Below are 57,671 nucleotides of genomic sequence, written 5' to 3' on the forward strand. Positions count from 1 at the left end.
GAGTGAATATGGAGTATAGACTTAGCATTTAAAAAAGGATTAAATTAAAATCGTGTGATGTAATTTCTCCTTTCAGCCGAAATGGCTGTTTTACACATTAAATCTAAAGTGCATCACATCGCCGTCTTTTACAATGTACTCCTTCCCTTCTATTCCTAACTTTCCAGCATCACGAACTTTGGCTTCGCTACCATAGGTTACAAAATCGTTATACTTAATTACCTCAGCACGGATAAATCCTTTTTCAAAATCGGTATGGATAACACCCGCAGCTTGTGGGGCAGTTGATCCTACAGGAATAGTCCAAGCACGGACTTCTTTTTCACCAGCTGTAAAATAAGTTTCCAAATTAAGCAATTTATAGGCGCTACGAATTAATTTTGCGGAACCTGGTTCTTCCAAACCTAAATCTTCCAAAAACATTTGGCGTTCGTCAAAGGTTTCCAGTTCAGTAATATCGGCTTCAGTACCTACGGCTAAGATAATCACTTCGGCATTTTCATCTTTTACAGCTTCTTTAACTTGCTCTACATATTTATTCCCAGAAACGGCTGCATCTTCATCTACATTGCAAACGTACAAAACAGGCTTGTCGGTTATAAACTGAATTTGATCAACAAACTCTTCCCGTTCTGAATCGGTAAGTTCGATTGCCCTTACAGAAATACCTGCTTCAAGTCCTTCTTTTACCTTTAATAAAGCTGTTTCTTCTTTTTGAGCTTCTTTATTTCCGGTTCTGGCAGCTCTTTTTACTTTATCTAGCTTCTTCTCAGTGGTTTCAAGGTCTTTTAACTGCAATTCAATATCAATGGTTTCTTTATCTCGAACTGGATTAATATTTCCGTCTACATGAACCACGTTATCATTATCAAAACAGCGCAATACGTGTAAAATAGCATCGGTTTCACGGATATTTCCTAAGAATTGATTCCCCAACCCTTCACCTTTGCTAGCTCCTTTTACCAAACCAGCAATATCAACTATTTCAACAGTTGCAGGCAGTACTCGTTGTGGATTCACCAATTCTTCCAACTTGACCAACCGATTATCTGGTACGTTTACCACACCAATATTGGGCTCAATAGTACAAAACGGAAAGTTAGCACTTTGTGCTTTAGCATTCGATAGACAATTAAAAAGGGTTGATTTACCTACATTTGGTAATCCTACAATTCCTGCTTTCATGTTTATATAATTTGGGCGCAAATATACACTAATAACAGACAATTAGAAGAATTTACCACTCACTTTTGTAAATAAAATATGGGAAAATTTTGGCTGCTTATTATCTTTAATTTAACACATTATACCCTAGATTTACAGTGTATTAACCAAACAATCAATAATCATGAAAAAAGTATTGTATTCAATTATAACAGTTTTATTTGTAACATTTTCTGTTAGCGGACAAGAAAACAAGAATGTGCAAAAAGAAACAGTTACTAAAAAAGTAACAGTAAAGGACACGAAAGTTGACACGAAAGTAGTCCAAGAAGTAAAAGAAGATAATGAAGTTGTGAAAGTGGAAGGAACTACGAAGCAAGATCAGAACTCTCAAGTTGTTACTTCAAAATCTGATAATACAGAAAAAGTAGTTGCAGACGACGTTTCTATTGATGCGGCAAACGCTGAGAAAATGCAGCAAAACATGACTAGGAAAAGTGAAGAACTAAAAGCTTCCATCGCTGCTCAAAAAGCAAAAGCTGAAAAAGAGCGCCAAATGCTTCAAGAAAAGAAAATGAAGATGCAAAAAGATCTTGAAAAACGCCGTATGGAACTGGAAAGTAGACCAGAAGGTATGTCAAGGCTTAAAAAAGATGATTAACAACTTTATAGAATAAAAAACAAGTTAGACCCCGGTAAAAACCGGGGTTTTTTATTGAAAAACTCTTGCTATCGCTTTCATGGGTTTTTTAAAATCGATGTTAAAACAAAAAATAATCCTGAAGATAATATAGCAGTACGCTTACCACTATATAGACCAATAGAATAATTAAAATCATCTGTAACCAAATTGGCATAAAAATCAAGTTTACCTTTATAAAAATAGCATATTCACTTTAATTTAAGACAATTTTAGCAGGAAACCGTTTTGTTACAAGAAGTTTGGCAAATTATTACCAATATGTTTTATATAATTAACAGTTTCAGCTATTATATTTACAATTATATAATAATCAGACAATTATAAAATTTATAATTATGAAAAAGATATTAATAGTTTTCGCTTTAGCAGCTTTTACAACTGCTTTTGCACAAGAGAACAAAAATGAAAAGACTGAAACGACCACTACAAAAACCTATGTAAAAGATAGCAAAGGGGTTGATGTAGATACTAAAGAGGTTACAAAAAAAGAAGATGAAGTTATCGCATTGAACAATTCAACTGCTGACAAAACTAATTTTTCTAGTAAAATGCTACCTTCTGAAGTAAAAACAGATGTTAATTTTATAAATAACGACAGACAGTTTTCTTTTGAAGCGCAAGATAAAGGATATAGAATGATGTCAATTAAGGATGATTCATCTAATGAATTTGCCACTATTCGTCCATCTTCACAAAAAGGATACTACATATATAGTCAAGACGGAGATAACTCGTTTGGATATTTTAATCAAAATGGAAACTTCGTAGTTGAACGTTATAATCCAGAAACAGATAATATTGTAACTACTGTTTATAAGCTTGAAGTTCAAGAACAATCTATGAAGAAGAAAAATAAGATGAAATAATTCTTATTACTATCCCCACAAAAAAACGCCGCAACATTGCGGCGTTTTTTTATTTTTGAAAGCATTCGTTATTATTTATTGTGCATAAAATTCTGTTTTCCTAATAGCTCTTCGTCGCTTTCTACGTGATCTTCATCAGGCACACAACAGTCTACAGGACATACAGCAGCACACTGAGGTTCATCATGAAACCCTTTACACTCGGTACATTTATCAGCCACTATATAATAAAGTTCATCGCTAACGGGCTCTTGCGTTTCGTTCGCATCTACTTCTTTTCCGTTAGGCAATACTACATTGCCTTCAAGATCGGTACCATCTGCATAACGCCAATCATCTGCTCCTTCATAAATAGCAGTGTTAGGACATTCTGGCTCACAAGCACCACAATTGATACATTCGTCTGTTATTATAATTGCCATCGGTTTTCTTTTTCTAACTTTGCGCAAATTTAACGCCTAAAAAGGGCAACTCCAAAAAAGTATGCAATTACATCAAAGAATTAACGCTTTTAGCGCTTTAGGAAAATTTTTAGGGCAATTTGCTTCTGAAACACCCGTGAAAAAAGAGGATGTTTTAAATAATGATGCTTTTTTTTCTGAAATGCAACAGAAAATACACACAGCCAAACACCATAATGGCTGGTTTACGGAAGATAACCTGCACTTTACATTTAAAAGCTGGGCAGAAGCTTTAACCGAAAACAATATCAATAAATGGATATCTAATTATACAATTCCGGAAACGGAACCGAAAACCGTCGCTATTATTATGGCGGGGAATATTCCCTTAGTAGGTTTTCACGATTTTTTATCGGTTTTAATAACTGGAAACAAGGTTCTCGCAAAATTGTCTTCAAACGATAAGCAGTTGCTACCTTTCTTAGCGGAATATTTGATTTCAGTTGAGCCAGAGTTCAAAAACCTAATTGAGTTTACTGAAGGAAGGTTAACGAGTTTCGATGCTGTAATTGCTACCGGAAGCGACAACACGGCCCGGTATTTCAATTATTATTTCAGTAAATATCCAAATATCATCCGAAAAAATAGAAATTCCGTCGCTGTGCTAACAGGAAACGAATCCAAAGAAGAAATGGAACTGTTAGCAAATGATATGTTCCGTTACTTTGGATTAGGCTGTCGCAATGTTTCAAAAATATACCTGCCTGAAGCGTACGATTACGACAAATTCTTTAACGGAATGTTTTCCTGGAAACACGTTATAAATAACCATAAGTATATTAATAATTATGATTACAATAAGGCGGTGTATTTAATGAGTAACATAAACTTGTTAGACAATGAATATTTATTGCTGAAGGAAGACACGGGATACTCCTCGCCTATTTCAGTTACATTCTATGAAACCTACTCCAACCTAGAAGCTATAAAGAAAAAGCTAAAAGCAGACGAAGATAAAATTCAAGCGATTGTTTCAAACAGCGGAATTGATAATGAAATTTCTTTCGGAGAAGCGCAACACCCAGAACTTTGGGATTATGCCGATGGAGTAGACACCGTGGCATTTTTGTTAAAACTATCTTGATAAATTAATAGCAAATTAACCAACAATGGGTTCAGAATTAGCATCTTTGTACCAAATATCCTGAAAATGAAAAAACACAACTTTAGTGCCGGTCCTTGTATACTACCAAAGTCTGTTATGCAAAAGGCTTCCGAAGCGGTTATTAATTTTAATGGTTTAGATTTATCACTGCTTGAAATTTCACATCGTAGCAAAGATTTTGTAGCCGTGATGGAGCGTGCTCAGAAATTAGCTTTAGAACATTTAGAACTTCAAAACAAAGGATACAAAGCACTCTTTCTTCAAGGTGGTGCCAGTATGGAGTTTTTACGAGTAGCGTATAATTTGTTGGAAAATAAAGCCGCATACCTCAATACAGGAACCTGGTCTAGCAAGTCTATTAAAGAAGCAAAAATATTTGGTGAAGTAGTTGAAGTAGCATCATCTAAAGATCAAAACTTCAATTATATACCAAAAAATTATTCTATTCCTTCAGACATTGATTATTTTCATTGCACCAGTAATAACACCATTTTTGGAACACAGCTAAAAAACTTCCCAAAAACCGATGCTCCTATGGTTTGTGATATGAGTAGTGATATTTTTTCACGGCAATTAGACTTTTCAAAATTTAGTATTATCTATGCAGGAGCTCAAAAAAATATGGGTCCGGCAGGAACTACATTAATTGTAATAAAAGAAGACGTTTTAGGAAAGGTCTCTCGCACTATTCCATCATTAATGAATTACAATGTGCATATTGGTAAAGACAGTATGTTCAATACGCCTGCCGTTTTCGCAGTGTATGTTTCTATGTTAACTTTGGAGTGGCTGAAAGAAAAAGGAGGCGTTTCAGCAATTGAGAAAATGAATGATAAAAAAGCAGATTTAATCTATTCTGAAATAGATAGAAACCCTTTATTTACAGGGTTTGTAGCTAATGAAGAAGATCGATCTACTATGAACGCAACTTTCAATTTAACTGATGAAAGTTTAGCAGATAAATTCGACACACTTTGGCAGGGAGCTGGAATTAACGGCTTAAACGGTCACAGAAGTGTTGGCGGCTATCGCGCGTCCATGTATAACGCCTTAGAGCTTGAAAGTGTTCAGGTATTAGTAGATACGATGAGAGAATTAGAACGAAAAGGATAATAAAAGGTGGCTTCGACTTCGCTCAGCCACCACCAAAATAAAATAATTAAGAAAATATGAAAGTTTTAGCAAACGACGGAATTTCGACTAGTGGTGTGAAAGCCCTTGAAGACGCAGGTTTTGAAGTACTAACCGTAAAAGTTGCACAAGAACAACTTGAAAACTATATAAATAAAAATAATATCGACGTGATTTTGGTCCGGAGTGCCACAAAGGTTCGTAAGGATTTAATAGATGCGTGTCCTAGCCTAAAAGTAATTGGTCGCGGTGGCGTTGGTATGGATAATATTGATGTGGAGTATGCGCGTAGTAAAGACATCCATGTAATTAATACTCCAGCAGCTTCCTCCTCTTCTGTAGCTGAATTGGTTTTTGCGCACCTTTTTGGAGGCGTTAGAAATTTGCACGATGCCAACAGAACAATGCCTCTTGAAGGCGATTCCAGATTTAAGGAATTGAAAAAAACTTATGCCGGCGGAAAAGAACTTCGTGGTAAAACACTGGGTATTATTGGTTTTGGTCGTATTGGTCGCGAGGTAGCTAAAATAGCCCTTGGCTGTGGTATGAAGGTAATTGCTAGTGACAATCAAGTTGGAGAAGCAGATATAACACTGGATTTTTATAATGGGCAACAAATAACCCTTAAAATTAAAACCGAACCTGTTTCAGAATTAATAAAACATAGTGATTTTATTACGTTACATGTTCCTGCACAGAAAAAATATGTAATTGGTGAAGCTGAAATAAAGGAAATGAAAGACGGTGCAGCTATAATAAATGCTGCTCGTGGTGGGGTTATAGACGAAAAGGCATTATTAGAAGCTTTAGAAAAAGGAAAAATATCTTTTGCGGCATTAGATACTTTTGAAGACGAGCCTTCTCCTGCTATCAAAGTATTAATGAACGGAAATATTTCTTTAAGCCCACACATTGGTGCGGCAACTCAAGAAGCACAAGATAGAATTGGAACTGAACTTGCTGAACAAATTGTATCAATCCTAAAACCAGTAAATTAGAAATTTTAAGTACCTTTAAAAGATAGACTAAAACTTTAAAAAACTATAAAATGGCAGGAATACTCGATTTATTAAATAGTGACATGGGAAAACAAATTATTGGTGGCATAAGCAACGAAACCAAACAACCTGCTGATAAAACAGCATCAGTTTTATCCATGGGACTTCCTATTTTAATGGGAGCAATGAAAAAAAACGCAAAATCTGAACAAGGTGCCGCTGGCCTTATGAGCGCTCTAAGTAATAGTAAACACGATGGTAGTCTTTTAGATAACCTTGGCGGCTTTTTTGGCGGAGGTGTTAATGAAGACTCAAAAATTGATGGTCTTGGCATACTAGGACATGCACTTGGCGGCTCTCAAGATAATGTTGTTGGTGCACTTTCAAAAAAATCGGGAATGGACTCAAACTCGGTTATGCAAATACTACAAGTAGCGGCACCTATTTTACTAGGATATTTAGGAAAAGAAAAGAGACAACAAAATGTGGATTCACAATCAGGTATAACCAGTTTACTAGGGAACATGATGGCTGGAAATTCTCAAGAAGAACAAGATAAAGAACAATCTCTAATCGAATCTTTACTAGATGGAGATAACGACGGAAGTATTATTGATGATGTTGCTGGAATGGTATTAGGTAATAGTAGTAAAAGTGGTTTAGGTGGAATGATAGGTGGCTTTTTTGGAAAATAATTCTGAGAAAAGATAATAGTAAAACCGTGTTTTGTCAATCAAAGCACGGTTTTTTAATTTCCGCCGATTTAACAGCCCCTTTGGACTCTTTTTCAGTATTTTTGTAAAAAGAAATTTCTTATGAAGTATCTACTCTTTTTCATTGCAATTTCCCTAGCGGTTTATAGTTGCGATTCCACAAAATCTACTATGAAAGGTGACAATGATACCTCAGTAGTCGAAAATGATACGATACGTATTGCAAACGATAGTTTGGAATATGAAATCCTAATTATAGAATCTGGTTTTAATTCGTGGTTGGTAACCCAACCACCTCGTCAACATTATGGGTTAAACTACCTTGAAAATAAAAATCAGTTTTTTGTGTCTGAATACAATAGCAGGGTTCGTAACCCACAACGCTTTAATTCCAATTTGTATCCTCAGGAAATAAATTATGATTACAATACAGATTACGGGTACGAAGTAAATTACCTACTCTATAATTACTTTGTATATTTTCAACAAAAGTACAACCAACATCTACCTGGAGGACGACGATGAAGAAATTAAAAGAACGGTGGAACATCACTTCTAATTGGCAACTTACAGTAATTTTTATTGTGTTTGCCATAACCGGAAGCACATCAGCAAAATTTACTGCACCATTAACCGAAGCTATAGGCATTACAGAAGAAAGTGGTTGGTACATCTATTGGCCGGTTCGTATTTTAATAATTTTTCCTGCCTATCAACTTTTATTAGTTTTTTTTGGTTGGCTCTTTGGTGAGTTCCATTTTTTTTGGAACTTTGAAAAAAAAATGCTGCGAAGCATGAAACTTGGTTTTTTACTTCCTAATGAATAACTACAAACACATTTTAAAGCTTCCTTTATCTATCCTATTAATAGGGCTTTTGTGGTTTCCTTTAGTTGTTCAGTTTGCGCATATTTTTGAAGAACACGATCACAAACCATGTGAAGAAGTTACTACACACCTTCACGAAAAAAAGTTAGACTGTAATTTATTCGATTTTCATTTTTCAAACTACAATTACAATGTAGCTACATATCCTGAATTTTACAGTTTAGAAGAACCTTCAAAACACGAAACACGTTATTTTTCTGTTGAAGTAAATACTTATTCAACAATATATTACGTTCGGGGACCTCCCAACATTTCTTAGTTATTAGCACACATTTTTTATTCAATTTAAACTAAGAAAGTATGAAATTATACACATGCTTGCTATTGGTATTCATGGGAATTACCACTGCAAGTGCACAAAATATAGTACAAGGTTCAGTAACTACAAAAGAGACGAACCAACCCCTACCCGCCACTATTTATATTCCACAACTAGAAAAAGGGACAGTAGCCACATTGGACGGTACCTATGAAATTATGAATGTTCCAACAGGAAATTATACAATCGTCTTTTCATATTTAGGGTATGCGACTGTTTCTAAAAAAATTAAAGTTTCTAAAAACACATCAGCAACTGAAGATATCCAATTAGCAGAAAGCGCAGTAGAGATGGAAGAAGTCATTATTTCAACCCCTTTTCATAAATTACAGGGTGATAATGTTATGAAAGTAGAGCGTGTAAGCGTTAACGAACTGCTTTCTAAAGGAAATACTACCCTTGCTGAAGGTATCACAAACATTCCTGGAGTAGAAAGCATAAGCACAGGTACCGGTATAGGAAAACCCGTAATACGTGGGTTAAGCTCAAATAGGGTGTTAACTTATACACAAGGTGTACGGTTAGAAAACCAACAATTTGGCGATGAACACGGTTTAGGAATAAACAGTGCGGGTATTGAAAGTGTCGAAGTTATAAAGGGTCCCGCTTCCCTGCTCTATGGAAGTGATGCGCTAGGTGGTGTTTTATATTTAAATCCAGAACGTTTTGCTGCCAGCGGAGAAATTAAAGGAGACATCCAAAGCACTTATTTTTCAAATACTTTGGGTTCTTCTAGTAATGGAGGGGTTCAGGTTTCTGGAGAAAAGATTAAATTTTTAGCTCGCGGTGGCTATAGCACCTACAGTGATTATGAAACAGGAAATGGAGAGCGAGTTACAAATACCCGATTTAATGAAAAGGATTTTAAAACGGGAGTACAGTTTCAAAATGAAAAAGTAAAATCTACTGTTCGTTATAATTACAATCGATCCAATATTGGAATTCCTGAAACAATTGGTGAACAGACTACAGATAAAGAACTACAACTTCCTTATCAAGAAATTGACAATCATATTTTAAGCTGGGACAACACTTTTTTCTTTGATAATTCAAGTTTAGATGTAAAATTAGGATATCAACATAATGATCGTAGGGAGTTTGAAGATCACCATCATCATGAAGAAGAGCATGAAGGTGATCATGAGGAAGAAGAACATGAAAATGAAGATCATGAGGGTGAGGAACATGAGGGTGAGGAACACGAACATTCTGAAAATGAGCCCGCTTTACACATGAAGTTGAATACTATTAATTATGATGTAAAGTATAATTTGCCTCAGCTAGGAAATTTTGAGACCATTGCAGGTGTTCAAGGTTTATATCAAACCAATGAAAATTTTGGCGAAGAGTTATTAATTCCAGACGCTACAACTTTTGATATTGGCGTATTTGCAACCACTCATTATCATCTTGAAAAAATAGATCTGCAAGCTGGTTTACGTTATGATAGACGAACCATTGAAAGTGATGCTGCAGGGACGCCATCAGAAGAAGGGTATTTCGCGGCACTAGATCGAGATTTTAATAGTTTTAATGCTGCCATTGGTGCTAAAGTAGATATCGCCAATAACCTAATAACGCGGCTTAATTTAGCAAGTGGGTTTAGAGCGCCTAATTTAGCTGAATTAACATCAAACGGTTCTCATAATGGAGCTAACCGATATGAAATAGGTAACCCAAATCTTACTAATGAGCAAAATTTGCAAGTTGATGTTTCTTTAGAATTTGCCAATGAACATTTTGAGGTATTTGCCAATGGATTTTATAACACGGTCAATGATTATATATTCATTAGTCCAACAGATCAAATGATTGATGGTGATATAGTATACTCCTACGAACAGTCTGATGCTAAGCTATATGGTGGTGAGTTTGGTCTGCATATTCACCCACACCCTTTAGATTGGCTTCATATTGAGAGTACTTTTGAAACCGTTACGGGAAAACTGAATTCTGATGAGTATCTACCTTTAATTCCGGCAAATACACTTAGAAATACATTACGTGTTGAATTTAATGAATCGAGAATTTTTAGTAAACCTACTGCTTTTGTACGGCTTCAAAATACATTTGATCAAAATAATTCAAGTACTTTTGAAACCGATACAGATGGCTACAACCTAGTTAGCTTAGGTGCTTCCAATGTTTTTAAGCTTAAAATGGTTGACTTAAAATTGCAACTTTCAGTCACTAACTTGCTGAATGAAGAATACACTTCTCACCTATCAAGATTAAAGCCAGATGGTATCTTCAACATAGGAAGAAGTATTAATGGAACTGTAAAAATTAGTTTATAATATGAAAAAGCCTCGCAAATATAACTTGCGAGGCTTTTTAATTATTTTAAAATTTACTTTTATTCGTTTACTTTTATTCGTTTACTTTTATTCGTTTACTTTTACTTCAATAGTTTGAGGCACAGAATCTTTTTTTCCTTGCCAAACATAGGTGTATAGCCACATTAACGTGAATGTTGGTATAAAGTCTGTAATTGGGAGTACTTCTTCTATAAATACTATTATGGAAGCTATTTTTCCTTGCTCGCCTTCATACATATCGCTCATTTTCTTAGCAGCATATGGAGCCCAGATTATATCTAAAAAAGGCCCAATTATTGGTATAAACATCGTTACCATACCTACAGCATCGTAAAATAGTCCTTTTTTTAATATCGTATATTTTGAATGTTTCATAGTGGTTTTCACTTATTTATTAATTATAACGCAAAAAACCTGCCAAAAATTATGATAAGTCGTTGCTAATCAGTTTAAGAAACTCATCACGAGTTTCAATTTTTTCAAATTGTCCACGAAAACCTGAAGTGGTAGTTACACTATTCTGCTTTTGCACGCCTCGCATCATCATACACAAATGGGCAGCTTCAATTACGACTGCTACTCCCTGTGGTTTTAGCGTATCATTAATACATTCCAAAATATCGTGCGTTAAACGTTCTTGCACTTGCAATCTTCTGGCAAAAACATCTACTATCCTCGGAATTTTACTTAGTCCAACAATATGACCATTAGGAATATAAGCGATATGCGCTTTACCAAAAAAAGGGAGCATATGGTGCTCACACAACGAATACAGCTCAATATCTTTAATTATAACCATGTCATGATAATCTTCGGCAAACATGGCAGATTTTAATATTTCCGCAGGATCTTGACAGTTACCAGAAGTTAAAAATTGCATCGCTTTTGCAGCCCGCTCAGGGGTTTTTACAATTCCTTCTCGATTTACATCTTCTCCTAAGCTTGATAATATATCAGAAAAATTAGTTTTTAAATCGTCTGTGACAGACTCATTATACTCTTCAAAATATTTGTATGATGCCATTAAGTGGTTTTTAGTTTATCGGAATAGTATTTATTTATTTTATCAATTTTCGGATTGATAATATATTGACAATACGGTTGTTGCTTATTTTGATTATAATAATCGTGATGATCTATTTCAGCTTTATAAAAAGCATCCAGTGGTTTCACTTCGGTTACAATGGGATTTTCAAACACGTTTTTATCGGTTAGCAAGGTAACAAAATCTTCTGTTTTTTGTTGCTGCTCTTCCGTCGTATAGAATATAGCACTTCGGTATTGGGTACCTACATCATTCGCTTGTTTATTTAAGGTTGTAGGATCATGTGTTGCGAAGAAAATTTCTAGTAAGGTTTCCAGTTTTACTTCGGCAGCATCAAAAGTTACTTCTACAGCTTCGGCATGACCGGTTCTACCTGAAACAACTTCCCGGTATGCCGGGTTTTTAATAGTTCCACCAGCAAATCCAGGAATTACAGACTCTACACCTTCAATACGCTGAAAAACAGCTTCGGTACACCAAAAGCAACCTCCGGCAAATACTATTTGTTTATTGTCTTTTTCCATATTATTTTTTTCTTTTTATAAAATTACAAAGTGTATTGCTTGCATATTTCCGTTTAACAAATAATTAGTTTCTCTTTTAAAAAGAAATCACCTTTCTTAAAAAGATTTATTGCGATTCTCTCTTCAAAACAGTACTTTCACGTTCTTATTAAATAGTCATGATTTTAGCTAAAAACTTACATAAGTACTACGATGATTTACACGTATTAAAAGGAGTTGATCTTCATATAAAAAAGGGGGAAATTGTATCCATTGTTGGTGCTTCCGGAGCAGGAAAAACCACACTACTGCAGATTTTAGGTACGCTTGACAATTCAGAAAAGCACGAAGGGAAATTACAAATAAACGGGATTGACGTTAAAACACTAAAGCGAAAAGAGTTGGCAAAATTCCGTAATGAAAATTTGGGCTTTATTTTTCAGTTTCATCAATTATTACCTGAATTTACAGCGTTGGAAAATGTTTGCATTCCAGCATTCATAAAAAAAACACCAAAAGAAAAAGCTGAAAAAAGAGCGAAAGAATTACTTTCTTTTTTAGGGTTATCACACCGTGAAGACCATAAACCCAACGAACTTTCGGGTGGAGAGCAACAACGCGTAGCTGTAGCTAGAGCCTTAATTAACAATCCTGCCATTATTCTTGCAGATGAGCCCAGTGGAAACTTAGATACCGAAAGTGCTGAAAACTTACATAACCTGTTTTTTAAGCTTCGGGACGAGTTTGGGCAAACCTTTGTCATTGTAACTCATAATGAAGAATTGGCCGAAATGGCAGACCGTATGCTCGAAATGCAAGACGGTAAAATTTTACGATAGTATATGCGAAAAGCAGAGTTAAAACGGTTTTTGGACGAAAAAGCTGCTTACTATAATCAACCGCTTTTTATTAAAAGTGACCCGATACAAATACCCCATCAGTTTTCTAAAAAAGAAGATATTGAAATAGCCGGCTTCTTAGTCGCAACCATTGCGTGGGGTAACCGTAAAAGTATCATCAACAATGGTAAAAAGTTAATGCAGTTAATGGGTAATTCTCCGCACGATTATGTTTTAAATTTTTCAGAAGAGAAACACAGCGAATACCTATCGGGCTTTGTACACCGTACCTTTAATAGTGATGACCTGGTTTATTTTATAAAAGCACTGCAGCATATATATAAAGAACAGAATGGATTGGAAGCCGTTTTTTCAACCTATTCTGAAGAAGATACACTCCAGCCCGCGATTCATCACTTTAAAAAAGTGTTTTTTAACCTTCCACATTTAAAACGTACAGAAAAACATGTGAGCGATCCCTTGAAAAATTCTGCAGCTAAAAGAATTAATATGTTTTTACGGTGGATGGTACGTAACGACAGTATGGGAGTAGATTTTGGTATTTGGAAAAGCCTTTCCCCTTCTCAACTTTCTTGTCCTTTAGATGTTCATAGTGGTAGAGTTGCCCGAAGCCTTTCTTTGTTAAAACGAAAACAGAATGATGCAAAAGCATTGAAGGAACTAGACATAGCACTTCGTAAATTAGACCCCGAAGACCCTGTTAAATATGATTTTTCTTTATTTGGTTTAGGCGTTTTTGAAGCATTTTAAATTAAAGCATTCTTTCAATATTCCCATAGGAAACTTAACAAAAATTTAGTAGTTTTACATAATAATACAATCTAACAAATAAACTGGGTTTTACCCATAGGAGGAAATAAATTTGATAACACCAGCCATTCCAGCTAACGAGCAGGAACGACTAGCCGCATTGAGGTCTTACCAGATGCTGGATACGCTTCCGGAAAAAGATTTTGACACAATTACTACCTTAACGGCGAGTATTTGCGATGTACCTATATCTTTTATTACTTTAATGGATGCAGATCGTAATTACTTAAAATCTCAACATGGGATTGATTTGCAGGAGTCCCCTCGAGATACTTCATTTTGCGGACATGCCATTGTAGATAATGCCGAAGTTTTTTTAGTAAAAGATGCCCTTAAGGATATACGTTTTAAGGACAACCCTGTTGTAACTGAGCAAAATATTCGTTTTTATGCAGGAGTTACTCTTTACAATCCAGATGGATATGCCTTGGGAACACTTTGTATATTAGACAATAAGCCAAGAGAACTTACCGACAAACAGATAAATGCATTAAAAGCATTAGCATCCCAAGTCGTTAATTTATTAGAAGAGCGAAAAAAAAATATCGCCTTAAAAAAACTTCAAAAAGAACTTAAAGAAAACAATGAGCAACTAAAAAACTTCGCTGGTATTATATCGCACGATATGAAAATGCCATTGGCCAATATGATTGTTACTTCAGATATTTTAAAAAAGAAATATGGTGAAAGCATGGATGATCAGGGCATTGAGTATCTTGATTATTTAAAACAATCTTCATTTACTTTAAGCGAATATATAACTGGGTTGTTAGAACATTATGAAAGTGATAAAACTTCACAAAAATCGTTTGAAGAGTTTGATACGCTTCATTTGTTTGAAGAAATTGTAGAGTTGTTAAATATTAATGTAGACTGTGAAATAAACTTGCCAGATGAAAACCTCGAAGTTTCTTGTAATCGTGCTGCATTAGAGCAAATTTTAATCAATCTCATTGGGAATTCCTTAAAGTATAACGATAAAGACAAAATTGTTATAAATATAGACTCTGAAAAGAAAAATGGGATGCTCTATATCAAAGTTTCAGATAATGGAATAGGAATACCAAAGGAAAAACTAAAAAATATTTTCGACTTGTTTACTACCTTGGGTAATTTAGACCGAAATGGTAAAAAAGGAAATGGCATTGGACTATCTACTGTTAAAAAATTAATAAATAATCTTGGCGGTGATATATCTGTTACTTCAGAATTAGGAAAAGGCACGACTTTTGACTTCTCTATAGAGTGTAAATAAAAGGTTTTTTATTCTAAATAAAACCCTAAGTACAGTTACCTCGTAGATAAAATAACTTATGGAATTTCCTCAACCTCAAAATAATGAAAAAGAGCGCTTAGAAGCACTTAAAGAATATAAACTGCTTAGTACACCGACGACTCCAGATTTTCATAACATCACAAATCTTGCAGCCAATGTATGTAACATGCCTATCGCATTTGTTTCTTTAATATACAAAACCAACAATCATTTACTCTCTTGTTACGGCATCTCCTTAGATAAAACACCAAGAAATATTTCATTTTGTACCCGAGCCATTCAAAGTTTTGATAGAATTTATATGGTAAACGATATTCACAAAAATGAATTTTTTAAAAACAGCTCTATTGTGAAAGAATACAAAGTTCGGTTTTATGCAGGTGTACCACTTATTAACCCTGAAGGCCATGCACTAGGCACCTTGTGTGTCTATGATCATATTCCTAGGAAACTTACTAATGTACAATGCGATACACTTGTTTCTTTAGCAGAGCAAATAGTGAGCTTATTAGAACTTAGGAAGAAAAATCATTTATTGCAGGATGCTGAGAATGAACTTTTAAAACGGAATAAACAACTTGAAAATTTTGCCCAAGTAGTTTCACACGATTTAAAGTCGCCTTTAGCAAATATAACCTCTTTAACAAGATTATTACGAGAGGAAAATATTGGTAATCTAAGTAAAGACTCCATAATGTACCTTGATTACATTGAAGAATCTTCATATACGTTAAAGGGATATATAGACGGAACGTTGGGATATTACAAAGCGAATAAATTATTAGAGGGACAAAAAACTGATATTCAGCTACAGCCTTTTTTTGAAAAAATAAAAGAAATGCTCATTATTCAACACGCTGTTTTTAAGTATCCAACAGAAGGCATTGTAAAAAACATCAACGAGGCTGCACTTACCCAGATTGTACTTAATTTAGTGGATAATGCCTTAAAGTACAACACTTCCGACACTACAAGAATAAAAATTCAGTATGAAAGTTTAGAAAACTTCCATCAATTTACCATACAAGACAACGGAATAGGAATCGATAAAACCATTCAAGGTGACGTTTTCGAACTTTTTAAAACCACAGGAGCTAAAGATCGAGAGGGAAAACAAGGAACCGGTATTGGTTTGGCAACTGTTAAAAACTTAGTAAATAAAATGGGTGGAAGTATTTCTCTTGAGTCAGATATCGGACAAGGAAGTACCTTTATCTTTACCCTAAAGAAATAGCGATTATTCAGTAAGCATTTTATATATTTGAGCAATTAATTAAAAGAATGCAGTTTCAACACCCAGAACTTCTTTACGCCCTATTTTTACTGCTCATTCCAATATTTATTCATCTTTTTCAACTTCGCCGTTTTAAACAGGTAGATTTTACTAATGTTGCTTTCTTAAAGAAAGTAACCATACAAACACGTAAAAGTTCCCAACTAAAAAAATGGATTACCCTTTTATTGCGACTATTAGCGTTAGCTTTTATCATCATAGCATTTGCACAGCCGTTTACTGCTACTAAAACAGCCTTGAACACTGATAAAGAAACAGTTTTATATCTAGACAATTCCTTTAGCATGCAAGCAAAAGGAACTAACGGCCCTCTATTAAACCGAAGTCTGCAAGAACTGTACAATCTACAAATACCTTCAGAAAAAATAAGTTGGTTTACAAATAACACCACCCATAAAAACGTTTCATTACAAGATTTTACAAATGAAATACTTTCTGTTTCATACTCTCAAGGGCAACTTACCCTTTCAGAAGTATTGCTGAAAGCAAATCAACTTTTTTCAGATTCTGAAGCTTCTGATAAACGATTGATTCTTATTTCAGATTTTCAGCAAAACGAAGCCTTTCCTGAAGTCCCTAAAAATGTAACTATCAATACGGTGCAGTTAGAGCCTGTAAATACCAATAACATAGCTGTCGACTCCGTTTATATTTCATCAAAAAATGGAAACAATATTCAGCTTAAAGTGGATGTTTCAGCAAGTGGTGATGTACCGGAAAGTGTTCCAGTTTCCCTTTTCAACGGAAAATCATTAGTGGCAAAAACGGCAGTCGATTTTTCATCAAACAATACCAATACAACGGTTTTTGATATTGAAAACACTTCAGACTTTAAAGGAAGATTAGAAATAACAGATCCTAACCTACCCTATGACAACAATCTGTTTTTCAGCATCAATACGAACAAAAAAATAAAGGTACTTTCAATCAACGAAACAGATTCTGGGTATTTACAGCGATTGTTCAACCAAGAGGAATTTGAGTACACACAGCAAACACAGAACAGCTTAAATTATAACGAAATACCCAACCAAGATTTTATTATTATCAATGAGCTCACTGCCATTCCAGCATCGTTGGTAACCGCTATACAATCGTTTAGCGCAAATGGTGGAAGTGTGTTGGTCATTCCTTCCGAACAAGTAGAAATAACCGATTATAATAATCTATTGGCTACCTTAGGTATGGGAAGTTTTTCTGGAAAAATTGTAGCTGAAAAACAAATTACAAATATTGTTTTTGACCATCCATTGTACCAAAATGTGTTTGAAAAGCAGGTAGTTAATTTTCAATACCCAACTGTAAATTCATACTATGGAATAACAACTAATGCTACTTCGGTTCTTACTTTTGAAGACAGCAAACCGTTTATATTTCAGAAAAACAACACCTACTTTTTAAGTGCGCCTATTAATCTGGAAAACTCAAACTTTCAAAACTCACCATTAATTGTTCCCACTTTTTACAATATGGCGCAGCAAAGCTTGGCGCTGCCTAATCTGTATTACACCATCGGGAAGCAGAATAGTTTCGATGTTCCCGTGCAGTTAATGAAAGATGAAATACTAAAAATTAAAGATAGCAGTAGCGTATTTATTCCTTTACAACAAACAAAAGCCAACAAAGTAGCCATAACAACTATTGAAGAACCCGCTGTTTCGGGTACTTTTGATATTATTAAAGACACAGATTTTATTACGAACATAAGCTATAATTACAACCGGAACGAAAGCAATTTACAGTACCTAAACACTGAAAACTGGCAAGGTATAAATAGCAGTACTTCTATTTCAGGACTTTTTGAGACTATATCAGAAGCAAACAATATCAACAGTTTTTGGAAATGGTTTGTTATTTTTGCAGTACTGTTCTTGTTACTGGAAATGCTGGTTTTAAAATTTTTCAAATAATGTTGATTTCTTGGAGCCTCATAACACCAAAGCTTGCTAACTAAAAGAAAACCGATGGATATACTTATAAAAGCTGCAACCATACTGGACCCTCAAAGCAAACACCATACTAAAAAGAGGGATATTCTTATTGAAAACGGTACGATTAAAAAAATTGCTACAACGCTTAAAAACCCTAAAAAAGTAAAAGAGATATCCTTGGAAAACCTATACGTTTCACAGGGATGGTTTGATAGCAGCGTATCGTTTGGCGAACCAGGTTTTGAAGAACGCGAAACCATACAAAACGGTTTGCAAACAGCCGCGGAAAGTGGTTTTACACACGTGGCCGTTAATGCCAACACCCAACCGGTTACTGATAGCAAATCGAACATAAAATTTTTAAAGTCACAAGCTCATAACAATGCGGTATCCCTCTACCCTATTGGCGCGCTTACGGTAAAAAGTGAAAGTAAAGATTTGGCAGAATTATACGATATGCAAAACGAAGGTGCCATTTCGTTTTACGATTATAAAAAACCCATTGCCAATGCCAACCTCTTAAAAATAGCCTTGCAATACACCCAGAATTTTGATGGCTTGGTACAATCCTTTCCGTTAGATTATTCGGTGGCAAAAAACGGGATGATGAATGAAGGTATAAACAGTACCAAGTTAGGTTTAAAAGGAATCCCAGCTTTTTCAGAAGAATTACAAATTACCCGTGATCTCTACATTCTTGAATATACTGGCGGAAAACTGCACATCCCTACTATTTCTACTAAAAAATCGGTTCAATTAATTAAAGAGGCTAAAAAACAGGGACTAGATGTTACGTGTAGCGTCTCAATTTCAAACCTACTATTAACAGATAATCTGTTAGAAGAATTTGATACGCAGTATAAACTATTGCCACCTTTACGTACCAAAGAAGACACAAAAGCTTTGCTAAAAGGCTTAAAAGATGGTGTTATTGATGGCGTGACAAGCGATCACGACCCTATTGACATAGAACATAAAAAAACAGAATACGAACACGCATACTTTGGAAGCATTGGGCTGGAATCTTGTTTTGGAGCCTTACGAAGTTTGGTAGATACCGAAACAGCAATCAAAGCTTTAAACCAGTTGAAAAATAGATTTGGAATAGTTTCTGAAGCTATTGTTGAAGGAAACAAAGCCAATATTACCTTCTTTGACCCAGATGTAAGCTGGAAGTTTTCAGAAGCCGATATCACTTCTACTTCTAAAAATTCAGCTTTTTTAAACCAAAAATTAAAAGGAAAAGCATACGGCATTTTTGCAAACAATAAACTAGTACTAAAAAATAATGGATAATCTATCTGCAAAAACCAAAGCGATCATTGCTTATCTTACCTTTATAGGGACGTTAATTGCTTTCTTCATTAATAAAGACAAGAAGCATGAATTTACTACCTGGCACATAAAAAACATGTTTGGATTGCTGTTACTATTAATTATTTCGCAAGTTACACAAGCCTATATTGATTTGTTTTTTGGTGAAATATTATGGTTCATTGCTTTCTTTTTATGGGCCTTCTCTTTCGTTATGGCTATTTTAAATAAAAAACAAGCAATCCCCTACTTCAGTGAGAAATTTCAAGAGTGGTTTACTTTTTTAGATTAGATATCCTATCTTTATAATGTATTAACAACTAATCACTTAAAATTATGGAACAAACCACAACTGACAACGGCAAAAACATTGCAATTATCGCCTACATTACGTTAATAGGGTGGATTATTGCCTTGGTCATGCACAATAATAATAAAACTGAATTAGGCGCTTATCACTTACGACAAATGCTAGGCATTATGGTTCTTGGGTTAGTGCTTTCACTACTTAATATGCTACTAGACATTTATATTCTTGCCCTTATTATCCAAATCGGTTTATTGGTACTTTGGGTTTTAGGACTGATAGCTGCTGTACAAGGTGAAAAGAAGCCTGTCCCTTTGTTAGGAGAACAATTTCAACAATGGTTTGCTGGAATTGGATAGAGAAACTTTCTACTATTTATAATAAAAAGACCGTTTCGATACTTTTTTGAGACGGTTTTTTTATATTCTACACTCTAATTTTTCTACGCTCCACATTCTATATTCTAACTACTATATTCTATTTTTGTATTCTATGGAAAAACAGCAATTACAACTTCAGCATAATTTTAAGCCCGCTTCAACTTCTTCGAAAAAAAATCCAGTTATTATCATGCTCCACGGTTTTGGAAGTGACGAAAATGATCTTTTTTCATTTGCCGGCGAACTCCCCGACACATACTCAGTAATTTCATTAAAAGCACCAATCCCTATGCAACCCTACGGAAATGCTTGGTACAATATTTATTTTGACAATACCGATGGGAAATTCAGTGATACTGACCAAGCAATCGCTTCTCGCGATCTTATTGCTAATTGTATTGATGAAATTATTGAAAAATACAACATTGATAAAGATCAAGTAACGCTGTTAGGCTTTAGTCAAGGGACTATTTTAAGCTTTGCCGTAGCCCTTAGTTATCCTGAAAAAATTAAAAATGTAATTGGCTTAAGCGGATATATCAATGAAGATGTTTTGAAAAAAGGATATGCAGATAATGACTTTAGCAAGTTGAACATCTATACCTCTCACGGTAGCGTAGATCAAGTGATTCCTGTTGATTGGGCACGAAAAACAAAACCTTTTTTTAAAAACCTAGGCATTGAAGCCGCCTATTCTGAATTTCCAGTTGGCCACGGCGTTGCCCCACAAAACTTTCAAGAACTTAAAGAGTGGCTCGCAAAAAAGTAATCAAGTAGAAACAATACTAAAATGACTAACAACTACCCACTACCCGCTTAAAAACCTATATTTGTCTAAATCACCTTACATTCAACTATGGACAAAGACTTCTGGTTACAGCTAAAAGAACAACTTTTAAACTTCTTAATTGAAATAGGCCCTGAAATCATTTATGCGGTGGTTGGCTTTATCATCGGTATCTTTTTAATCAAGGTTACAATGAACCTTTTAAAGCGCACTTTAAAAAGGTCGCGTGTGGAGCTATCGCTGAAAACCTTCGTGGAAAGTTTGAGTGTGTTTTTACTGTACGGACTCCTTATTTTTATAATCGGTTCTATTCTGGGGATTAAAACCACCTCGTTTATTGCTGTCTTTGGCGCAGCCGGTATTGCCATTGCCTTGGCACTTCAAGGAAGTTTAGCAAATTTTGCGGGCGGTGTGCTTATTTTGGTGTTTAAACCTTTTAAAGTAGGCGATTTAATTCATGTGAACAATAATCTGGGCTATGTACAAAAAATTGACATTTTATATACCCGCATCAAAACGTTTGACGGTAGGATGATCACCATGCCTAATGGCAATGTATCTAACAGCGATGTGGATAACCGCACCATGGAGCCCTACCGCCGGATCGACCTTAATTTAAAATTTTCGTTTGAAACCGATATTGATACCATACGCCAGATTACAATAAACGCCTTAAAAAAACACCCAAAACTAGTAAAAGACTTACCTGTAGATATAAGACTGGACGAAATAGGCGAATACGAAATGAAACTAAAAGCCCGTTGTTGGGTGGAATCTACCGAATATTGGCCGGTGTTTTGGGAACAACTGGAAGCCGTAAAAAAAGCCCTTGACCAAAACGGCATCGAAATCCCTATCCCCAAACGAGCCGTGTATCAAGGTGTTACATCCAGACTCGAAGAAAAGTAGTGTTTTTAAATTTTACGTATATTTGAGCATACTACTCCCCTCTTTTTTGCATTAAAATCTTTTTTTTAATAAAGATGTTTTCTATGTATGAAAAATGGAACCTTTCATATTAAATTAACAGAAGCTATTTATAACAGTCAAGCTTGTTACTTTCTTCACTTTTATTCTAAACTTGCAGAAGAGACTATTATTGATAAGCTTAAGTGTTTGCAATGGAGCGACGAACATAAACAATATTATCTCGTGCAAAAGGATATGTCATTACACGTTTTATTTTCTGAATTAAGAAAACTAGGTTGTTATGTGGATTATTCTAAAATAAAGAAAAAAACACGTCCTAAGCGCGAACAAATTAAGAACCCCGTACAACTACCTAAATTAACACCTCGGTTGAAATACAAATTAGACCAATTTGAACGGTGGATGCTTGAAAAACGCCTTTCAAAAAATACTATTTATACCTATAAAGGAGTCACTGCTTTATTTTTACGGTATATGCAATTAAAGAAAGCTAAAGAAATTAATGCATTATGGATTCAACGATTTAATCACGACTACGTTATTGTAGGCGATTATTCCGTATCGTATCAAAATCAATGTATTAATGGCATAAAAAAATATATTGATTTTTGCAGTATGGACGTTGATTTTGAACTACTTGAAAGACCTCAAAAACCAAAAAAATTACCTGTTGTCCTCACGAAAGAAGAAATTAAAACTCTGTTGGAAGTTACACATAATATAAAACACAAAACTTTATTAGCCATACTTTATAGTGGTGGTTTACGTATTGGTGAAGCACTCGCTATGCATATTACCGATGTAGACAGTAAACGGGGTTTGTTATTTATACGCAATGCCAAAGGTAAAAAAGACCGGTACACGCTCCTTTCCATCAAAATATTAGACCTATTACGTCACTATTATAAACAATACAAACCGAAAAAATATCTATTTGAAGGTCAACATGGGGATCGGTATAGTAACGCAAGTGCCCGTGCGGTTTTTTTACGGTCTATAAAACGGGCAGAAATTACCAAACAAGGCATTACCTTACATACGCTCCGGCATAGTTTTGCAACTCATTTATTAGAAAGCGGAACTGATATCAGATATATTCAAGAGCTATTGGGACATAAAAGCCCAAATACAACTATGATTTATACCCATGTAACCGAAAGCAGTTTAAAAAAAATAAAAAATCCATTAGATGAATTATATTAAAAATATTTATATTGAAAAAACACCTGTAAACTTGCTTTATTATATAAAAATAAGAATACATAAAAAGCACAAAACATGCTCATAGCATGACAAATAAGTTAAATAAGAGCATAAAAGGTGCTCATATAAACAAGTTACCTGCAAGCGAAAACCAGCCGCATAGTCAAGCACATTTTATTTTGCTCGTGCCTCACAAAATAAAAAGAGCTTACCTTTTTCCAACGAACAATCCGAACAAAAAGTAGAATTAAATTAGGAATTATAAAAAATGTCCGTAAATTTGTCCGTGTACGCAAAAACGTCCGTGAATAATATGGCAACAATTAATTTTTATTTAGACAAGCCTGACAAAAAAGGGTTTGCACCAATACATCTGCGAATAAACTGTAACGGAAATCAAGTTAAGGTTTCGACAGGTCAAAAAATAGAACCTAAAAAATTTGACAAATCCAAACAAAAAGCGATTGGTTTAACTACAGAATCTCACGAAATAAACCATTACTTGGATTTTTTAAGAGAAAGAGCTGACGAACTTCTTCACCATTCCAACAAAAAAACTTTTATCCAAGACGAAGTTAAAAGCCTTTTAAATGAACACATAGAAAACTACAAAGAAAACAGTAATGTAAACATTGTAAAAGAACAAGTTTCACTTTACGGAAAACCGTTCACTTTTGTTGATTTATTTGCTGGAGCTGGTGGCTTTAGCGAGGGTTTTTTACAAGCTGAACATAACAATAAATTTTTCGATTTTGTTGTTGCCAACGATATCAACGAAAATTGCGAATTAACTCACGTTGTTCGTTACAATCACCAATTAGGTTTAGACGCTGAATTTCTTAAACAAGATATTACAGAACCTGACTTTTTAGACAATTTACTGGAAAAAATAAATGGACGAAAAATAGATGTTGTTTGTGGTGGACCACCTTGTCAAAGTTTCAGTCTTGCAGGTAAAAGAAAAAAATTCGACAAAAAAGATGATTTATTCTCTCATTATCTAGAAGTAATAAAGGTTTTACAACCAAAATACTTTGTTATGGAAAATGTAAAAGGCATTTTGACAAAAGAAAAAGGAAAAATAAAAGAACTAATCATCAAAGAGATAAACTCTATTGTCGACACAAAAGAAATTCCATTACTTATCTCATTCATTAAAAAAATACGAAAAGAATCTAATTCGTTTCTTTTTGATAGTATCATAAAGCGAGTAGAACTAGAAAAACTACTTGAAAAAGATAAAGAAAGTGGAAAAGCTGATTTTATCAATTTTGTAGAAAATAGATTTAGAAAACTAACCCCAAAAATTGCAGATTACAAAACCAGTAAAACGGACGAAAATATAAACACTATTCGCCACGGTTTTAATCTTTTAGCGAGAGCAAAAGAATGGGGAAAACTAAAACGTGATATTATAAAGGAAAAAGATTTTTGCAATATTGATAGCGACAATTTCGCAAATGCTTTCACAGATTTCCTCACAGAAATCAGTTCAGAAAATGTTATTTCGAAAATCGAAAATGCTTTCAAAATTTTAAAGATTCCAAATACTTATAAAAAAGATTGTGATGACATTATTACTGCTTTAAAAATCTACACAACTTCTTTTGATGAATCTATTGAGATATTGAAATCGCATTGCAATAAATCACAGACAAAGGAATTGGAAACTATTCTTGAAAGCATTAGACTTTACAAAATAGAAAAATCTTTTGTTGCTAACGCTTCAAATTATGGTGTTCCGCAAAATAGAGAAAGAGTGCTTTTCATTGGTTGTCGTAAAGACCAAAAATTTATTTCCGAAATACCCGCAACCGTTTCTGAAGAAGAAAAGGTTACCATATTCGAAGCATTGTACGATTTAGATTTTATCGGGAACAACCAAGAAGCTCACCGATACGAATTAGTTGATATTTCTACTCAATACAATGGAACTGCAAAGAAAATGGCTAAACTATTAAAAAAAAGAAAAATTGATGGAAAGCCAATTTCTAAAGGTGGAAAATCTTTTGCAGAATGGTCAAGAAAAGGTAGGTTAATTGAGCGTTTTAAACCACAAACAAAACCTTTCTATGTAAGAAATACTGAAGCTCTTGAAAATGGAGAAAAGTATTTCGATATACTCAACAATCATAAAACAAGTAATCAAAATGAAACTGTTATTGAAAGACTTGGAGTTATCTTAAAAAATGGAGATTACAAAAAAGCACAGCCAGAATTAGAAAAATTAGGTCTTTCGACAAACAAACGAAACTATAATGTATTAAAACCAGACGAACAAAGTTCTACGATAATGACCATTGCAGATGATTATATTCATTATAATTCGCCAAGGTCATTAACCGTAAGAGAAATGGCACGTTTACAATCCTTTGACGACTCTTTTGTATTTCAAGGAAAACGCTCAACAGGTGGAAATAATAGAAAAACAGAAGTACCACAATACACTTTAGTCGGAAATGCTGTTCCGCCTTTATTAGCTAGAGCAGTAGCAAGTGAAATATTAAAAAATATCAAGTGAGAAAACTTACAGACGAAGAACAAGAAAAAATAAAATTACTGACCAAAAACCAAGTTTCTCTTACCTTAATTGAACCAACCGAAACCGGGCTTAAAAAATCCATTATGGATGCGACTGGTTCTGTTCGTAGTTATTTGAAAAGTGAGAACATTCACGATTATGAATTGCAGAATCAAGGTACAGAAAGCAAAGTAATGATTCCAACAATCATTCATACTGGTTTTAAGATTATAAAATCAAAAGCATCATTATATCGTCCTTCAACTAAAAAAGGAGACCCAAGAATTTGGTTTTATGGATTAACAAAAGTGGCTGAACCAAATGATATTATTGGTATCACTTTCTACAACGATAATTTTCAAGTTTTTAATTTGACAAAATTGGATATCAAGGAATTAATATATTCTTCAATTCTAAATCCATTTCAAGAGTTAATCAATGCAATCAGTACGACAGAGAATGAAGTTGCTTTTGAACTTTTAGCAATGTTGAGAAAAATTGCAAATGCAGGTCCAATTCCTTCAATGGTTGATGCGGATACTTCTGTAGGCAGGACACTTGAGACTGCGCTAGGAATTGATATTAACTCATCCAAACAACCAGACTATAAAGGAATTGAACTTAAATCATTTAGAAACAGCAGAACAAATCGTAAAAACCTTTTCGCACAAGTTCCTGATTGGAAATTAAGTAAGTTTAAAAGTTCAGCAGAAATTCTTGACAATTTTGGATATGAACGTGATGATGATTTTAAACTTTATTGCACGGTTTCAGCAATTACGAGAAACTCGCAAGGTTTGAATTTAAGAATTGATAACGACATAAAACAACTGATTGAAAACTCTGATAAACCAGAGGTTGGCGATTTTGTAGTTTGGACTTTAGACAAACTTCATAATCGACTAAAGTCAAAACATAAAGAAACCTTTTGGGTAGAAGCGGAAAGTACCAGAATAAATGACCGAGAGCATTTTCAATATAAGTTGGTAGAACATACTAAAAAGCCAATCACTTCTCAATTTGATTTGTTAATTGAACTAGGAATTATAACACTTGACCATTTAATAAAGCGAAACTCGAAAGGAAAAGTTGTCGAAAAAGGTCCGCTTTTTAAAATCAAACCAAAAGGAATTGAATTGCTATTTCCACCAAGTGAAAGTTATGATTTAATGGTATAGTGGAATTGCCAACGCTGAAAGCCATACACATTTCCAGTCGCACCATCCACGCTACACCAAAACTGTAAAAGAGTATGTCTTTGCCAACGCTAGCAAGTTTGCGGAAAAACGCCAGCCAGGTAACAATGTATATAAAACATAGCTATTAAAAGGCTTTCCGAGAGGTTTTCACTTTCTTGTTAAGTCCGCCAAATTTTTATTTTTGTATATTTAAAAAAAGTAAAAATTAAACATAAAAAATAAAAATTCGGCTCGTGTATAATCCGAAACGTTAGTGTCTTTTTACACGCTACGTTTCATATACTAGACCGTTGGCAACAAGCTGAAAAACGAACTCAACGAGAAAAAATGAACTCAAGAACAATCGAGAAAAATATTGGAAAACCGACAAAAATCGATTGGAAAAAACCGAAAGCAATTGGAAGTTCGTCATTTTATCTAAAGTCTTTTAAAGCAAAAAATAATTCGACGGAATTTATAAAAGAAAACTCTAAATGTAGTTTTGAAAAATATTCAGGTGGAATTCTTTTAAGGTCAAACTTGTCTAATAAAACAAGTGCGTTGACAATAAAAGAATCGGAAATCGAATACATAAAATTAATACGTGGAAAAGAAAGTGTTGAACCTCTGACTTTATCACCAATGTGGATTATGTTGAAATTAGGAGTTTCTAAATTAATTGCAAGATATTTTAGAATTGTACTTGGAGAATATTCAATCGATGAAATGAAATTAAAAATCGAAACCGAAAATCAAATTATGGAATTCACGCAAAACGGATATATATTTGAGAGACAATTGAGTTTCTTTAAAAACCTGAATTACGGAGAAAAATTAATAATTGAAATGAACGAGTAAAATAAAATCGGAACGAAAAAAAGAAAGCCAGTTGCCAACACCATATATAATTTATTGCTAGCTTTTGCCTACTTGCGAAAATCCTCGCGGATTTTCTTTGTCTGTAATTATTTACTAAATTAGGTGCTTAAACCACGCAACAAACCATATATAAACACGTTAGCCACAATATGACGAAAACCCAAATCAGAAATATAATTACAAAGATTCATTTCTACCTTTTGGGATTTGCTTTACTGAATTTCACTCTGAAAAGCACGATTGAAATAAGTCTGAATTATAGACTTGCATATATTATAAACTTATTAGTTTATGGAAGTGGAATTATTCTTTTTTTCTGGTATTTAAAGCCATTTAACAAAATTGGATTTTACTTTAGTTTCTATGCATTTACGCCAATTTTGACTTTATTATTCTGGTTGTTTGGCGGAATATTTTTCGGAATTTTAACCTCAATAGTTCTTTATCCTATTCAACCGAATGATATTGAATATAAGAAAGATAATTTTGTGATTTATCAAGAAAATCAAGGCTTTCTTGGAATGTGTTGTCCTTATAAAATTACGGAAAAACAATTTCTAATACTTGAAAGAAAAATTAAAGAAATAGATTTAAACAATGAAATCGAATTTTATGATAATTCAATTTATACAAAAAACGGAAAAACGGAATTGAAAATTAAATTTGAGGGATATCAATTTTTAGAAAGAAATTTGCCCGAAAAAGACACAATAATTTTAATCAAAAAAGAATAAATACTGTGGCTAACAACGTATATAATCCATTGCTAGTAATAGCCTACTTACGAAAATCCTCGCGGATTTTCTATTCGGTTTTTATTTGCTAAATTACGTGCTAAACCACGCAACGTATCATATACAAAACCGTTGTGCACTATAAAAATTTTATTGCAAAAACCAGCGTTCCAGTATTTACTGGAATTTAAAAAGTCTGATAGTAATACTTTTTTTTTGCAAAGATTTTTCTCTTCCGATGAAAAAAAGCAATAAAAACAGAACGTAAAAGTGGCGCTTTATAAAATTGCTTTTTTTGGGTTTGTCCGCTAAGGTAAAAACGTTTGTTTGCCAAGAATCGGGAAAATTCAGCGGCCGTTTGGGCAGATCCGCAAAGGAAAAAATACAGTGCACAACAAAGAACTGAGGTGAAAAACAACTTTTTTATCTATTAATTTTTGACACTATTCTTCTTAGGCAAGAATTTATAAATTTAAGTTTTGCCCTCTTTTATTCGATATGCATTTCAGTTTACTTTTTTAGGACCGAAACAAATTCATCGTCATAAGGTTTACCTGATTTTGCAATTGCAAAAGCCTGCCTCAATAATTTATTGGAGACCGCAATCAGAGCAAGTTTTTTACTTTTTCCTTTGTTGACCAAACGTTCATAAATCCCTTTGCAAGCCCTGTTATGCTTGCACGCATTGAACGAGCACAAAAACAATAGGTTGCGCAACTTCTTGTTGCCAACCTTGCTTATTTTGCTTCGTCCCTTTACGCTGCTACCAGACTCTTTTATAACAGGTGTGATACCCACATAACTGCACAACTGAGATGCATTCTCGAACTTTGAGAACCCATCTGTGACCACTATCAAGAACAACGCTGTCTTGACACCAATGCCAGGTATGCTCGTCAATAGCGTCAATTGGTGCTGCTGGTCTTTCTTAACCAAGGACAGGATCCTTTCTTCAATAGCTGCTAGTTCCTTATCCAAATGCTTCTTGTTCCGCTTCAATGAGCGATAAACGGCTTTGGAGGGGACGCCCAGTGTTTCTTCACCGTGAATCTTGTTTTTTGTTGCCGTACGGTGCTTGATAAAACTATCCAATAACCGGAACAGCTGTAAACATTCACTCTGGACATCTGTCAAGGCTGTGTACAACGGCACATCATTTCTGAGCGCATAGTTGCAGATGGCCTTGGCGTCGCTCTTATCGGTCTTTACCTTGGCCAGTCCCATCTGTATAAAGCGTTTAACGGACAAAGGGTTCACTACAGATACCACTACCTCATTTTTGTAAAGAAACTGTGCCAGCCTATAATGGTAATATCCTGTAGCTTCCATAACGACAAGGGCTTGGACCGGCAATGATTTCAAAAAGGCTTTGAACCCTTTTTCATCGTTCTTAAATTGGCTGTGGCCATTTTTGCTACCGTGGGCATCAAAGACATCTTTGCTGATGTCAACTCCAAAAGTTTCATTATATTTATTCATAAGAATTGATTTATGAAAGAACCAGCTACTTGGCACACAACAACTTAAAAACGAGATTCAAAGTCTCACAGAACTGATCGTGGTCTGAGTAGTAAAAAGAGAGAGGATTATCAATGTTGCCGAAGTCTAAAGCTTCACCGTATAACATAACCTTAATTCTCTCTTTTGTTCTTTCTGATTATAACTTAAAGTTAACGGATTCATTAAAAATCAAACTTAAGATGTATAACCGCAATTACGGCTTTGTGTCCTGCGGACACAACCGCGCAAACATAAAAGTCGGTAATTTTAGCTATCTTAGTTTCTAACCAATCCGCAACTGATTGTTATACAAGACCGTTACCATACATTTTGAAGAAACATCCTGCACTTTATGAACATTTGGAAATTAACTTTGAAATATCTTAAAAACCTAAGAATATTTTTACTACTTATTTTGGTTATTTCTTGCCAAAATACTGAAGACAAAGCAAACACAAGCAAAAGCCAATCTATCGGACCAAAAAATGGTGCATTGCTTATTGGTGGTGGTGGAATTACAGATGAAATGTGGAAAGTCTTTTATGATTTAGCTGGAGGAAAGAAATCTAAACTTGTTGTTATCCCAACTGCATTTGATGAAAATACAATTGACTACGACCCTGAATTTAAGATTTTAAAACGTCAATTTAAGGAGCGTGGTTTTGATAGTATTCAATTTATGCACACAAGAGACACTTTAGTCGCTAATAGTGATGCTTTTGTAAAACCTCTCAAAACCGCTACCGCTGTTTGGCTTACAGGTGGTAGATCCTATAGAACTTCCGACACTTATTTGAATACTAAAACCCATAAGGAATTAAAAAAAGTTTTAGAGCGTGGCGGAATAATTGGCGGACATTCTGCAGGTGCATCAATACAAGGTTCATATTTGGCAAGAGGAGGACGAGGGTTAGAAGATAATTACAAAATTATCAGCAACCCTGAAGTTGGCTTTGGTTTTGTAACAAATTCAGCTTTTGACCAACATCATTTAGAAAGAAACCGACAATATGATATGTTCGATTTATTAAAAATTAAACCTGAATTATTGGGAATTGGTGTAGATGAAAATACTGCCGTTTTAGTTCAAGGAAACGAGTTTGAAGTAATCGGCGACAAATATGTTACAATTTATGATGGTACATTTTGGTCCAACTATTTTAATGAAATTGATACACTCAGATCTGGAAAGAACAAATTTTATTTTTTAAAAAATGGAGATAAATATAATCTAAAGGAGCGACGAGTTCAACGAAACAAGTTTATAAAATCAAAAAACATTACTTCTAACGAGCAAAAGGAATATGTAGGGAATTATTTGTTTGAGAAAAGCAAAGTTTTTTGGAACAACATCATAATTGAAAATGACACTTTGAAATTCCAAATTGTTCGCAGAAATATTGTTCGAGACCCAATTCCAATTTACGCATACGAAAAAGATTTATTCTTTGACACAGACGCAGAATTGTGGTTTCATTTCACAAGAGATAGTTTAGGACAGATTATTGGATTTGAAAAAAGAACTCATCAGTTTATAGATGGTCTAAACCAAAGGTTTAATAAGATTACGGAATAAAAATGTACAACAACGCATCCTATGAAAAGCACTAGTTCAGTTCCTTATAGTTAGAATTTTATTAACTAATTCAGCCCACTAAAAAGTAGGAATGACTGCCTAACTAAGGTTATACAATCACATCCATAAACACTTTGAAAAGAATATTATTGAAACAATCTAAGGTAATACTTCCAGTAATTGTAATCTCGCAGTTTTGCTGTACCTCACTTTGGTTTGCGGGAAACGGTGTAATAAATGATCTCGTACTAGATTTTAATCTTAACATCAGTGCCTTAGGACATTTAACTTCGGCCGTACAGTTTGGGTTTATTATCGGTACACTGGTTTTCGCTATCTTGACTATTGCCGACCGATTTTCACCATCAAAAGTATTTTTATTCAGTGCATTACTTGGTTCATTGTTCAATTTAGGGATAATCTGGGAAGGCAACAATTTAATGAGTTTACTCCTACTTCGTTTTTTTACAGGGTTTTTTCTTGCGGGTATTTATCCAGTAGGGATGAAAATAGCTGCAGATTACTATAAAAAAGGACTCGGCAAGTCACTTGGATTTTTAGTTGGTGCATTGGTGGTCGGTACTGCATTTCCACATTTGCTAAAAGAAATAACTGATCTATATTCTTGGAAATCTGTAGTTATTACAACTTCATCTCTTGCAATCTTAGGCGGCTCAATAATGATACTTATGGTGCCTGATGGTCCGTACCGAATGCCTAAAAAACAAATAGATCTATCCATTTTTTTTAGCGTATTTAATAATCGAAAATTTCGTTCTGTTGCTTTCGGTTATTTTGGTCATATGTGGGAATTGTACGCCTTTTGGGCTTTTGTACCCATTATGTTGAAAAAATATAATTTGGAACATTCTCAAACAGTATTCAATAATGTTCCAGTATTATCATTCTTAATAATCGGAATAGGTGGGTTGTCCTGCGTACTCAGTGGCTATCTTGCGCAGAAAGCAGGTTCCAAACGAACAGCATTCATTGCACTATTGCTATCTTGTGGATGTTGCCTCATTTCTCCATTGCTATTTAATAGCGAATATGAAAGCCTGTTTATTGCTTTTCTTATTTTTTGGGGAATGGTTGTTATTGCAGACTCTCCGCTTTTATCAACACTAGTGGCTCAAAATGCACCGGGAGAAATAAAGGGTACTGCACTTACTATTGTTAATTGCATAGGGTATTCAATAACGATAATTAGCATTCAATTTATTACAGAAATGATAGAGTTGACTAATTCAAATACTATTTATACAATATTAGCGATAGGTCCTATTTTGGGTTTGATTGCGTTGAAAAGGAAAAATAAAATAAATATACCAAATACAGAATAAGGTTGCTAGTGCAGGCCTACTTACCATACAGTAACGAGCCAATCACATTTAGGTCGATGCTTTCATCTTCGTTCACGTAATATTCCAAAACCATTTCGCCCCAATACGTGCCGTCGGTAAAATCGGCTACAATCCAACGGTGGTTTAAAAACTTTACTTTGTTTATTTTCATTTTCCCTTCTATCCCATCATATGAAACAATTGGGTTTTTACCTTTTTTACCATTTAGATCGTAAATGTGTTCTTTCACCCGGTTTTCAATATCAGGGGCTTCATAGCCTACATCTTCAAAATAGGTCATGGCATTATCATTGCCTTGCAGGGTAAAATAGTTCACGTCCATTAATTGGGTAGCCAGAGAATCGTTGGCCTTTTCATACTTCTTAACCTTCTTTTTCAACAGAGCTATGTCATTTTCTTGCGATTCATATATCTGCTTTTCGTTCATATATTGAAATATGATGAACAACAAAGCAAAAAAGAACAGGTACATATATATTTTCTTCCTCATATTTATGCCCGCATAGGCGGGTAACTTTTAAAATTAGTAATCAATTTTATTTATATCGTAATTTTCAACGTATCATACGCCATAAAAACATTGTCAGGCAGTTGTTTTGACGCTTCTTCGTGAAAACCCATTAAATGGCTTATATGTGTTAAATAAGCACGCTCTGGGTTTATTTTTTCTATAAAAGCCAATGCTTCTTCTAAATTAAAATGCGAATAGTGTTCTTTTTCCCGTAACGCGTTAACCACAAGCACTTTTGTATCTTTTATTTTTTCAACTTCTTCTTCAGCAATTGTTTTAACATCGGTTAAATACGTAAACCCATCAATATAAAACCCTAAAACCGGGAGCGTATGGTGCATGGCCTCAATGGGTGTTACTTTCTTTTCGCTAATAATAAAAGAAGTATCCTTATCTATTTCAATTTCGTCTAAGGTTGGCGCACCTGGGTATTTATTTTCAATTTCAAAAATATAAGCAAAGCGATCGTGAAGCGATTTAAAAACCCGTTTATGGGCATAAAACGGGATATTACCCTGTTTAAAATAAAACGGGCGTATATCATCTATGCCCGCTGTATGGTCGCTATGCTCGTGAGTCAATAGTATTCCATTTAGGTGTGTTACGCCTTCCCTTAGCATTTGGTACCGAAAATCCGGTCCACAGTCAATTACATAATTGTAATTATTCCATTGCAACAGCACAGAAACCCGAAGACGTTTATCCTTGGGATCGTTACTTTTACAAACGGGATGGTCACTTCCTATTACGGGGACACCTTGTGAAGTTCCAGTGCCCAAAAATGTTACGGTAAATTGCGAATTCATTCACACAAAAATAACAGTATTTTTTTTGAATAGCTACGGTATTTCTTACCTTTGTTAGTACCACACATAATAAAGGTTCACTATGCCAGATACTATATTAGGAGACAAAGAGTTTGAAAACATTCCTTCCATTAGAAGTAAAGCTTTTCGAATAAATTTGAATGAAAATATCTACGGAACTTTTGCCGAAATAGGTGCTGGACAAGAAACCGTTCGAAATTTCTTTAGGGCTGGTGGCGCATCAGGAACTATTGCGAAAACCATGTCGGCTTACGATAAAGATTTTAGCGATGCCATTTATGGGGAAGAAGAAGATGGACGCTACGTTACAGAGTCCCGACTCAAAAAAATGCTTTCGCACGAAATAGATCTTATTGAACAGCGAATAGCCCGAAAAAAACATCCAAATAAACTCTTTTTCGCATATGCCAATACGGTAGCAACTATTGATTTTGCTAAAAAATATAAAGGTCACGGTTGGGTTGGTATTAAATATCAAGTAGACCCAAAAGAAGATTATAGCGAAATTATGCTACATGTTCGCTTTCACGAAAATGAAGCGTTACTGCAACAAATTACATTGGGTATTCTTGGTGTTAATTTAATTTATGGTGCTTATTACAAATACGATGAGCCCAAAAAGCTCTTACGGTATTTGTACGATCATATTGACAAAGACAAGATTGAGATTGATACCATTAACTTTTCCGGACCTAAGTTTGAAAAGATTGATAACCGTTTAATGAGTTTACAGCTTATTAAAAACGGAATGACCGAAGCGATTATGTTTGGCCCAGACGGTAACAATATATTACCGGCTAGAATTTTATATAAGAAAAATATTTTAGCGCTTCGCGGAAGTTTTCGACCAGTAACAAAAGTAAACATCGATATGTATGAAAACTCATACGAGATGTTTTTACAGGAAAGAAAAGTTGAAAAAGAGCGTACCGAAGTTATTTTTGAAATCACCCTATCAAACCTTCGAGCAGAAGGCGAAATAGATGAAGAAGATTTTATGGATCGAGCTAAACTGCTCTGTTCGCTAGGTCATACGGTAATGATTTCTAATTTTCAAGAGTATTATAAGTTAGTGGAATATTTTTCTCGCTATACAAAAATGCGCTTAGGATTAGCAATGGGAGTAAATAATCTGGTCGATATTTTTGATGAAAAATACTATCGTCATTTAAGTGGTGGTATTCTAGAAGCCTTTGGAAAATTGTTCTTTAAAGACCTTAAAGTATACCTCTACCCAATGCGTGATCCTGAGACTGGAGAGTATACCACTAGCGAAAACCTGAAAGTACATCCACGAATGAAAGAGCTATATAAGTTCTTTAAGTACAACGGTAAAGTAGTGGATATAAAAGATTATAACCCAAACATTTTAAACATCTTCTCTCGCGAAGTGTTAGAGATGATAGAAAAAGGAGAAGAAAACTGGGAGGAAATGCTTCCACCTGGGGTTTCTGAAATTATCCATCAAAAGGAATTGTTTAGCTATCATGAAAATACCAAGACGGCGAAGTAATTTAATATAACTTATAAAAAACGGCTAGGTTTTAACTGTTTAAAACCTAGCCGTTTTTTATTAATATTGTTTATTCTAAAATCTGAGCTGCGTGATCTTTCGTTTTTACTTTCGCAATAACACGTTCTACTTTTCCTTCTTCATCAACAATAAATGTCATTCTATGGATACCATCATATTCCCGACCCATAAACTTTTTAGGTCCCCAAACGCCAAAAGCGTTGATCACCTCTTTGTTTTCATCTGCCAGTAATGTAAATGGAAAATCGTACTTTTCTTTAAAGTTTTTTTGCTTGCGTTCACTATCCGCACTTACCCCCAACAATTTGTAGCCTTTATTTTTAAGCTCTTTATAGTTATCGCGTAGGTTACAGGCTTCTTTGGTGCATCCAGGTGTATTTGCTTTAGGGTAGAAAAAAACAACCAATTTATGGCCTTTATAATCCATAAGCGATACGGGGTTGCCTTCTTGATCGTTAACTGTAAAATTTGGGACTTTGTCCCCTTCTTGTAAGGTTTTCATTTGCTATTTTTGTTTAAAAATAAGCAAAAAATGACGAAACAGGAAAAGGTTGACTTTGTTATCAAGACCCTAAAAGAATTGTATCCACAAATACCAATTCCTCTAGATCATAAAGACCCCTACACATTGTTGATTGCAGTCTTACTTTCTGCCCAAAGCACCGATGTGCGCGTCAATAAAATTACGCCTTTGCTGTTTGAAGTTGCCGATAATCCGTATGATATGGTAAAGCTGTCGGTAGAAGAAATCCGGGAGATCATTAAACCTGTTGGGTTATCACCCATGAAATCGAAAGGCATTCATGGACTTTCTGAAATTTTAATTGAAAAATATAACGGAAAAGTTCCTGCAGATTTTGAAGCATTGGAATCGTTTCCTGCCGTGGGTCATAAAACAGCTAGCGTAGTAATGTCTCAGGCGTTTAATGTTCCTGCATTTCCTGTAGATACACATATTCATAGACTACTATACCGATGGGGGTTTACTAACGGGAAAAACGTAACACAAACCGAGAAAGATGCCAAACGTCTCTTCCCTATGGATTTATGGAATGAACTTCATTTACAGATAATATGGTATGGACGGCACTACTCTCCAGCCCGTGGCTGGGATTTAGAAAAAGATATTATTACTAAAACAATTGGCAGGAAAACGGTACTGAACGAATATTATAAAAAGAAGAGAAAATAAGACATAAAAAACCCTGAAAATTAATTCAGGGTCTTTTAACAAAGTTTAGTTTAGAAGTGCTTCAAACTTCAAATTATAATAATCGTTAACACTTAAAGCCTTCGAATAGTCTAGAAGAAACTTAATTGTTTCATCTTTTGGAGCCATTTTAGACACCTGCTCCGGGTGTGAGGTTTTAGAGTACATTTTTTGCATAGAGAGTCTTTTTGTGGTTAATGTTATTTATTAACGCCCAAAAAAACAGTTTATTGTATTAATTTGTCAACACAATATTATGTTTATCAATTACCTTACGCAAATTAATAAGTGCATATCGCATCCTTCCTAGTGCCGTATTGATACTTACATCAGTCTGTAAGCTTATTTCTTTAAAGCTCATTTCTTTGTAAATACGCATAATGAGTACTTCTTTTTGGTCTTCGGGTAACTCTTCAATCAACCGTCGTACATCATTTTCAACTTGCCCTTTTATTATTTGTTTTTCGGCATTTAAAGCTCCATCAGAGAGCACGGAGAAAATATTGAAATCGTCTTTATTTTCAAATTTTGGCATGCGGTTATTTTTTCTGAAATAATCTATAACCAAATTATGGGCAATGCGCATAACCCAAGGTAGAAATTTTCCTTCTTCGTTATATTTTCCTCGTTTTAATGAACGTATAACTTTTATAAAAGTGTCCTGAAAAATATCTTCAGTAACATCCCTATTATAGACTTTAGAATAAATAAAACTGTAAATACGTTGCTTGTGGCGGGTAATTAAATGAGAGAGTGCAGATTCATCACCGTTTATGTAAGCACTAACCAATACTGCATCCGTATGGGTGTTCTGTTTCATATCAATACTTTTTAAGTTAACAACTATCCGTGTTTTGGCTGTTTAGTCGTTTCGGTTTTTAGTGTAAAAAGTAATAATATGCTATAGGCAATAAATTTTAAAATTGTCGTTGTGAGCCGTAAATATAACAACAAAGAAACGTGAAATGCAAATAAAACATAAAAATTTCCTAAAAAAATTATAATATCGGCACATGTGCAATCCCCATTTCTATGTGGTATCTTTGCAAAATCTTACCTGAAAAAGAACATTTTATTTTGAATATTGACACTTTAGATACTAAAAAGAACATACTAATTAAAGGAGCAAAGCTTCATAACTTAAAGAATATTGATGTTGCTATACCCCGAAATAAATTAGTAGTAATAACTGGACTTTCCGGAAGTGGGAAGTCTAGCTTAGCCTTTGACACCCTCTATGCTGAAGGCCAACGCCGTTATGTAGAAAGTCTTTCCTCCTATGCTCGGCAATTTTTAGGACGGTTGGACAAGCCCAAAGTAGATTCTATTAAAGGGATTGCACCAGCTATTGCTATTGAACAAAAGGTGAATTCTACCAATCCACGATCTACTGTAGGAACTTCTACTGAAATATACGATTACCTAAAGCTTTTATACACTCGTATTGGGCATACATTTTCACCGGTTTCAGGCAATGAAGTAAAAAAAGATACGGTAACCGATGTCATTAACTACATAAAAACATTTCCTGAAGGTGAAAAAATGCTCCTCCTCGCCCCTATTTATTTAGAAGAAGGGCGAACAATGAAAAATAAAATTCAGGCTCTAGCACAACAAGGATATGCTCGAGTTAAAAATAAAAACACGGTAATTCGTATTGATGAATTAAAAGAGAGCAATTTCACAAAGGACTTGCAATTGGTTATCGATAGAATTATAACGAAAGATGATGAAGATTTTTACAACCGCCTTGCCGATGCTATAGAAATGGCCTTTTATGAAGGCAAAGGCGAATTGTACATTGAAAAACTATCTGATAATTCAAATAAAGAGTTTAACAACCGTTTTGAGGCTGATGGGATGACGTTCCCAGAACCAAACGTACATTTGTTCAGTTTTAATAATCCATATGGTGCCTGTCCCAATTGTGAAGGTTATGGCGATGTTATTGGTATTGATGATGATTTGGTAATCCCTAACACTTCCCTGTCCATTTATGAAAATGCCATTTTCCCGTGGCGTGGTGATAGTATGGGGTGGTACCGAGATCAGTTGGTCAATAATGCCTATAAGTTCGATTTCCCTATTCATAAGCCCTGGTTTGAGCTTACCGAAGAACAAAAACAACTGGTTTGGGACGGAAATAAATATTTTGAAGGCTTAAACGACTTCTTTTCTTTTTTAGAATCGAAAAGTTATAAAATTCAAAATCGGGTGATGTTATCACGCTACCGCGGAAAAACAAAATGTAATGTTTGTAACGGAAAACGACTACGTCCAGAAGCAAGCTATGTAAAAGTAGGCGGAAAGGCTATTCAAGAATTAGTAGAACTTCCACTTGAAAAGGTAGCTGTCTTTTTTAAAGAATTACAATTAAACGAATACGACACGAATGTGTCCAAAAGGCTGTTGCTTGAAATAAACAACCGTCTTCAATTTTTAATGGATGTTGGACTGAGCTATCTGACTCTGAACCGAAAAAGTAACACGCTTTCCGGAGGAGAATCACAACGAATTAATTTAGCCACTTCGTTGGGCAGTAGCTTGGTCGGCTCCATGTATATACTTGATGAGCCAAGCATTGGTCTGCATCCCAAAGATACCGAGCGGTTAATTGAAGTTTTAAAATCATTACGCGATCTTGGAAATACTGTTATTGTAGTGGAGCATGATGAAGATATTATGAAAGCTGCCGATGAAATTATAGACATTGGTCCAGAAGCAGGAACCTTTGGTGGCGAAGTGGTTTCAACAGGAACGTTTAAAGATATTTTGAAATCTGACTCCCTTACAGCCAAATACCTAAATGGCACCATGGAGATTGAAGTTCCTAAAAAGCGCCGCAGTTGGAAAGAAAGCATTAAAGTAATCGGTGCCCGGCAAAACAACTTAAAAAATATAGATGCAGAATTCCCACTAGGTATTTTTACAGCTGTCACTGGTGTTTCAGGAAGTGGTAAAAGTACCTTGGTTAAGAAGATTCTATATCCAGCCATGCTTCGGAAAATTGGTGGTTATGGTGAAAAACCGGGCCAGTTTTCAGAATTAAAAGGAAGTTTCAACAATATAAAGAACATTGAATTTGTTGATCAGAACCCAATCGGTCGTTCGAGCCGAAGCAATCCAGTAACGTACATAAAAGCGTATGACGATATAAGGAATCTATTTGCTTCACAAAAACTCTCAAAAATACGAAATTATAAAGCCAAGCATTTCAGTTTTAATGTAGATGGCGGCCGCTGTGAAACCTGTAAAGGTGATGGCGAAGTGACCATAGAGATGCAGTTTATGGCCGATGTACATCTAGAATGTGAAACGTGCAATGGAAAACGTTTCAAAAAAGAAATTCTGGAAGTAACCTTTGAAGGTAAAAACATTGATGACGTTTTAACGATGACGGTTGATGATGCTATTTCATTCTTTAAAAAACATGATGAGAAAAAAATAACTAAGAAATTAAAGCCACTACAAGATGTAGGTTTAGGGTATGTACAGTTAGGTCAAAGCTCTTCTACGCTTTCTGGCGGAGAGGCGCAACGTATTAAACTAGCTTCCTTTTTAATTAAAGGTACCACAAAGGACAAAGCTCTCTTTATTTTTGATGAACCTACTACTGGGCTACATTTTCACGATATCAAAAAACTGTTGGCATCATTCTATGCTTTATTGGAAAAAGGTCATACCGTTATTGTTGTGGAGCACAATATGGAGTTGGTGAAATGCGCCGACCATATTATAGACCTCGGCCCAGAAGGTGGTGAAAAAGGAGGACAAGTAGTGGCAGAAGGCACCCCTGAAGAAGTAGCCAAAAACAAAAAGTCGTTTACCGCTACTTATTTAAAAGAAAAGATTTAATTAATACTATTTTTTGGCATAAAGATTGAAAGCTATTAAATAAGAAACAATTAGTTTTTTATCGATTAGTTTTTAGTTAAAACCCGGAGTTCCTTATATTAAGGGAAGACGGGTTTTTTATTTATTCTATCTCTTGATTAAACAAAGTAGCTAGTTTTCCTCCTTCTCTTTTTGTGAAAAGCCGGGTTTTCTCCTTCTCTTAATAAGGGAAGGTGGCCCGAAGAGTCGGAAGGGCTTAAAGCCCAAAATTTAAAACACTGCCTCAGTTAAACAACAAAACACCTGATAATCAGAAATTTAACAATCTTGGCACGATGATTGTTTCATACTAAACGTACCGAGCTGACCAAAAATTTAAAGCAAGTACAACTTAAAAACCTCTATTATGAAAAAAGTAACCTTATTCTTATTCAGTATATTTCTAATAAGCCTTACTGCAACAGCAAAAAGTAACGCTCCAGAAGAAATTTCAAATTACAGTTACGATGGGAAATCGTATGTGTTTGTAGAAGGAGATGTTGAATTTTCAGTATTTCCAGATGGTCAGTTCGATTTTGTGTACTTAGGTCAAAACCGAAGTAATGTTAATGTAAACGTAAATACGCGCAATGTAAATATTTCATTTAACAGTGGATATGATTATGAAGCATATGTTCAATATGATGATTATGGTGCCGTGATTCAAGTGGAAGAAATTCCTATATATTATGATGAATACGGTCGCGTTGTTGAAGTAGGCAATACTGTAATCCGCTATAACGACAGACGTATTGTACGTGTTGGAGGCTTACATGTAGTTTATAATAATTACGGACATTTTTCACACGTTACTGGATATATTAACTTATGGACTCCAAAGTATGTATACCGTCCATGGCACGTATATTATGCAAGACCATATTATTCAAACTGTGTAGTATATGATAATCCTTATAGAAGATATTATAGTCCACACCGTTATAGTTGGGTAAAGCATAGAAGTTATTATAATAATAGACATCGTGTAGCCTACAATAATGGTAGAAGAGACTTTTACCGTCCAGGAAGTCGCAAACATTATAAAAATGGTCGTGTAGTAAAGCGTAGCGATTATAATCCAAACCGGCGTAACACCTATGCAACTAATAACCCACGTAGAAGTAACGTAACACGCACTAACAATCGTGCATCAGTTGCCAAAGGGACAAATTCTCGAGGGAACACAAAAGCAGTTCGAAGTTCATCTAATAACAAGCGAAATGTTATTTCTAGAAACGACACTAAAAGATTAAATACCGTTCGGAAATCGACGACTAGGAATAATCGAAATAGTACTTCCGGTCGCAATGTTATTTCTAAAACAAACTCTAGAAGCGCTAAACCTAAAACGACTGTAAAAAGAAACCGAACAGACACCCGTAACACACGAAGTGTTTCAAGAAGTAGTACGCCTCGAAAAGTTAGCTCTAATAGAACTCAAAGTATAAACAAACGCGCAAGCAGTTCAAATAAAAGAAAGGCTGTTTCACAAAATAGAAGAACAAGCACAAATAGTAAAACGTACCGTTCAAGTGCTCCAAAAAGAAGTACTGCAAAACGAAGCAGTTCGGTAAAAAAATCTAATTCTCGTGGAACTAGTAAAAGTAGCCGATCGTCTTCAAGTACTAGTAGACAAAGAGGTCGCGGATAATAAAAATTTTTGGTTGGTTAGTTAGAAATCCCTGTTAAGCGAAAGTTTAGCGGGGGTTTCGCATTTTATTACCTAGCAACCTTTTGTATAACTTCAGCCATATGTTTCGTCAAGTTTCTACGACTGTATTTTGAAATGTTTTTTGAATTCACACCTAGTGCTCCTTTTTTATATTCAGAATATAATTGCAAGATATTAGATTTCAATTTTTTCTTTTCTGAATAGTTAAAAAACTGACCGCTCTCCGTTTCAGAAATTAACTGCTTCATATCACTTCCATTCGGACCTAAAGCAACGATAGGACGTTTAGCTGCAAAATATTCAAACAACTTACCTGGTATAATAGCTTTTGTTTCCGGGCGGTCTATTTCAAGAAGTAAAAGCACCTGAGCATTGTGTTGCATTTGTAAAGCTTCAGAGTGCGAAACATAACCTAACAACCTTAAATTATCTTTCAATCCTTGCTTTTTAATACTTTCAACCACACTTTCACTTATAGTTCCAGCAAGTGTTAATTGAAAGTCAGAAGCAAATTTTTCATTTTCTGAAACCAATTCTGAAAGTACATTCCATAGAACAGAAGGGTTGCGTTCGCTTAATAAAGAACCAACATGAGCAATGGAAAATTTGACGTCAAGATTAGGGGTGATTTTTTCTCTAATTTCGTATCCGTTTGTAATTACTTCAATCGGCTTTTGGGTAATTTCCTGAAATTCTTTTTTGGTCGTTGGGCTGGTTACGCTAATTAAATCAGCGTTTTGCAATACTTCGGCTTCTAATTTTTTATGTTTTTTTTCTGAAGCTTTAGTAAGCCGTAACGATTTATGATAATGTATCGTAGTCCACGGATCTCTAAAATCGGCAATCCATGGAAGTTTTGTTTCCTTTTGTAACTGAAATCCAATTAAATGAAGACTGTGCGGTGGTCCCGTTGTAATTATTGTATCGATTGAATTTTCTGAGAGATATTTTTTCAGAAAATTTACAGAAGGCTTAACCCATCCCACTCGAGCATCAGGGATAAAAAAGTTTCCACGAATAAAAAGTAATAATTTTTCTATCGAAGATTGCTTTTTTTCAGAGATAATCCCACTACTTATTTGTGATGTTTTCTTTTTAGAAAATAGTTTGGCAAATTTATAGGGTTCGTTTACAGGGTGTTTCAGGATTTCAATATCGTTTGGTACTTCGGCTTCAAAGCTTGGATCAATTAATGGATAATGCGGGTTTTCCGGCACATAAACAATCGGTTCTATTCCAAACTCTTTGAAGTATTTTACAAAATTAAGCCAACGTTGAACACCTGGTCCACCTGCTGGAGGCCAATAATAGGTTATGATCAATACTTTTTTCATAACAATTAGGTATTATCGATTTCAGTTTTATTTTTTTTAAAACCAAAATAGATTCCCCCTATCAACAACAGGACAAAAATGAGGGTGCTTATCAAACTTACGGTACTTCCCGTTTGTATAACTTTAGGCTCAAACTTAAACTCTATTTTATGAATCCCTTCTGGAATGGTCATCGCCCGTAACGCATAATTAGCTCTGTAATAATCCGTTGGTTCTCCATCAAGATATACATTCCAACCGTGGGGGTAATATATTTCAGAAAACACAGCCAGTTGTGGAGATTTTGTAGCAGTTTCATACACTAAATGTTGTGGCTCGTGCTTTACTAAATCAATAGTTGCCGTGCTATCACGACTTATTTTTTCAACAGGTAATTTATCTTTAAATTTCTTAGGAATTATAGCTGTTTTCTTGGTGTCTAAACTATCTAATAACAATAACTCATCGTTTGCATTATCTGCCAAAATCACATTATCAACAAACCACGCATTGCCATTTGCATAGGGATTTCGCTGTGCCACTGCTCCCCCATTTTCACCTTGAGTAATAATATATTTTACATTTAGCATATTGAGCATTCCAATATTACCCCTGCTTATGTAAAATTCATTAAGGTCTTGCATTCTACCTGGTTTGGCAGCGTGATAGCCTCCCAATGCATTGTGATAATAACTGGCGCGCCCACTATTAAAAGCATTTGAAGTAGCATCATATACTCGATAATTACTATCATCTTTTAAGATTTGAAGATCGGCTCCGTTTTTTTGAAACGGTTGTTCCATCACCCTTGCTTGCACGAAATCGTCATTGTTTACATACCGCCTGTCCACTCCTACTAGATCGATTACAATTAAAATAGCGAGCACTGAAATTACAGTTATTTCTTTCAGTTTATTCTTTAAAAAGAACCATAACGCCCCACCTGCAAGCAAAACAAAGATTAACGATCGGATGGCATCTGAAGTCAACATTGCTGCACGATCATCTCGAACAGCATCAAGAACCGGTAGACTTAAGCTTTCACGAATATTTGCATCATAAAATGAGTTTGAAAAATCTAAAAGTGACGACTTAAATAGAATAAATAATAAGGCTACGCCCCCTGTTATTCCGGCGCTGTACAACAAGGCTTTCTTTTTTTCTTCTTCTCTTTCAAATCTACTGAAAAATTGGTGCAATCCTATCACTGCCAAAATCGGCAAAATCAATTCAATAATTACTTGAATAGAAGAAACTGCCCTAAACTTACTATACAACGGAACATAGTCGATAAAAAATTCCGTCAAGAAACTAAGGTTTTTCCCCCAAGAAAGGAACAAGCTCAATAAAAAAGCAGCTGTAATCCACCATTTTAAACGGCCTTTCACTAAAAATAATGCCAAAATAGCCAAAAAGACTACCACCGCACCAATATAAGCGGGTGCTGCTACAATTGGCTGGTCGCCCCAATAGGTGGGCAATTGATTTAAAATCTGGCTAGCTTCATGTGGCGATGCACCCATTTTTAATAATGCTTCTTTGGTTTCACCATCCTCTGGCAATGGGTCACCAGATCCACCTCCCATGAAATTTGGGATAAACAAGTTTAATGTTTCCAGCTTTCCGTAGCTGTATTCTGTAATATAATCAAAATCAAGACCGCCTACATTATCTTTAGGCGAACCATCAGCGTTGATTGTTAATTCACTATTTCCTCGGGTAGATGTGTCTGCATATTCTTTTGTTGCTAAAATATTAGTAGCATTGAGACCAACAGCGATTAAAACTCCAAGTACCATAACACCTAAAGCTTTAAAATAATGAGGAAGCATTTTTTTCTTGAATGCATCAACTAAATAAGCAATACCTATACAAATAACCAGAAATAGCAAATAATAAGTCATTTGGTAGTGATTGGAAACCAATTCGAGTCCCATGGCAACTGTGGTCAATAAAAAACCATAAAGAAATTTACCTCGAAAGGTCAATAAAATCCCGCTCAATACCAACGGCATATAGGCAATAGCATGGGCTTTGGCATTATGCCCCACACCGAGAATTATAATAAGGTAGGTTGAAAAACCAAAGGCTAATGCTCCAAGGAAAGCAAGTTTATAATCAACTTTTAATACTAATAATAAAATGTAAAGGCCTATGAAATATAGAAACAGATAATCTGCCGGCCGCGGTAAAAACCGAATAGCAAGATCTAAATCTTTAATATAATTATGGGGATATTTAGCTCCCAATTGGTAGGTGGGCATACCGCCAAAAGCAGCATCGGTCCAATACGTTTCATTTCCAGTTTCAGCACGGTAATCTTTTAATTGCTTGGCCATTCCTTGATATTGAGCTATGTCGCTTTGAAAAATGGTTTTTCCTTGCAAAACAGGACTAAAATAAGCCAGCGAAGCAATTATAAAAAGAATGAAAATTATAAGATGCGGTAGAAATTTTTTAAGCGAATGCTTCATAGCCACTGTCAATTTTTTTGAAGTGTGAAAATTAACAAAAATATGCTACAATTGGATATACATCTTTAGATATAAATAGAAAAAATCGCTATGCTGAAAGAATATGAAATATAGGTTATTATAAAACTAAAACGCTAAAGTCTATTTCTAGTAGTATTTATACTAAAGAATTTTACAAACAGCCATACATCATACGATTATGATTTTTAAAATCAATCTACTTCTTCGTAATCCACATAATCCCCTACAGTAGATTTTTGTGATTTTTTTCTGTTTGGCACTTTATCGATCGTTACTTTACCTTCTTTTTCTTTTTTTGAATTAGGGTTACCTTGAGTTCCGTTAAAAGCTTGCTCAAAACGTTGGCCTGCTTTTTTAGCAATGTACTTCATTAAATATGGTGTAGCCCAACGGATTAAGAATTTTAATCCGAAAAATACCAGAAGGATAATTAATATCGTTTTCAAAAACGTAATCATAGAGTTCAAAAATACATAAACCCGTATAAAAAGACGAAAGCAATTTATTAAATAAATGATAAATTCTTATATCTTTGAATCAAACCCAAAACAACGATGAACAACCGAATTGTTTACTTTCTCCTAATAGCTTTTATAGCAACCACGACGCTTTCGGCACAATACACCGAAATACTCAACGCCAATAGGCCTGGTAGCTCACAAGGTGCTTTTTCAGTAGGAACAAACGTTTTACAATTTGAATCTGGGTTAAGTATTGGAAAAGAAGAACATCGATTATTATTTACTGAAGCTAATACTTTTTCTTGGGATTACGCAATTAGGTATGGCGTATTAAAAGAAGAACTTGAGGTGAGCTTAATGGGTAACTTTCAATCTAACAAAGTAACAGACACCCGTGGAGCGAACAACTTTGAACGTAATTTTGCCAATTTTAAAAGTAATACCTTAGGAGCAAAATATTTGTTATACGATCCGTACCGCAACCGCGAAGCAAAAGGTCCTAATTTATATAGTTGGAAAGCCAATAATCGCATACAATGGGCCGACTTAATTCCAGCCATTTCTGTTTATGCAGGAGCAAATTTTGACATAACAGAAGACAATCCTTTTACACCTGAAGCAGAAAAATCTATTAGTCCAAAGTTTGTGCTATCAACACAAAACAACTTCATTGGAGGCTTTGTATTTGTAACTAATATTATTGTAAATCGAGTTACTACAGATAACCCTGAATATGGATACATACTTACATTAACACACGCTACAAATAGGTATTTTTCTATTTTCTTAGAAAATCAAGGTATAAAAAGTGACTTTTATGCCGATCAATTGCTGCGAGGTGGTGTAGCTGTCCTTATAAATAAAGATTTGCAGGTTGACCTTTCTGGTACACTAAATTTTAAAGATACTCCTTCCCTTTGGAGAGCAAGGCTTGGTGTCGCTTATCGGTTTGATATGCACCGCGAAGACGAGTTTATAGAAGAAAAAGGAAAAAGCGGGCGTGATAAAAGAAAAAAATACAAGGAGCAGAAAAAAGAAAAGAACGAACGTAACAAACGAAAAGATCTCTTGGAAGATGATGGAGATGGTAGCCAATTGTAATAAATCATATGATTGAAGTTAAAAAAGTAACCAACAAAAAAGAATTAAAGCAATTTGTAACCTTCCCGTTCAAATTGTATAAAGACTGTAAGTATTGGGTTCCACCGTTAATTAAAGACGAGATGGAAACCCTTGATAAAGCAAAGAACCCTGTTTTTAAAAATGCCGACGCATGGTATTTTTTAGCCTATAAAGATGGGAAAATTGCTGGAAGGATTTCAGTTATAATTAATCAACTCGAAGTTGAAGAACAAAACAAGAAAAAAGTCCGATTTGGCTGGTTTGATGTAATCAACGATATAGAGGTGACCAAAACCTTACTTGAAAAAGTTTTTGAAATTGGCGCCAAGCATAATTTAGAATATACCGAAGGACCAGTCGGTTTTTCCAATATGGAAAAAGCAGGAATTCTTACCATGGGTTTTGAAGAGTTAAATACTATGATTACTTGGTACCACTATCCCTATTACGCAAAGCATTTTGAACAATTAGGTTTTGAAAAACAAGCCACTTGGGTAGAATATAAGTTGAGCATACCTAATTCCATTAAAGAGAAAGTTGCTAAGTTTTCAAAAATTGTAAAACAGCGTTATAATCTTTCCGTTATTAGATTTAAAAACAAAAAGGAAATATTACCGTATGTTGACAAAATGTTCGATTTGCTCAATAAAACCTACAATGATTTACAGACTTTTGTACCTATCCAGCAATACCAAATAGATTATTATAAAGAAAAATACTTCAGTTTTGTGCATCCAGACTATATCACGTGCATAAAAGATGAAACAGGGAAACTAATTGCTTTCTCCATTGTTATGCCATCTTTTAGTAAAGCATTAAAAAAGGCAAATGGAAGATTATTTCCTACCGGCTGGTATCATCTTTTGCAAGCTCAAAAGAAAAATGATATTGCAGCTTTTTACTTAATAGGAATTGCCCCTGAACTACAAGGAAAAGGGGTTACCGCTATTATTTTTGAAGAAATGCAACACTTATTCAATTCAAAAGGTATTGAGCGCGTAGAAACCAACCCTGAATTAAAAGAAAACACGGCGGTACAACTGCTTTGGAAAGATTATGAACCCATTCAACATAAAGAACGGAGTACCTTTAGGAAGGATTTGTAAATAAGGTTCAGTATAGAGTGAAAAATATCAACCAAACTTATAGTGTGGTTTATAATAACCATGAATTTAAAGACCCTAACAGGTTTATAAGTATGGTCGAGCCAATAAAAGAAAAGCTACTCGAATTAGATTCTAAATCCGATGACTTTGAAAAAGGAAAGAGATTAATTTCAGATTTTTCACTAAACAAATCTTATAAAAAATTTGAAAAAGAAGCATTGCCCTATCTATATAAAGCTATTGAATTACAAAGCTATAATTCAAAAAAACCTGAATTGAATGCAATACAAAAAGCATTAATTTTACGCACTGGTCAAATTTTATTTGAACAAAAAAGGTATCTAAAATCACTAAAATATTTTAAAAAATTAGTCAAATCATTTCCTGAAGATAGTGAATTCAAAAATTGGTACAATTTAGCTTTGAAAAAAACAACTAAACCAATTGACACTATTTTTTTAACTGGAGTAGTAATTTGCTTGGTAGTTGAATATGTTTTTAAAATAAAAAACGATTTTACTTTATATGGGCTGGTAATTTGTGTGACAGGAACTTTCTTAACGATAGGACTATATCAACTAAAGAAAAAGTAATCTTATCGAAAATTATAACTTTTTCGTAGAGTTACAAAAAAACCACTTCAGATTGTATGAAGTGGTTTTTTTGTACTTTATAAATAGGTCTTTTTGTTTGCCAAGATTCCTGCCGATGTTTATACTGAGTTTAATCGAAGTGTAGGAATTCGGTTACTCCCCCATTGCTTGCGCAACAGCTGCAGAAAGACGTTTATAAGTTCCATCTTCCAAGCGGTCACGTATAGCTGAAAAAGCTTCTAATGTTTCGTTAATATCATCCATGGTGTGGGATGCAGTTGGGATCATTCTAAGTAAAATTAATCCTTTAGGTATCACAGGGTAAACTACTATAGAACAGAATATTCCGTGATTTTCACGAAGATCTTTTACCAAGGCCATTGCTTCTGGAATACTTCCTTTTAAATATACTGGCGTTACACAACTTTGTGTAGTACCAATATCAAATCCACGTTTTTTAAGTCCGCCTTGTAGGGCATTTACGTTCTCCCAAAGTTTCTCTTTAAGCTCTGGCATGGTACGCAACATATCTAAACGCTTTAAAGCACCTTCCACCAATTGCATTTGCAATGATTTAGCAAACATTTGTGAACGTAGGTTATATTTTAAGTAGTTTATTATTTCTTCGTCTGCAGCGATAAAAGCCCCTGTACTCGCCATGGATTTTGCAAACGTGGCAAAATATACATCAATATCATCTTGAACGCCTTGCTCTTCACCTGCTCCAGCACCTGTTTTTCCTAACGTACCAAATCCGTGTGCATCATCAACAAATAAACGGAACGTATATTTCTTTTTAAGAGCAGCGATTTCTTTTAACCTCCCTTGTTCGCCTCGCATTCCAAAAACACCTTCAGAAATCAATAAAATTCCTCCTCCAGTCTTTTCAGCAACCTTTTCAGCACGCTTTAAATTTTTCTCGATACTTTCCATATCGTTATGCTTATAAGTAAAACGCTGGCCTAAATGCAAACGAACACCATCTATAATACAAGCATGAGCATCTACATCATAAACTATTACATCGTCTTTTGAAACCAAAGCATCAATGGTAGAAACCATTCCTTGATAACCGAAATTCAATAAATAAGAAGCTTCTTTATTAACAAAAGCAGCCAATTCTTTTTGTAGTTGTTCGTGAAGATCGGTATGACCACTCATCATACGAGCACCCATTGGATATGCTGAACCGTATTTGGCACCAGCTTCGGCATCTACTTTACGTACTTCAGGATGATTAGCAAGGCCTAAATAATCATTAACACTCCAGGTAATTACTTCTTTCCCGTTAAAGTGCATTCTATTGCTTATAGGTCCTTCAAGTTTAGGAAATACAAAATAGCCTTCAGCTTGTTCTGCCCACTTCCCTAACGGGCCTTTGTCTTTGTAAATTTTATCAAATAAATCTTTCATCAAGTAATTTTGTTTCAATACAGGGCGCAAAAATAGGGAAATTACTTCCCATAGCCATATTCTTTTTCTGAAGATATTGACAACTAATGAATATCATATTCAGAAGTTTAAAAAGTAAAGTATTTTAAGGGCTATCCTTTAAAAATTATTTTACTACCTGAACAGCGTCTATTTGAGCTACTTCAGTATCCAAAAATCCTTGTTGCTCCATCCATTCATCACTATATATTTTGCTCATATATCGTGATCCGTGGTCTGGAAAAATAACAACAATATTGCTGTTTTCACTAAACTCGCCGTCTTCTTCCAGTTGCTTTAAGCCTTGCATAGCAGCTCCACTGGTATAACCAGCGAATATTCCTTCGGTTCTCGCTAACTCACGTGCCGTATGCGCACTTTCGTCATCAGTTACTTTTACAAACTTATCAATGGAGTCAAAGTCTGTAGCCGCTGGGATCAGGTTTTTCCCCAAGCCTTCAATTCTGTAAGGATAAATTTCATTTTTGTCAAATTCACGTGTTTCATGGTATTTTTTAAGAACAGAACCAAAAGCATCGATACCAATCACTTTGATATCTGGGTTTTGTTCTTTTAAAAAACGTGCTGTACCAGAAATAGTACCTCCTGTTCCACTACAAGCTACCAAATGTGTTATCTGTCCTTTTGTTTGCTTCCAAATTTCTGGACCCGTGGTTTTGTAATGCGCTTCAATATTCAAGTTATTGAAGTACTGGTTAATATAAACAGAACCTTCCGTTTCTTCGTGTAATCGTTTGGCTACTTCGTAATACGAACGCGGATCGTCTGCTGGTACGTGAGCTGGACAAACATATACCTGTGCACCCATAGTACGTAACATATCGATTTTATCTTTTGAAGATTTTGAACTTACTGCCAAAATACACTTGTATCCTTTTAAAATACTCACCATAGCAATACTGAAACCTGTGTTTCCACTAGTGGTTTCAACAATCGTGCTTCCAGGTTTGAGGATTCCTTTTTTCTCGGCTTGTTCAATAATATAAAGGGCAATACGGTCTTTTGAAGAATGACCGGGATTAAATGCCTCTACTTTAGCAAAATAGTTGCCTTTCATGTTCGCCGTAATGTTGTTGAGTTTTATTAATGGAGTGTTTCCTATTAATTGCAACACATTATCATGCGCCTGAATTTCTTCTTTCATAAAGGGAGTTTTCGTTAGTAAAAATCGGGCGTAATACCTTCATTTAAAAAACACGGCAAAGTTACATTAATTTTTTTAATTACTCTTTAATGTTCTCTAAGTCCAGTATAAAAGCATAATCCATCGCTACTTCCTTTAATGCTTCAAACCTGCCGGAAGCGCCACCGTGACCGGCATCCATATTTGTTTGCAGCAATAATTTGTTGTTATCTGTCTTCATTTCCCGAAGTTTCGCCACCCATTTTGCTGGTTCCCAATACTGTACTTGCGAGTCGTGCAGCCCAGTTGTGACCAATAAATTAGGATATTCCTGTTTGGTGACATTATCATATGGCGAATACGATTTTATATACTCATAATATTCTTTATCGTTCGGGTTCCCCCATTCGTCATATTCACCTGTTGTTAATGGAATGCTGTCGTCGAGCATCGTAGTTACTACATCTACAAATGGTACTGAAGCAATCACACCATTATATAGTTCTGGGTTCATATTAACAATAGCACCCATCAACAAACCGCCAGCCGATCCGCCTGATGCATATAAATGATCTGCGGATGTATACCCTTCTTCAATTACATATTTCGAGGCATCTACAAAATCGGTGAAAGTATTTTTCTTTTTTAGTAATTTTCCGTCTTCATACCATTGTCTTCCCAAGTATTCTCCTCCACGAACGTGTGCAATGGCGAAAATAAATCCTCGATCCATTAAGCTTAAGCGCACAGTCGAAAAATAAGGATCAATGGTTGACCCATATGAACCGTATGCATACAATAAAAATGGATTGTTACCATCTTTTTTAATTCCCTTACGAGAAACCATAGAAATTGGAATTTTGGTGCCATCTTCCGCCGTGGCCCAAACGCGCTTAGATTCATAATTATCTTTATCGAATTTTCCGCCTAATACTTCTACTTCTTTCTTTACCGTCTTTTCGCGAGTTTTCATGTTGAAATCTACTACTGAAGCTGGGGTAATTAACGAATTGTACCCATACCGTAAGGTATCGGTTTCAAATTCTCGGTTTTGTATGGTGTAAGCAGTATAGGTTTCATTATCGAATGGCAGATAGTAATCATCCGTTTCGTCCCAACGCATAATACGTATTTTATTTAAGCCGTTGTTACGTTCACTTACCACCAAATAATCTTTAAAAATATCGATGTCTTCTAACAGAACTGTTTCTCTATGCTCAATAACATCTTTCCAATTTTCTTTTAGTGTTTTGGTTTCAGGTGTTTTCATCAACTTAAAGTTGGTAGCATCATCTTTATTGGTTAACACATAAAAATCGGCTCCGAAGTGAGAAATATTATATTCTAACCCTCTTTCTCTAGGCTGAAACATCTTAAATTTCCCTGTAGGATTGTCGGCCTCTAAGATTTGATATTCTGAAGTCAACGTACTGTTACTTCCAATTACTAAATACTTATCAGACTTTGTTTTATAAATATAAGTAATAAAAGTATCGTCCTCTTCGGTGTAGATTAATTCGTCACTAGTAGCTTCAGTTCCTCTTTTGTGTCTAAAAATTTCATTAGAACGCAGTGTTTGCGGATCTTTTCTAGTGTAAAATAGTGTTTCATTATCATTAGCCCAAGTAGAGCCTCCCGTTGTATTTTCTATGGTTTCAGAAGAAACTTCCCCTGTTTCTAGATTTTTGATATGAAGTTTATATTGTCTTCTACTTACCGTATCCACTCCAAAAGCGGCCCATTTATTATCTGGGCTTATATTTATTCCTCTTAAGTTATAATATGAATGGTCCTTGGCCATGTCATTTACATTAAACAGGATTTCCTCTTCCGCATTCAACGAACCTTTTTTGCGGGAGTAGATTGGGTAATCATTACCGGTTTCAAAACGTGTTATGTAGTAATATCCGTTATAAAAGTAGGGAACCGACTCATCATCTTCCTTAATTCGGCTTTTCATTTCTTCAAAGAGATTCTTTTGAAACGTTTTAGTATGTTCCGTCATCTTCTCGTAATACTCATTTTCTCGCTCTAGGTAATCGATTACTTCTTCATTTTCACGATCGTTAAGCCAATAATAATTATCAACGCGGGTGTCGCCGTGCATGTCAAGATTCTTAGCAATTTTAGTGGCTTTCGGTGGAGTAATATTCATATTTTCTTCGGAAGTTTTATCTGTTTTACAGGAAACGGCAAAAATAAGGCATACTACGGAAACAGCTATAGATTTTTTCATCTTTAAAAGGTTGATTAATACGCAAGCAAATTAGTAAATTTGCACCAAACCTAAAATAAAAAGATATGTTTGGAGATATGATGGGCAAGTTGAAAGAAGCTCAAGAAAAAGTTGAAGCCACCAAAAAACGCTTAGACACCGTACTTATTGACGAGAAAAGCAGTGACAACTTATTAAAAATCACGTTGACTGCAAATAGAGAGATTAAAAAAATTGAAATTGATGATTCTTTATTGGAAGATAAAGAGCAATTGGAAGACTATTTAATTGTCAATCTAAATAAAGCTATAAAAAAAGCAACCGATGTAAATGAAGCTGAAATTGGCGCTGTTGCCAAAGAAGGGATGCCCAACATTCCTGGAATGGATATGTTTAAATAATTTAAAAAGAGCCTTGTAAAATTTTACAAGGCTCTTTTTTTAGTTACTTTATTACTCAACTTGAATATGTTCATCTATAAATGTAAAATGCTTACTGGTATCTCGAGACGGACTATAACCCGAAATTCTCCCCATCTCTCTCCCTTCTGAATTGAGCATTACTAGCTTAGGGAATGTTTGCTGTTTATTATATTTAGCTATTACCGTTTTATTATAATCTAATTGTTCTTGGCTAAGTAAATCGACTCTTCTAGGGTAATCTATAACTACCAATACTAAATCTTCCGCTTTATGCTTAAACTTTGGGCTTTCAAAAAAATCTTCCTTTAGTTTTTTACAAGGTGCACACCAATCACTTCCAGTAAAGTATATCAATATAGGTTTATTATCTACTTGTGAAAGTGTTTGAGCTTCCTCTAAATTAGTATGCCAATTTAATTTACTACTCTTCATCTGTGCTGTTGCTATTGTAGTAATAAAAATTAATGCGATTAAAATAACACGTTTCATAGTCTTCTTTTATTTTGATTTAAAATAAGCACATATAATGCCAAATAAAAATAAACAACACAGATTTACCATAATTAGTAGTTGTTTTAACATTAGTATTAGTCAATTTTATAATATCCTTTAGGAATTAATTATCTATACTAAGCTTTTAGAGTAAAATTAATAACTGCTTTTTTTATTGATTGATGTTAAACATTGATTAAAATTCTGTAATGAAATACGTTATAACTTTAGAGTATGGTTTTTTTTTCGGATATTTAAGTACTTAAAAGCAAGTTTAACTATAAATAAGAAACATGTTCGAATTAAAGAAAAAGGGAGATCAATATCATTTCAATTTAAAAGCAAGTAACGGGCAAGTGATTTTAACTAGTGAAATGTATAACTCAAAGGCATCCGCAAAAAACGGAATTGAGTCTATTCAAAAAAATTGTGGCGACGATGCGCGGTATGAAAAGAAAACTGCTAAAAACGGAAAGTTTCATTTCAATTTAAAATCCACAAACGGACAAATTATCGGCAGTAGTCAAATGTATTCTGCTGAAAGTGGAATGAACAACGGTATTGAATCTGTAAAGAAAAATGCTCCGGAAGCAGAGGTGAAAGAAGTTGAATAAACATCTTTTTACTTTTAAAGTAAAAAAGCTCCTAGTTAGGAGCTTTTTTGTTACTTATATTGTCTCAAAACTTCCAAAAAACGCTCGTGCATCGCATCGGTATAATCCAAATGAGTTACTACACGAAGCTTTCCTTGTCCCATATTGCTTATTATTATATCTTGATTTTGTAGGTCTTCCATAAACTTTTCTTCTGAAAACCCTTCTTTCAAGTAAAAGATAACAATATTAGTCTCTGTAGGTTCTACTTCTGAGACATACGATTGCTTTTTTAAGGTTTTAGCTATTTCCGAAGCTTTTTTATGGTCTTCTGCTAATCGTTCAATATGATTTTCAAAAGCATATAATCCCGCTGCTGCCATAAAGCCTATTTGGCGCATACCACCACCTAACACTTTCCGAACGCGCATGGCATTTTTCATCAACTCTTTTTTTCCAAGTAACAACGTTCCTAATGGAGTTCCCATCCCTTTACTTAAGCAAATGGTCAAAGTATCAAACACCTCCCCGTAATCTTTTGGATTTTCTTTTTTGGCTACTATAGCATTCATTAATCTAGCACCATCCAAATGCAACCCCAAATTGTGTTTATCACAGACTTTTCGAATTTTCTTTATTTCTTCAAAATCGTAACACGCTCCTCCCCCTTTGTTGGTAGTATTTTCCAAACAAACCAAGGTAGTCAAAGGACTGTGGTAAAAATCAGGTGGATTAATGTTTTCTTCCACTTGTGCAGCAGTAATCATGCCGCGATCACCATCAACCAATTTACAAGACACACCACTGTTAAACGAGGCGCCACCGCCTTCATAATTAAAAACATGCGCCCATTTATCACAAATTAATTGTTCTGCAGGCTGGGTATGTAATTTTATAGCCGCTTGGTTCGCCATACTTCCGGTAGGGAAAAATAAGGCTTCATCCATCCCAAAAAGTTCGGCTACGTAGTTTTCAAGTTTGTTTACGGTTGGGTCTTCTTTATACACGTCGTCTCCTACTTCAGCTTCCATAATGGCTTGTAACATTCCTTTGGTAGGTTTAGTGACGGTGTCGCTTCGTAAGTCGATTTTCATTAATCATTGTGTTTTTATTGTCTTCTTAATTTATTTGCTGTTTCTGAAATTACAGTATCAATCATTTTATCAAGAGCAATTAATTTTAATTGTTGATTGTGCTCATAATTGAGATTGCTTTGTTTAGAATCGTTTGTTACATCAAACTCCTTAAACTTCTGGGTAAAGGTACCCATTGCTGTTGTAAAAGAAAACTCGTGAGAACATGGATATACTTTTGTTCGTTGTGTTGGCGCATTTTCAGGATTTGCTACTGTATATTCTTTAACCGAATTATTTTCAAGTGCTTGTCTGTTTTCCATGAAAAAGTCAAACAAGTCATTGTTACTTAGTTTTAGCTTTATAAAAGGGCCACAGTTATCGGCTTTTGTAATATAGGTTGTGCTATCTTCTTGCCAAAACAAATAGTATTCACTGAAATTTCCGTTTGTAAAGCATTTTTTTTGATCATTCAGTGTAATAATTCGAGTCTCCCCCAAACAAGTCCGATTGGTATAAAAATAGTT

At 34.7% G+C, this 57,671-nt stretch carries 55 protein-coding genes (1 of these 55 cut by a window edge); 36 read left to right on the plus strand and 19 right to left on the minus strand.

What is annotated here, in order from left to right; all coding sequences use genetic code 11:
• Positions 1 to 90 precede the first annotated feature (90 nt).
• Complete coding sequence (gene ychF, locus DZ858_RS13960) at positions 91 to 1,185, minus strand: redox-regulated ATPase YchF (protein WP_117160273.1); 1,095 nt, start codon at positions 1,183 to 1,185, stop codon at positions 91 to 93.
• 163 nt (positions 1,186 to 1,348) lie between these two features.
• Between ychF and DZ858_RS13965 the strand changes: the two genes are divergently transcribed.
• Together DZ858_RS13965 and DZ858_RS13975 are read left to right on the plus strand one after the other, a co-directional pair.
• On the plus strand, positions 1,349 to 1,825 hold the full coding sequence (locus DZ858_RS13965) for a hypothetical protein (protein ID WP_117160274.1): 477 nt from the start codon (positions 1,349 to 1,351) through the stop codon (positions 1,823 to 1,825).
• A gap of 377 nt (positions 1,826 to 2,202) precedes the next feature.
• The gene (locus DZ858_RS13975) at positions 2,203 to 2,733 is read left to right on the plus strand and encodes a hypothetical protein (protein ID WP_117160275.1); all 531 of its coding nucleotides are present in this window, start codon (positions 2,203 to 2,205) and stop codon (positions 2,731 to 2,733) included.
• Positions 2,734 to 2,804: 71 nt separating this feature from the next.
• Here DZ858_RS13975 and DZ858_RS13980 read toward each other — a convergent pair whose 3' ends face one another.
• Positions 2,805 to 3,155 (minus strand): 4Fe-4S dicluster domain-containing protein, encoded by a 351-nt coding sequence (locus DZ858_RS13980; RefSeq protein ID WP_117160276.1) that lies wholly within the window; start codon positions 3,153 to 3,155, stop codon positions 2,805 to 2,807.
• 61 nt (positions 3,156 to 3,216) lie between these two features.
• Here DZ858_RS13980 and DZ858_RS13985 point away from each other — a divergent pair, with 61 nt between their 5' ends.
• From DZ858_RS13985 to DZ858_RS14020, 8 genes are all read left to right on the plus strand, one after another.
• The gene (locus DZ858_RS13985; RefSeq protein WP_117160277.1) at positions 3,217 to 4,278 is read left to right on the plus strand and encodes an acyl-CoA reductase; all 1,062 of its coding nucleotides are present in this window, start codon (positions 3,217 to 3,219) and stop codon (positions 4,276 to 4,278) included.
• 66 nt (positions 4,279 to 4,344) lie between these two features.
• Positions 4,345 to 5,412 carry a 3-phosphoserine/phosphohydroxythreonine transaminase gene (serC, locus tag DZ858_RS13990; protein ID WP_117160278.1) on the plus strand — a complete coding sequence of 356 codons (1,068 nt, stop codon included), beginning with the start codon at positions 4,345 to 4,347 and terminating at the stop codon, positions 5,410 to 5,412.
• 56 nt (positions 5,413 to 5,468) lie between these two features.
• The gene (locus DZ858_RS13995; RefSeq protein WP_117160279.1) at positions 5,469 to 6,428 is read left to right on the plus strand and encodes a D-2-hydroxyacid dehydrogenase; all 960 of its coding nucleotides are present in this window, start codon (positions 5,469 to 5,471) and stop codon (positions 6,426 to 6,428) included.
• Positions 6,429 to 6,478: 50 nt separating this feature from the next.
• Positions 6,479 to 7,123 (plus strand): DUF937 domain-containing protein, encoded by a 645-nt coding sequence (locus DZ858_RS14000; protein ID WP_117160280.1) that lies wholly within the window; start codon positions 6,479 to 6,481, stop codon positions 7,121 to 7,123.
• Positions 7,124 to 7,243: 120 nt separating this feature from the next.
• A complete protein-coding gene (locus DZ858_RS14005) occupies positions 7,244 to 7,666 on the plus strand; it encodes a DUF6146 family protein (protein ID WP_117160281.1) in 423 nt (140 codons plus the stop codon).
• Positions 7,663 to 7,968, plus strand: coding sequence for a DUF6787 family protein (locus DZ858_RS14010; protein WP_117160282.1), 306 nt, complete (start codon positions 7,663 to 7,665; stop codon positions 7,966 to 7,968). Before DZ858_RS14005 ends, DZ858_RS14010 begins: the two co-directional genes overlap by 4 nt.
• Entirely contained in the window at positions 7,961 to 8,287 is a 327-nt protein-coding gene (locus DZ858_RS14015) for a hypothetical protein (protein WP_117160283.1), read from the plus strand. The genes DZ858_RS14010 and DZ858_RS14015 overlap by 8 nt, the downstream gene beginning before the upstream one ends.
• 41 nt (positions 8,288 to 8,328) lie before the next feature.
• Positions 8,329 to 10,644 carry a TonB-dependent receptor gene (locus DZ858_RS14020; RefSeq protein ID WP_117160284.1) on the plus strand — a complete coding sequence of 772 codons (2,316 nt, stop codon included), beginning with the start codon at positions 8,329 to 8,331 and terminating at the stop codon, positions 10,642 to 10,644.
• An 87-nt stretch (positions 10,645 to 10,731) separates the two neighbouring features.
• Here DZ858_RS14020 and DZ858_RS14025 read toward each other — a convergent pair whose 3' ends face one another.
• Genes DZ858_RS14025 through msrA form a run of 3 tightly spaced genes read right to left on the minus strand, consistent with a single transcriptional unit; the run spans position 10,732 to position 12,234 of the window.
• Positions 10,732 to 11,040 carry a hypothetical protein gene (locus DZ858_RS14025; RefSeq protein WP_117160285.1) on the minus strand — a complete coding sequence of 103 codons (309 nt, stop codon included), beginning with the start codon at positions 11,038 to 11,040 and terminating at the stop codon, positions 10,732 to 10,734.
• Between the two features lie 49 nt (positions 11,041 to 11,089).
• Positions 11,090 to 11,689 (minus strand): GTP cyclohydrolase I FolE, encoded by a 600-nt coding sequence (gene folE / locus DZ858_RS14030; RefSeq protein WP_117160286.1) that lies wholly within the window; start codon positions 11,687 to 11,689, stop codon positions 11,090 to 11,092.
• Entirely contained in the window at positions 11,689 to 12,234 is a 546-nt protein-coding gene (gene msrA / locus DZ858_RS14035; protein ID WP_117160287.1) for a peptide-methionine (S)-S-oxide reductase MsrA, read from the minus strand. The genes folE and msrA overlap by 1 nt, the downstream gene beginning before the upstream one ends.
• Positions 12,235 to 12,392: 158 nt before the next feature.
• Between msrA and DZ858_RS14040 the strand changes: the two genes are divergently transcribed.
• The 15 genes from DZ858_RS14040 (at position 12,393) to DZ858_RS14110 (ending at position 28,617) form a co-directional block, all read left to right on the plus strand.
• Complete coding sequence (locus DZ858_RS14040; protein ID WP_117160288.1) at positions 12,393 to 13,052, plus strand: ABC transporter ATP-binding protein; 660 nt, start codon at positions 12,393 to 12,395, stop codon at positions 13,050 to 13,052.
• 3 nt (positions 13,053 to 13,055) lie between these two features.
• On the plus strand, positions 13,056 to 13,823 hold the full coding sequence (locus tag DZ858_RS14045) for a TIGR02757 family protein (RefSeq protein WP_117160289.1): 768 nt from the start codon (positions 13,056 to 13,058) through the stop codon (positions 13,821 to 13,823).
• 112 nt (positions 13,824 to 13,935) lie between these two features.
• Positions 13,936 to 15,138 (plus strand): sensor histidine kinase, encoded by a 1,203-nt coding sequence (locus DZ858_RS14050; RefSeq protein ID WP_117160290.1) that lies wholly within the window; start codon positions 13,936 to 13,938, stop codon positions 15,136 to 15,138.
• Between the two features lie 58 nt (positions 15,139 to 15,196).
• Positions 15,197 to 16,393 (plus strand): GAF domain-containing sensor histidine kinase, encoded by a 1,197-nt coding sequence (locus tag DZ858_RS14055; RefSeq protein ID WP_117160291.1) that lies wholly within the window; start codon positions 15,197 to 15,199, stop codon positions 16,391 to 16,393.
• A gap of 47 nt (positions 16,394 to 16,440) precedes the next feature.
• Positions 16,441 to 18,363: a BatA domain-containing protein gene (locus DZ858_RS14060; RefSeq protein ID WP_117160292.1), complete on the plus strand. Its 1,923-nt coding sequence runs from the start codon at positions 16,441 to 16,443 to the stop codon at positions 18,361 to 18,363.
• Positions 18,364 to 18,417: 54 nt separating this feature from the next.
• Entirely contained in the window at positions 18,418 to 19,680 is a 1,263-nt protein-coding gene (locus DZ858_RS14065; RefSeq protein ID WP_117160293.1) for a dihydroorotase, read from the plus strand.
• Positions 19,673 to 19,990, plus strand: coding sequence for a hypothetical protein (locus tag DZ858_RS14070; protein ID WP_117160294.1), 318 nt, complete (start codon positions 19,673 to 19,675; stop codon positions 19,988 to 19,990). The genes DZ858_RS14065 and DZ858_RS14070 overlap by 8 nt, the downstream gene beginning before the upstream one ends.
• Positions 19,991 to 20,034: 44 nt before the next feature.
• Entirely contained in the window at positions 20,035 to 20,364 is a 330-nt protein-coding gene (locus DZ858_RS14075; RefSeq protein WP_117160295.1) for a hypothetical protein, read from the plus strand.
• A 133-nt stretch (positions 20,365 to 20,497) separates the two neighbouring features.
• Entirely contained in the window at positions 20,498 to 21,154 is a 657-nt protein-coding gene (locus tag DZ858_RS14080) for an alpha/beta hydrolase (protein WP_117160296.1), read from the plus strand.
• An 87-nt stretch (positions 21,155 to 21,241) separates the two neighbouring features.
• The gene (locus tag DZ858_RS14085; RefSeq protein ID WP_117160297.1) at positions 21,242 to 22,081 is read left to right on the plus strand and encodes a mechanosensitive ion channel family protein; all 840 of its coding nucleotides are present in this window, start codon (positions 21,242 to 21,244) and stop codon (positions 22,079 to 22,081) included.
• Positions 22,082 to 22,168: 87 nt separating this feature from the next.
• Positions 22,169 to 23,305 (plus strand): tyrosine-type recombinase/integrase, encoded by a 1,137-nt coding sequence (locus tag DZ858_RS14090; protein ID WP_239990791.1) that lies wholly within the window; start codon positions 22,169 to 22,171, stop codon positions 23,303 to 23,305.
• Positions 23,306 to 23,618: 313 nt separating this feature from the next.
• On the plus strand, positions 23,619 to 25,826 hold the full coding sequence (locus tag DZ858_RS14095) for a DNA cytosine methyltransferase (protein WP_117160298.1): 2,208 nt from the start codon (positions 23,619 to 23,621) through the stop codon (positions 25,824 to 25,826).
• Positions 25,823 to 27,004 (plus strand): MvaI/BcnI restriction endonuclease family protein, encoded by a 1,182-nt coding sequence (locus tag DZ858_RS14100; protein ID WP_117160299.1) that lies wholly within the window; start codon positions 25,823 to 25,825, stop codon positions 27,002 to 27,004. Before DZ858_RS14095 ends, DZ858_RS14100 begins: the two co-directional genes overlap by 4 nt.
• Positions 27,005 to 27,352: 348 nt before the next feature.
• Positions 27,353 to 27,862 carry a hypothetical protein gene (locus DZ858_RS14105; protein WP_117160300.1) on the plus strand — a complete coding sequence of 170 codons (510 nt, stop codon included), beginning with the start codon at positions 27,353 to 27,355 and terminating at the stop codon, positions 27,860 to 27,862.
• Between the two features lie 170 nt (positions 27,863 to 28,032).
• Positions 28,033 to 28,617 (plus strand): hypothetical protein, encoded by a 585-nt coding sequence (locus DZ858_RS14110; RefSeq protein WP_117160301.1) that lies wholly within the window; start codon positions 28,033 to 28,035, stop codon positions 28,615 to 28,617.
• Between the two features lie 510 nt (positions 28,618 to 29,127).
• Here the strand turns inward: DZ858_RS14110 and DZ858_RS14115 are convergent.
• Positions 29,128 to 30,096 (minus strand): IS110 family RNA-guided transposase, encoded by a 969-nt coding sequence (locus tag DZ858_RS14115; protein ID WP_117160450.1) that lies wholly within the window; start codon positions 30,094 to 30,096, stop codon positions 29,128 to 29,130.
• 394 nt (positions 30,097 to 30,490) lie between these two features.
• On the opposite strand from DZ858_RS14115, the gene DZ858_RS14120 reads away from it, so the two are divergent.
• Positions 30,491 to 31,693, plus strand: coding sequence for a cyanophycinase (locus tag DZ858_RS14120; RefSeq protein ID WP_239990792.1), 1,203 nt, complete (start codon positions 30,491 to 30,493; stop codon positions 31,691 to 31,693).
• 149 nt (positions 31,694 to 31,842) lie between these two features.
• Positions 31,843 to 33,036, plus strand: a complete 1,194-nt coding sequence (locus tag DZ858_RS14125; protein ID WP_117160303.1) for an MFS transporter — start codon at positions 31,843 to 31,845, stop codon at positions 33,034 to 33,036.
• 16 nt (positions 33,037 to 33,052) lie between these two features.
• On the opposite strand, the gene DZ858_RS14130 is transcribed toward DZ858_RS14125, so the two are convergent.
• Both DZ858_RS14130 and DZ858_RS14135 read right to left on the minus strand, forming a co-directional pair.
• Positions 33,053 to 33,547, minus strand: coding sequence for a hydrolase (locus DZ858_RS14130; RefSeq protein WP_147309607.1), 495 nt, complete (start codon positions 33,545 to 33,547; stop codon positions 33,053 to 33,055).
• Positions 33,548 to 33,597: 50 nt separating this feature from the next.
• Positions 33,598 to 34,374 carry an MBL fold metallo-hydrolase gene (locus tag DZ858_RS14135; RefSeq protein ID WP_117160305.1) on the minus strand — a complete coding sequence of 259 codons (777 nt, stop codon included), beginning with the start codon at positions 34,372 to 34,374 and terminating at the stop codon, positions 33,598 to 33,600.
• A gap of 82 nt (positions 34,375 to 34,456) precedes the next feature.
• Here DZ858_RS14135 and DZ858_RS14140 point away from each other — a divergent pair, with 82 nt between their 5' ends.
• Positions 34,457 to 35,908, plus strand: coding sequence for a TonB-dependent receptor (locus tag DZ858_RS14140; protein ID WP_117160306.1), 1,452 nt, complete (start codon positions 34,457 to 34,459; stop codon positions 35,906 to 35,908).
• 70 nt (positions 35,909 to 35,978) lie between these two features.
• Here DZ858_RS14140 and bcp read toward each other — a convergent pair whose 3' ends face one another.
• Positions 35,979 to 36,431 (minus strand): thioredoxin-dependent thiol peroxidase, encoded by a 453-nt coding sequence (bcp, locus tag DZ858_RS14145; protein WP_117160307.1) that lies wholly within the window; start codon positions 36,429 to 36,431, stop codon positions 35,979 to 35,981.
• 30 nt (positions 36,432 to 36,461) lie between these two features.
• On the opposite strand from bcp, the gene DZ858_RS14150 reads away from it, so the two are divergent.
• Positions 36,462 to 37,121 carry an endonuclease III domain-containing protein gene (locus DZ858_RS14150; protein WP_117160451.1) on the plus strand — a complete coding sequence of 220 codons (660 nt, stop codon included), beginning with the start codon at positions 36,462 to 36,464 and terminating at the stop codon, positions 37,119 to 37,121.
• A gap of 253 nt (positions 37,122 to 37,374) precedes the next feature.
• Here DZ858_RS14150 and DZ858_RS14155 read toward each other — a convergent pair whose 3' ends face one another.
• Positions 37,375 to 37,959, minus strand: a complete 585-nt coding sequence (locus tag DZ858_RS14155) for an RNA polymerase sigma factor (protein WP_117160308.1) — start codon at positions 37,957 to 37,959, stop codon at positions 37,375 to 37,377.
• A 212-nt stretch (positions 37,960 to 38,171) separates the two neighbouring features.
• Here DZ858_RS14155 and uvrA point away from each other — a divergent pair, with 212 nt between their 5' ends.
• Together uvrA and DZ858_RS14165 are read left to right on the plus strand one after the other, a co-directional pair.
• Complete coding sequence (gene uvrA, locus DZ858_RS14160; protein WP_117160309.1) at positions 38,172 to 40,994, plus strand: excinuclease ABC subunit UvrA; 2,823 nt, start codon at positions 38,172 to 38,174, stop codon at positions 40,992 to 40,994.
• Positions 40,995 to 41,379: 385 nt separating this feature from the next.
• A complete protein-coding gene (locus DZ858_RS14165) occupies positions 41,380 to 42,663 on the plus strand; it encodes a hypothetical protein (protein ID WP_117160310.1) in 1,284 nt (427 codons plus the stop codon).
• 68 nt (positions 42,664 to 42,731) lie between these two features.
• On the opposite strand, the gene DZ858_RS14170 is transcribed toward DZ858_RS14165, so the two are convergent.
• The 3 genes from DZ858_RS14170 to DZ858_RS14180 form a co-directional block, all read right to left on the minus strand.
• On the minus strand, positions 42,732 to 44,018 hold the full coding sequence (locus DZ858_RS14170) for a glycosyltransferase family 4 protein (RefSeq protein ID WP_117160311.1): 1,287 nt from the start codon (positions 44,016 to 44,018) through the stop codon (positions 42,732 to 42,734).
• A 5-nt stretch (positions 44,019 to 44,023) separates the two neighbouring features.
• The gene (locus tag DZ858_RS14175) at positions 44,024 to 46,471 is read right to left on the minus strand and encodes a YfhO family protein (RefSeq protein ID WP_117160312.1); all 2,448 of its coding nucleotides are present in this window, start codon (positions 46,469 to 46,471) and stop codon (positions 44,024 to 44,026) included.
• A gap of 212 nt (positions 46,472 to 46,683) precedes the next feature.
• The gene (locus DZ858_RS14180) at positions 46,684 to 46,938 is read right to left on the minus strand and encodes a DUF4834 family protein (RefSeq protein WP_317124725.1); all 255 of its coding nucleotides are present in this window, start codon (positions 46,936 to 46,938) and stop codon (positions 46,684 to 46,686) included.
• Between the two features lie 108 nt (positions 46,939 to 47,046).
• On the opposite strand from DZ858_RS14180, the gene DZ858_RS14185 reads away from it, so the two are divergent.
• Genes DZ858_RS14185 through DZ858_RS14195 form a run of 3 tightly spaced genes read left to right on the plus strand, consistent with a single transcriptional unit; the run spans position 47,047 to position 49,774 of the window.
• Positions 47,047 to 48,054, plus strand: coding sequence for a transporter (locus DZ858_RS14185; protein ID WP_117160313.1), 1,008 nt, complete (start codon positions 47,047 to 47,049; stop codon positions 48,052 to 48,054).
• A gap of 8 nt (positions 48,055 to 48,062) precedes the next feature.
• Positions 48,063 to 49,181, plus strand: a complete 1,119-nt coding sequence (locus DZ858_RS14190; RefSeq protein ID WP_117160314.1) for a GTP cyclohydrolase — start codon at positions 48,063 to 48,065, stop codon at positions 49,179 to 49,181.
• A 17-nt stretch (positions 49,182 to 49,198) separates the two neighbouring features.
• Positions 49,199 to 49,774 (plus strand): tetratricopeptide repeat protein, encoded by a 576-nt coding sequence (locus DZ858_RS14195; protein WP_117160315.1) that lies wholly within the window; start codon positions 49,199 to 49,201, stop codon positions 49,772 to 49,774.
• A 153-nt stretch (positions 49,775 to 49,927) separates the two neighbouring features.
• Here DZ858_RS14195 and DZ858_RS14200 read toward each other — a convergent pair whose 3' ends face one another.
• The 3 genes from DZ858_RS14200 to DZ858_RS14210 all read right to left on the minus strand — a co-directional run bounded on the left by DZ858_RS14200 (position 49,928) and on the right by DZ858_RS14210 (position 54,585).
• Positions 49,928 to 51,187, minus strand: a complete 1,260-nt coding sequence (locus DZ858_RS14200; protein WP_117160316.1) for an aminotransferase class I/II-fold pyridoxal phosphate-dependent enzyme — start codon at positions 51,185 to 51,187, stop codon at positions 49,928 to 49,930.
• Positions 51,188 to 51,332: 145 nt separating this feature from the next.
• The gene (locus tag DZ858_RS14205) at positions 51,333 to 52,370 is read right to left on the minus strand and encodes a PLP-dependent cysteine synthase family protein (RefSeq protein ID WP_117160317.1); all 1,038 of its coding nucleotides are present in this window, start codon (positions 52,368 to 52,370) and stop codon (positions 51,333 to 51,335) included.
• 79 nt (positions 52,371 to 52,449) lie between these two features.
• Positions 52,450 to 54,585 (minus strand): S9 family peptidase, encoded by a 2,136-nt coding sequence (locus DZ858_RS14210; RefSeq protein WP_117160318.1) that lies wholly within the window; start codon positions 54,583 to 54,585, stop codon positions 52,450 to 52,452.
• 65 nt (positions 54,586 to 54,650) lie between these two features.
• Between DZ858_RS14210 and DZ858_RS14215 the strand changes: the two genes are divergently transcribed.
• Positions 54,651 to 54,965: a YbaB/EbfC family nucleoid-associated protein gene (locus tag DZ858_RS14215; RefSeq protein WP_117160319.1), complete on the plus strand. Its 315-nt coding sequence runs from the start codon at positions 54,651 to 54,653 to the stop codon at positions 54,963 to 54,965.
• Positions 54,966 to 55,016: 51 nt separating this feature from the next.
• On the opposite strand, the gene DZ858_RS14220 is transcribed toward DZ858_RS14215, so the two are convergent.
• Complete coding sequence (locus DZ858_RS14220) at positions 55,017 to 55,475, minus strand: thioredoxin family protein (protein WP_117160320.1); 459 nt, start codon at positions 55,473 to 55,475, stop codon at positions 55,017 to 55,019.
• Positions 55,476 to 55,771: 296 nt separating this feature from the next.
• Here DZ858_RS14220 and DZ858_RS14225 point away from each other — a divergent pair, with 296 nt between their 5' ends.
• Positions 55,772 to 56,092 (plus strand): YegP family protein, encoded by a 321-nt coding sequence (locus tag DZ858_RS14225; protein WP_117160321.1) that lies wholly within the window; start codon positions 55,772 to 55,774, stop codon positions 56,090 to 56,092.
• A 50-nt stretch (positions 56,093 to 56,142) separates the two neighbouring features.
• Here the strand turns inward: DZ858_RS14225 and DZ858_RS14230 are convergent, their stop codons facing one another.
• On the minus strand, positions 56,143 to 57,165 hold the full coding sequence (locus DZ858_RS14230; protein ID WP_117160322.1) for a threonine aldolase family protein: 1,023 nt from the start codon (positions 57,163 to 57,165) through the stop codon (positions 56,143 to 56,145).
• A gap of 14 nt (positions 57,166 to 57,179) precedes the next feature.
• Positions 57,180 to 57,671: the 3' portion of a hypothetical protein gene (locus DZ858_RS14235; RefSeq protein ID WP_117160323.1), read on the minus strand. It continues 129 nt past the right edge of the window; the window shows 492 of its 621 coding nt (coding positions 130–621); its start codon lies off the right edge, out of view; the stop codon is at positions 57,180 to 57,182.

Source organism: Marixanthomonas ophiurae, from assembly GCF_003413745.1.
GTDB lineage: Bacteria > Bacteroidota > Bacteroidia > Flavobacteriales > Flavobacteriaceae > Marixanthomonas > Marixanthomonas ophiurae.

Coding starts and splice junctions, on each gene's coding strand:
- ychF (WP_117160273.1), bottom strand. CDS start 1,185: ATGAAAGCAGGAATTGTAGGATTACCAAATGTAGGTAAATCAACCCTT.
- DZ858_RS13965 (WP_117160274.1), top strand. CDS start 1,349: ATGAAAAAAGTATTGTATTCAATTATAACAGTTTTATTTGTAACATTT.
- DZ858_RS13975 (WP_117160275.1), top strand. CDS start 2,203: ATGAAAAAGATATTAATAGTTTTCGCTTTAGCAGCTTTTACAACTGCT.
- DZ858_RS13980 (WP_117160276.1), bottom strand. CDS start 3,155: ATGGCAATTATAATAACAGACGAATGTATCAATTGTGGTGCTTGTGAG.
- DZ858_RS13985 (WP_117160277.1), top strand. CDS start 3,217: ATGCAATTACATCAAAGAATTAACGCTTTTAGCGCTTTAGGAAAATTT.
- serC (WP_117160278.1), top strand. CDS start 4,345: ATGAAAAAACACAACTTTAGTGCCGGTCCTTGTATACTACCAAAGTCT.
- DZ858_RS13995 (WP_117160279.1), top strand. CDS start 5,469: ATGAAAGTTTTAGCAAACGACGGAATTTCGACTAGTGGTGTGAAAGCC.
- DZ858_RS14000 (WP_117160280.1), top strand. CDS start 6,479: ATGGCAGGAATACTCGATTTATTAAATAGTGACATGGGAAAACAAATT.
- DZ858_RS14005 (WP_117160281.1), top strand. CDS start 7,244: ATGAAGTATCTACTCTTTTTCATTGCAATTTCCCTAGCGGTTTATAGT.
- DZ858_RS14010 (WP_117160282.1), top strand. CDS start 7,663: ATGAAGAAATTAAAAGAACGGTGGAACATCACTTCTAATTGGCAACTT.
- DZ858_RS14015 (WP_117160283.1), top strand. CDS start 7,961: ATGAATAACTACAAACACATTTTAAAGCTTCCTTTATCTATCCTATTA.
- DZ858_RS14020 (WP_117160284.1), top strand. CDS start 8,329: ATGAAATTATACACATGCTTGCTATTGGTATTCATGGGAATTACCACT.
- DZ858_RS14025 (WP_117160285.1), bottom strand. CDS start 11,040: ATGAAACATTCAAAATATACGATATTAAAAAAAGGACTATTTTACGAT.
- folE (WP_117160286.1), bottom strand. CDS start 11,689: ATGGCATCATACAAATATTTTGAAGAGTATAATGAGTCTGTCACAGAC.
- msrA (WP_117160287.1), bottom strand. CDS start 12,234: ATGGAAAAAGACAATAAACAAATAGTATTTGCCGGAGGTTGCTTTTGG.
- DZ858_RS14040 (WP_117160288.1), top strand. CDS start 12,393: ATGATTTTAGCTAAAAACTTACATAAGTACTACGATGATTTACACGTA.
- DZ858_RS14045 (WP_117160289.1), top strand. CDS start 13,056: ATGCGAAAAGCAGAGTTAAAACGGTTTTTGGACGAAAAAGCTGCTTAC.
- DZ858_RS14055 (WP_117160291.1), top strand. CDS start 15,197: ATGGAATTTCCTCAACCTCAAAATAATGAAAAAGAGCGCTTAGAAGCA.
- DZ858_RS14060 (WP_117160292.1), top strand. CDS start 16,441: ATGCAGTTTCAACACCCAGAACTTCTTTACGCCCTATTTTTACTGCTC.
- DZ858_RS14065 (WP_117160293.1), top strand. CDS start 18,418: ATGGATATACTTATAAAAGCTGCAACCATACTGGACCCTCAAAGCAAA.
- DZ858_RS14070 (WP_117160294.1), top strand. CDS start 19,673: ATGGATAATCTATCTGCAAAAACCAAAGCGATCATTGCTTATCTTACC.
- DZ858_RS14075 (WP_117160295.1), top strand. CDS start 20,035: ATGGAACAAACCACAACTGACAACGGCAAAAACATTGCAATTATCGCC.
- DZ858_RS14080 (WP_117160296.1), top strand. CDS start 20,498: ATGGAAAAACAGCAATTACAACTTCAGCATAATTTTAAGCCCGCTTCA.
- DZ858_RS14085 (WP_117160297.1), top strand. CDS start 21,242: ATGGACAAAGACTTCTGGTTACAGCTAAAAGAACAACTTTTAAACTTC.
- DZ858_RS14090 (WP_239990791.1), top strand. CDS start 22,169: ATGAAAAATGGAACCTTTCATATTAAATTAACAGAAGCTATTTATAAC.
- DZ858_RS14095 (WP_117160298.1), top strand. CDS start 23,619: ATGGCAACAATTAATTTTTATTTAGACAAGCCTGACAAAAAAGGGTTT.
- DZ858_RS14105 (WP_117160300.1), top strand. CDS start 27,353: ATGAACTCAAGAACAATCGAGAAAAATATTGGAAAACCGACAAAAATC.
- DZ858_RS14110 (WP_117160301.1), top strand. CDS start 28,033: ATGACGAAAACCCAAATCAGAAATATAATTACAAAGATTCATTTCTAC.
- DZ858_RS14115 (WP_117160450.1), bottom strand. CDS start 30,096: ATGAATAAATATAATGAAACTTTTGGAGTTGACATCAGCAAAGATGTC.
- DZ858_RS14130 (WP_147309607.1), bottom strand. CDS start 33,547: ATGAGGAAGAAAATATATATGTACCTGTTCTTTTTTGCTTTGTTGTTC.
- DZ858_RS14135 (WP_117160305.1), bottom strand. CDS start 34,374: ATGAATTCGCAATTTACCGTAACATTTTTGGGCACTGGAACTTCACAA.
- DZ858_RS14140 (WP_117160306.1), top strand. CDS start 34,457: ATGCCAGATACTATATTAGGAGACAAAGAGTTTGAAAACATTCCTTCC.
- bcp (WP_117160307.1), bottom strand. CDS start 36,431: ATGAAAACCTTACAAGAAGGGGACAAAGTCCCAAATTTTACAGTTAAC.
- DZ858_RS14150 (WP_117160451.1), top strand. CDS start 36,462: ATGACGAAACAGGAAAAGGTTGACTTTGTTATCAAGACCCTAAAAGAA.
- DZ858_RS14155 (WP_117160308.1), bottom strand. CDS start 37,959: ATGAAACAGAACACCCATACGGATGCAGTATTGGTTAGTGCTTACATA.
- uvrA (WP_117160309.1), top strand. CDS start 38,172: ATGTGGTATCTTTGCAAAATCTTACCTGAAAAAGAACATTTTATTTTG.
- DZ858_RS14165 (WP_117160310.1), top strand. CDS start 41,380: ATGAAAAAAGTAACCTTATTCTTATTCAGTATATTTCTAATAAGCCTT.
- DZ858_RS14170 (WP_117160311.1), bottom strand. CDS start 44,018: ATGAAAAAAGTATTGATCATAACCTATTATTGGCCTCCAGCAGGTGGA.
- DZ858_RS14175 (WP_117160312.1), bottom strand. CDS start 46,471: ATGAAGCATTCGCTTAAAAAATTTCTACCGCATCTTATAATTTTCATT.
- DZ858_RS14185 (WP_117160313.1), top strand. CDS start 47,047: ATGAACAACCGAATTGTTTACTTTCTCCTAATAGCTTTTATAGCAACC.
- DZ858_RS14190 (WP_117160314.1), top strand. CDS start 48,063: ATGATTGAAGTTAAAAAAGTAACCAACAAAAAAGAATTAAAGCAATTT.
- DZ858_RS14200 (WP_117160316.1), bottom strand. CDS start 51,187: ATGAAAGATTTATTTGATAAAATTTACAAAGACAAAGGCCCGTTAGGG.
- DZ858_RS14205 (WP_117160317.1), bottom strand. CDS start 52,370: ATGAAAGAAGAAATTCAGGCGCATGATAATGTGTTGCAATTAATAGGA.
- DZ858_RS14210 (WP_117160318.1), bottom strand. CDS start 54,585: ATGAAAAAATCTATAGCTGTTTCCGTAGTATGCCTTATTTTTGCCGTT.
- DZ858_RS14215 (WP_117160319.1), top strand. CDS start 54,651: ATGTTTGGAGATATGATGGGCAAGTTGAAAGAAGCTCAAGAAAAAGTT.
- DZ858_RS14220 (WP_117160320.1), bottom strand. CDS start 55,475: ATGAAACGTGTTATTTTAATCGCATTAATTTTTATTACTACAATAGCA.
- DZ858_RS14225 (WP_117160321.1), top strand. CDS start 55,772: ATGTTCGAATTAAAGAAAAAGGGAGATCAATATCATTTCAATTTAAAA.
- DZ858_RS14230 (WP_117160322.1), bottom strand. CDS start 57,165: ATGAAAATCGACTTACGAAGCGACACCGTCACTAAACCTACCAAAGGA.